Source organism: Dokdonia sp. PRO95 (assembly GCF_000355805.1).
Lineage (GTDB): Bacteria > Bacteroidota > Bacteroidia > Flavobacteriales > Flavobacteriaceae > Dokdonia.
In genome coordinates, this window is record NZ_CM001837.1 from 817,408 (window position 1) to 875,078 (window position 57,671).

The 57,671-nt window shown below is 38.0% G+C and carries 38 protein-coding genes, 2 tRNA genes and 1 pseudogene (1 of these 41 running past the window's edge); 20 read left to right on the top strand and 21 right to left on the bottom strand.

Features of this window, described 5'->3' with window-relative positions:
• Positions 1-5,275 (bottom strand): annotated as a pseudogene (locus tag D017_RS03560) (DUF11 domain-containing protein); the annotation flags it as partial.
• Between the two features lie 510 nt (positions 5,276-5,785).
• Between D017_RS03560 and D017_RS03565 the strand changes: the two are divergent.
• Both D017_RS03565 and D017_RS03570 read left to right on the top strand, forming a co-directional pair.
• Positions 5,786-5,857: transfer RNA gene (locus tag D017_RS03565), tRNA-Gly, on the top strand.
• Between the two features lie 76 nt (positions 5,858-5,933).
• Positions 5,934-6,017 (top strand) — tRNA-Leu (locus D017_RS03570).
• A 59-nt stretch (positions 6,018-6,076) separates the two neighbouring features.
• On the opposite strand, the gene mutS is transcribed toward D017_RS03570, so the two are convergent.
• A complete protein-coding gene (gene mutS, locus D017_RS03575; RefSeq protein ID WP_035334690.1) occupies positions 6,077-8,695 on the bottom strand; it encodes a DNA mismatch repair protein MutS in 2,619 nt (872 codons plus the stop codon).
• A gap of 535 nt (positions 8,696-9,230) precedes the next feature.
• On the opposite strand from mutS, the gene D017_RS03580 reads away from it, so the two are divergent.
• Positions 9,231-12,209 (top strand): SusC/RagA family TonB-linked outer membrane protein, encoded by a 2,979-nt coding sequence (locus tag D017_RS03580; protein ID WP_035334692.1) that lies wholly within the window; start codon positions 9,231-9,233, stop codon positions 12,207-12,209.
• Between the two features lie 9 nt (positions 12,210-12,218).
• Positions 12,219-13,574 (top strand): RagB/SusD family nutrient uptake outer membrane protein, encoded by a 1,356-nt coding sequence (locus tag D017_RS03585; RefSeq protein WP_035334693.1) that lies wholly within the window; start codon positions 12,219-12,221, stop codon positions 13,572-13,574.
• A 140-nt stretch (positions 13,575-13,714) separates the two neighbouring features.
• On the opposite strand, the gene D017_RS03590 is transcribed toward D017_RS03585, so the two are convergent.
• The 4 genes from D017_RS03590 to D017_RS03605 are packed head-to-tail and all read right to left on the bottom strand — an operon-like array spanning position 13,715 to position 20,423.
• The gene (locus D017_RS03590) at positions 13,715-17,260 is read right to left on the bottom strand and encodes an efflux RND transporter permease subunit (RefSeq protein ID WP_035334694.1); all 3,546 of its coding nucleotides are present in this window, start codon (positions 17,258-17,260) and stop codon (positions 13,715-13,717) included.
• Between the two features lie 3 nt (positions 17,261-17,263).
• Entirely contained in the window at positions 17,264-18,430 is a 1,167-nt protein-coding gene (locus D017_RS03595) for an efflux RND transporter periplasmic adaptor subunit (protein ID WP_035337927.1), read from the bottom strand.
• Between the two features lie 47 nt (positions 18,431-18,477).
• Positions 18,478-19,818, bottom strand: coding sequence for a TolC family protein (locus tag D017_RS03600; protein ID WP_035334695.1), 1,341 nt, complete (start codon positions 19,816-19,818; stop codon positions 18,478-18,480).
• Complete coding sequence (locus tag D017_RS03605) at positions 19,818-20,423, bottom strand: TetR/AcrR family transcriptional regulator (protein WP_035334696.1); 606 nt, start codon at positions 20,421-20,423, stop codon at positions 19,818-19,820. The genes D017_RS03600 and D017_RS03605 overlap by 1 nt, the downstream gene beginning before the upstream one ends.
• A 161-nt stretch (positions 20,424-20,584) precedes the next feature.
• On the opposite strand from D017_RS03605, the gene D017_RS03610 reads away from it, so the two are divergent.
• Positions 20,585-21,559 (top strand): polyprenyl synthetase family protein, encoded by a 975-nt coding sequence (locus tag D017_RS03610; RefSeq protein WP_035325748.1) that lies wholly within the window; start codon positions 20,585-20,587, stop codon positions 21,557-21,559.
• Between the two features lie 103 nt (positions 21,560-21,662).
• Positions 21,663-23,081, top strand: a complete 1,419-nt coding sequence (locus D017_RS03615; RefSeq protein ID WP_160164954.1) for a CotH kinase family protein — start codon at positions 21,663-21,665, stop codon at positions 23,079-23,081.
• 15 nt (positions 23,082-23,096) lie between these two features.
• On the opposite strand, the gene folK is transcribed toward D017_RS03615, so the two are convergent.
• Positions 23,097-24,215 (bottom strand): 2-amino-4-hydroxy-6-hydroxymethyldihydropteridine diphosphokinase, encoded by a 1,119-nt coding sequence (gene folK / locus D017_RS03620; protein WP_035334697.1) that lies wholly within the window; start codon positions 24,213-24,215, stop codon positions 23,097-23,099.
• Positions 24,216-24,311: 96 nt separating this feature from the next.
• On the opposite strand from folK, the gene D017_RS03625 reads away from it, so the two are divergent.
• Entirely contained in the window at positions 24,312-25,025 is a 714-nt protein-coding gene (locus D017_RS03625; RefSeq protein WP_035334698.1) for a queuosine precursor transporter, read from the top strand.
• Between the two features lie 54 nt (positions 25,026-25,079).
• Complete coding sequence (locus D017_RS03630) at positions 25,080-27,761, top strand: AsmA-like C-terminal region-containing protein (RefSeq protein ID WP_035334699.1); 2,682 nt, start codon at positions 25,080-25,082, stop codon at positions 27,759-27,761.
• A gap of 62 nt (positions 27,762-27,823) precedes the next feature.
• Here the strand turns inward: D017_RS03630 and D017_RS03635 are convergent, their stop codons facing one another.
• The 3 genes from D017_RS03635 to der form a co-directional block, all read right to left on the bottom strand.
• Positions 27,824-28,741 carry a patatin-like phospholipase family protein gene (locus D017_RS03635; RefSeq protein ID WP_035334700.1) on the bottom strand — a complete coding sequence of 306 codons (918 nt, stop codon included), beginning with the start codon at positions 28,739-28,741 and terminating at the stop codon, positions 27,824-27,826.
• A gap of 82 nt (positions 28,742-28,823) precedes the next feature.
• A complete protein-coding gene (locus tag D017_RS03640; RefSeq protein ID WP_035334701.1) occupies positions 28,824-31,604 on the bottom strand; it encodes an outer membrane beta-barrel protein in 2,781 nt (926 codons plus the stop codon).
• A 431-nt stretch (positions 31,605-32,035) separates the two neighbouring features.
• Complete coding sequence (gene der / locus D017_RS03650; RefSeq protein WP_035334702.1) at positions 32,036-33,343, bottom strand: ribosome biogenesis GTPase Der; 1,308 nt, start codon at positions 33,341-33,343, stop codon at positions 32,036-32,038.
• A 164-nt stretch (positions 33,344-33,507) separates the two neighbouring features.
• On the opposite strand from der, the gene D017_RS03655 reads away from it, so the two are divergent.
• Complete coding sequence (locus D017_RS03655) at positions 33,508-34,140, top strand: LysE family transporter (RefSeq protein ID WP_035334703.1); 633 nt, start codon at positions 33,508-33,510, stop codon at positions 34,138-34,140.
• 49 nt (positions 34,141-34,189) lie between these two features.
• A complete protein-coding gene (locus D017_RS03660) occupies positions 34,190-34,804 on the top strand; it encodes a LysE family transporter (RefSeq protein WP_035334705.1) in 615 nt (204 codons plus the stop codon).
• On the opposite strand, the gene D017_RS03665 is transcribed toward D017_RS03660, so the two are convergent.
• Positions 34,801-35,598, bottom strand: coding sequence for a DUF2797 domain-containing protein (locus D017_RS03665; protein WP_035334707.1), 798 nt, complete (start codon positions 35,596-35,598; stop codon positions 34,801-34,803). The genes D017_RS03660 and D017_RS03665 overlap by 4 nt on opposite strands.
• 101 nt (positions 35,599-35,699) lie before the next feature.
• On the opposite strand from D017_RS03665, the gene D017_RS03670 reads away from it, so the two are divergent.
• Positions 35,700-37,211 (top strand): GH3 auxin-responsive promoter family protein, encoded by a 1,512-nt coding sequence (locus tag D017_RS03670; RefSeq protein ID WP_035334708.1) that lies wholly within the window; start codon positions 35,700-35,702, stop codon positions 37,209-37,211.
• A 197-nt stretch (positions 37,212-37,408) separates the two neighbouring features.
• Here D017_RS03670 and clpX read toward each other — a convergent pair whose 3' ends face one another.
• The 8 genes from clpX to D017_RS03710 form a co-directional block, all read right to left on the bottom strand.
• Positions 37,409-38,641 (bottom strand): ATP-dependent Clp protease ATP-binding subunit ClpX, encoded by a 1,233-nt coding sequence (gene clpX / locus D017_RS03675; RefSeq protein ID WP_035334709.1) that lies wholly within the window; start codon positions 38,639-38,641, stop codon positions 37,409-37,411.
• A gap of 51 nt (positions 38,642-38,692) precedes the next feature.
• A complete protein-coding gene (clpP, locus tag D017_RS03680; RefSeq protein ID WP_013750316.1) occupies positions 38,693-39,367 on the bottom strand; it encodes an ATP-dependent Clp endopeptidase proteolytic subunit ClpP in 675 nt (224 codons plus the stop codon).
• Positions 39,368-39,454: 87 nt separating this feature from the next.
• Positions 39,455-40,777 (bottom strand): trigger factor, encoded by a 1,323-nt coding sequence (gene tig, locus D017_RS03685; protein WP_035334710.1) that lies wholly within the window; start codon positions 40,775-40,777, stop codon positions 39,455-39,457.
• Between the two features lie 71 nt (positions 40,778-40,848).
• Complete coding sequence (locus tag D017_RS03690; RefSeq protein ID WP_035334711.1) at positions 40,849-41,199, bottom strand: phage holin family protein; 351 nt, start codon at positions 41,197-41,199, stop codon at positions 40,849-40,851.
• Between the two features lie 103 nt (positions 41,200-41,302).
• Positions 41,303-42,889 carry an SGNH/GDSL hydrolase family protein gene (locus tag D017_RS03695; protein ID WP_035334712.1) on the bottom strand — a complete coding sequence of 529 codons (1,587 nt, stop codon included), beginning with the start codon at positions 42,887-42,889 and terminating at the stop codon, positions 41,303-41,305.
• Positions 42,890-42,900: 11 nt separating this feature from the next.
• On the bottom strand, positions 42,901-44,172 hold the full coding sequence (locus tag D017_RS03700) for an outer membrane protein transport protein (protein ID WP_035334714.1): 1,272 nt from the start codon (positions 44,170-44,172) through the stop codon (positions 42,901-42,903).
• A 128-nt stretch (positions 44,173-44,300) separates the two neighbouring features.
• Positions 44,301-45,065, bottom strand: a complete 765-nt coding sequence (locus tag D017_RS03705) for an alpha/beta fold hydrolase (RefSeq protein ID WP_035334715.1) — start codon at positions 45,063-45,065, stop codon at positions 44,301-44,303.
• A gap of 3 nt (positions 45,066-45,068) precedes the next feature.
• The gene (locus D017_RS03710) at positions 45,069-45,782 is read right to left on the bottom strand and encodes a pyridoxine 5'-phosphate synthase (protein ID WP_035334716.1); all 714 of its coding nucleotides are present in this window, start codon (positions 45,780-45,782) and stop codon (positions 45,069-45,071) included.
• A gap of 78 nt (positions 45,783-45,860) precedes the next feature.
• On the opposite strand from D017_RS03710, the gene D017_RS03715 reads away from it, so the two are divergent.
• The 8 genes from D017_RS03715 (at position 45,861) to murI (ending at position 54,078) form a co-directional block, all read left to right on the top strand.
• Positions 45,861-46,517: a CBS domain-containing protein gene (locus D017_RS03715; protein WP_035334717.1), complete on the top strand. Its 657-nt coding sequence runs from the start codon at positions 45,861-45,863 to the stop codon at positions 46,515-46,517.
• Between the two features lie 6 nt (positions 46,518-46,523).
• Positions 46,524-47,408 (top strand): NAD kinase, encoded by an 885-nt coding sequence (locus D017_RS03720; RefSeq protein ID WP_035334719.1) that lies wholly within the window; start codon positions 46,524-46,526, stop codon positions 47,406-47,408.
• A 155-nt stretch (positions 47,409-47,563) separates the two neighbouring features.
• Positions 47,564-48,238, top strand: coding sequence for a DUF6089 family protein (locus D017_RS03725; RefSeq protein ID WP_035334720.1), 675 nt, complete (start codon positions 47,564-47,566; stop codon positions 48,236-48,238).
• A 7-nt stretch (positions 48,239-48,245) separates the two neighbouring features.
• Positions 48,246-48,986, top strand: coding sequence for an isoprenyl transferase (locus D017_RS03730; RefSeq protein WP_035334721.1), 741 nt, complete (start codon positions 48,246-48,248; stop codon positions 48,984-48,986).
• The gene (locus D017_RS03735) at positions 48,919-51,591 is read left to right on the top strand and encodes a POTRA domain-containing protein (protein WP_035334723.1); all 2,673 of its coding nucleotides are present in this window, start codon (positions 48,919-48,921) and stop codon (positions 51,589-51,591) included. Before D017_RS03730 ends, D017_RS03735 begins: the two co-directional genes overlap by 68 nt.
• Positions 51,592-51,628: 37 nt before the next feature.
• A complete protein-coding gene (locus tag D017_RS03740) occupies positions 51,629-52,639 on the top strand; it encodes an OmpH family outer membrane protein (RefSeq protein ID WP_035334724.1) in 1,011 nt (336 codons plus the stop codon).
• 39 nt (positions 52,640-52,678) lie between these two features.
• The gene (locus tag D017_RS03745; RefSeq protein ID WP_035334726.1) at positions 52,679-53,191 is read left to right on the top strand and encodes an OmpH family outer membrane protein; all 513 of its coding nucleotides are present in this window, start codon (positions 52,679-52,681) and stop codon (positions 53,189-53,191) included.
• Between the two features lie 80 nt (positions 53,192-53,271).
• Entirely contained in the window at positions 53,272-54,078 is an 807-nt protein-coding gene (murI, locus tag D017_RS03750; protein WP_035334727.1) for a glutamate racemase, read from the top strand.
• A gap of 9 nt (positions 54,079-54,087) precedes the next feature.
• On the opposite strand, the gene D017_RS03755 is transcribed toward murI, so the two are convergent.
• The gene (locus D017_RS03755) at positions 54,088-54,822 is read right to left on the bottom strand and encodes a LytTR family DNA-binding domain-containing protein (RefSeq protein WP_035334728.1); all 735 of its coding nucleotides are present in this window, start codon (positions 54,820-54,822) and stop codon (positions 54,088-54,090) included.
• Positions 54,823-54,825: 3 nt separating this feature from the next.
• Positions 54,826-57,024 carry a histidine kinase gene (locus D017_RS03760; protein ID WP_035337933.1) on the bottom strand — a complete coding sequence of 733 codons (2,199 nt, stop codon included), beginning with the start codon at positions 57,022-57,024 and terminating at the stop codon, positions 54,826-54,828.
• 208 nt (positions 57,025-57,232) lie between these two features.
• On the opposite strand from D017_RS03760, the gene D017_RS03765 reads away from it, so the two are divergent.
• Positions 57,233-57,671, top strand: the 5' portion of a protein-coding gene (locus D017_RS03765; RefSeq protein WP_035334730.1) for a vWA domain-containing protein. Its footprint extends 731 nt past the window's final position; the window shows 439 of its 1,170 coding nt (coding positions 1-439); it begins with the start codon at positions 57,233-57,235; its stop codon lies beyond the right edge, outside the window.

The window sequence follows — 57,671 nt, forward strand, 5'->3', positions numbered from 1 at the left end:
TAGCTACAGGTGTACTCGGAGCACTTACATCATTTTGTGCTACTGGTGGAACAGCATAAGCTGCACTTACTTTTGTAGGAGTTGTCGCATTACCTTCATTATCTGATACTATATAAGAGATGTCCATTGGACTACCTTCAAATACTCCTGTACAACTAGCATCAGGAACTCCGGCTCCAGTACACGGTGCGAACGTAATCGCTCCGCTTGAAGGATTAACAGTCCATACTCCTACTCCAGGCTCTACCAAACTTGTCACAGGAACTCCCGGATTTGCTGGGTCTATTATCATTACTGTAGTAGGATCTACAAGATCCCCATCAACATCATTTGCTAATACATCAATTACAGCATCCATGCCTGGCATAACGTCAGTAATCTCATCTACTGTTGCAACAGGCACATAATCAATTGTTACTGTAGCCTGATTAGAAGTATTACCCGCATTATCATCTATTGTATAAGTGGCAGGAGATGTTGGATCATCATTAAAACCAGCTACTGGTGCAAAACTAATCTCACCGTTTACAGGATTAACTTCCCAAACTCCTTCACCAGGAACTGTGTACCCAATAATATCGCCATCTGCATCCGTTTGTACCATCGTAGCTCCAGCTGGAACTACTAAGCTCACGCTCGTAACATCTAATGTACCGTCTGCATCATCATCTATTCCAAAACCATTATCGGCGGTTGGATCTAAACTTACTGTAGCTCCTGGAGTACTCGGAGCACTTACATCATTTTGTACCACTGGTGGAACACTAGGAACTGCTCCTTGATTATTTGCATCTGTTGATAAATCTTGATTATTGGCAGTATTCGGATCATCTTGATCTGCTTGTACAGTAGCACCATTTGAGAAGGCTCCCTCACTATCAATTGTTGCTTCAACTGTTATTGTCACATTATTGGCAACTCCAGCAGCAATACTTGCTATAGTACAAGGCAATGCAGTACAACCATCCGAAACATTTGTAATTGTCAAATTTTCAGGAATATCTGTAACTACAACATTAGTTGCTTCATCTGGACCTGCATTACTTACTGTTAATGTATAAGTCACTGTACCCCCCACTACGTAAGGACTACTATCAACCAATACTTTATCAATACTCACATCAGCCTGCGCAATACTAAGCGTGGCTGAACGTGTTTCTGTAAAACACACATTATCATCGTGTGTAATGACAACAAAATATTCTGTACCACCTAAACCTGTTACATCATTTACTATTAATGAATCCGTATTTTCCCCACTATAATTAGTATCTCCTGCAGTAATAAGAGTTCCAGATGTATCTGGATCACCTATGTACCACATATAATTTATTCCGGCATTTGCATTTCCAGGAGTTCCATAATCAGGAACACCTGCTGTAAATCCAGTCGAATTATCTGCGGTTGCCGTAACAGTGAAAGTAGCAGACTCACCTGTTGTAGCTGTTTGGTCAGCAGGTTCCATTGCTGTAACATTAACTTGTGTTGCTACAATTTCATTTCCGTTTGCTCCATCATAACCTCCTGTAGTAGGAGCTGTTCCTGTAACTAAACCATTAGCATCAACTATCACAGGTAAAGCACCTAAAATTCCATCTCCATTTGGATCCAACCCGCCAGATTCTAAAACATCATTACATAAATCATTATCGCTATCTATATCTCGGTGATCAAAGATGCCATCTCCATCTGTATCTACAAAAGCTGCACAAAGTGGCACTATACGCCATCCAATATTATCTGCATTTGCTGATGGTAATTGAGAAATAACAATTCTATCTATTGGCTTGTTAATATCGAATCTAAAATTAGCCTCCTGTGCAGTACCTCCTAATATAGCAGCTATTGCATCTCCAGATAATGGGTCATATGAAGCCCCAGCTCCAACCGGATTTGCATTTCCGCTATAAATTACTGCGGGAAACTGAACTTGAACGCCTTCACTATAAAATTTGATATTTTGATTTTCACTATAGGTCCCAGATGCATTTCTACCTAAACTCCTCAAGTTAAATTCAAGAGAAAAAATAGGTTCAGAAAATACGATTTCAGTAGACGTCCCTGTAACATTGTTATTACCGTTACGTGACTGCATATCTACTTGTATGCCCCCGTCAGTATAATTTGGACTATTGGCGGAAAAAGTTCCAGTTCCTATTATTGTCGTTGATACTGCAGTTACATCACTTACAAAATCTTTTAAATAAGCAACTAAATCTCCATCATTAGAATTTGCAGCTACTTGATTAAATGAGGAATCTGTAAAATGAATATTTTGAGTGGTAACTGCACTACAATTGCTATTGTATTCATTCTCATCTAGAATTCCATCATTATCATCATCAAGATCACATGCATTATTTATACCATCACCATCTGCATCATTTGCTGTTATAGTTCCCGCTATAGCCCCATCTGTACAAGGATCTGGCAACACAGTAAGTGTAGCAGAACGAGTTTCTGTAAAACACACATTATCATCATGGCTTACTACAACAAAATACTCAGTACCGTCTAATCCTGTTACATCATTAACCGTAAGAGTATTTGTATTCTCTCCACTATAATTAGTATCTGCTGCAGTAATAAGAGTTCCAGATGTATCTGGATCACCTATGTACCACATATAATTTATTCCGGCATTTGCATTTCCAGGAGTTCCGTAATCTGGAACACCTGCTGTAAATCCAGTCGAATTATCTGCTGTTGCCGTAATTGTAAACGTAGCAGACTCACCAGTTGTAGCCGTTTGATCGGCAGGTTCCATTGCTGTAACATTAACTTGTGTTGCTACAATTTCATTTCCGTTTGCTCCATCATAACCTCCCGTTGCAGGAGAACTTCCTATTACTAGCCCATCACTATCTACCATAGTTGGTATTGCCCCCAATATTCCGTCTCCATTTGGATCAAGACCGCCAGATTCCAAAACGTCATTACACAAGTCATTATCACTATCTAAATCAAACGAATCAACCACTCCATCTCCGTCAACATCTGAACAACCTATTGGAATAAATGCAAAACCTTCAAAATTTGTATTTACATTAGAATCAGTATCGTAATTTAAGACAAAAGGATACGTAGCACCCTCTAAATCAATATCTAAAGTCCATCTAGAAAACTGAATTTGACGAGTTCCTGAATTTAAGCTTAGTACATCTCCAGAAGAAATCACAGCTCCATCTGCATGACTCACTATTTCACCTAGAGGATCATTTAACACTGCAGAGGTACCTCCCGGCCAAGTTAAAGTTATTTCTTTGACTGCATTTTGCCCAGCAAACGTGGTCCCTGGAGCAGCACTTGCTACTCTCAAACTTGTTAATTGTCCATTCTGTAAATTATCTAATGTTAGTGTTAGATCCATTTCACTCAACCCAGCAAGTTGTGGTCGACCATTATCACCTTCATCCCAAGTAACCTGTAGCCCTTCTGTTATCCCACTTATCTGTCTAGTAAGCGTTATTGGCTCCGTGGTTCTCGGATCTACTATAAGTGTTGGTCTACGTTGAAAAACAAACGGATTTGCGGTAGTAGTCGCCAATTGAAAATCTAAAGTGAATAAATCTCCTGCGTATTGTCCGGATATGGTTTGCGTACCAACTCCAGTAACTCCTACTGGCAGTAATACTCCACACTCTTCTGTATCTAAAACACCATCATTATCATCATCTAGATCACAGCTATCACTAACACCATCACCGTCATTATCTGGATTACCAGATGCTAGTGCATCACACGGATCTGGAAGAAATGTTAACACTGCTGATCTATTTTCGGACACACAAACATTCTCATCATGACTAACAACAACAAAATAATCAGTATTGTTTAATCCAGAAGAGTCATTAACTGTTAAAGTATTTGTGTCTGCGCCACTATAATTAGTATCTCCAGGAGCAATAGGCACTCCTGAAAAATCCGGATCACCTAGATACCATTGATATCTTAAACCTCCATCCGCATTACCAGGAACACTATAAGTAGGTGAACCACCGCTATAAAACGTAGCTTCATCTGCACTAGCTGATACTGTAAAGCTCACAGAATCACCCTCAAACACAGTTTGATCCATAGGGTTACCAGCAGCAACATTAACTTGAACCGCATTCAGCTCATTTCCACTAAGCCCATTATACCCTCCAGCTACCGACCCAGAACCTGTGACACGGCCAGCACCATCAACAGTTGTTGGCAGCACACCAAGTATTCCATCGCCATCAGGATCTAATCCACCAGACTCTAAAACATCACTACAGCCATCACCATCACTATCATTATCAAAACAATTTGCAACACCATCACCATCTGTATCAAAAGGAGCATCTGTGGTAAATCTAAAACTATCTATTCCGTGAAAATCTGTACCTCCAGTTAATAAGGGATTTGCAGAATTATCAAAAACAGACGTCCTCCTTATTTCAACTTGACTTACTGCCTCACGCCCTATAAAACCAATAAAATTTTCAGTATTCTCACCCTGCAATACGTCACCCAAAGGAACTCCCTGATCACTAAAAACAGGGTAAAGACCTGTAATTCCTGCATTCATAGACAACTCAGGTCCCAACTGATATACAAGAACACCATCTACATAAACCTCCCAAGTATCAGTAAAGATCTCATCTCCATGATCATTAAAGTCAATCAAATCGAAGCCAAATGCATAAACTGGCGTTGTAAAGTTTATAACAGTCGAAAACACTAAATTTTGATCTGCCTCTAAATTCGCAGTACCTGGATTAACACCCAAAGTTCGCGTATCACTACCTGACGCCCAAGCTCCATTATTAGTAGGAAAAACACTATAAGGATTTGCCACAGGATTAGCAGCATCGTTAAACCCACTAACAGTTCCGTTTGAAAATGTGGTACTCGTTAAATTAAGCTCACTCTGTATGCTCGCCCCAGTGCCGGTAACAGCCACATCCCAGCCGGTTTCAGAAAAACCTAAGCCGTTTGTATTTCCTCCAATAGTAAAAACCTGCTTACCACCTAAAGTAGTATAAACAATTGCATCAGATTGTACTGCCCCACCAGTAGGAACGACAAACGGACACTCTAAATCATCCAAGATTCCATCATTATCATCATCTTCATCCACAGTATTAGACACCAGGTCACCATCACAATCTGTAGCAGTACCCACACATTGACCATACAAGGAAGATGTAAAACAACCAAATACCGCAATTAGGACAAGTATCTTCTTTGAGATAATTGACAATTGCAACTTTTCAATCTGTCCGGAAGGAATAGTAATTTTTCCCATATATATAAATTATAACTTAATTCAACTTTTAATACAACCTGAGGCCTTAACAAACATCAGATATCATTTTCTTTTCTGCGTTATCTCAATGTGAAATTAAAGTCAAAAATAACACACTTACGTTTGCACAAACAAAATTAGAATTTTATACCAATACAGTGTTAAAAATAAACACTTAATCGATTAAATTTAACCATTAGTAGATATTCTACATGTATATTTCGATGAAATGCGCGTTTGTGTCGACGAATGACACAGAAAGCACATAAACACAAACGTCTTTATATCAGTCTTTTACGAAATGTAACGAATTAAAAACATCAAACTTACCGACAATTCCTACAACAGACACTCAATCAGACTATTATTTTTCTAAAAAACAAAGGTTAGATCTCACAGAGAATAGCTCAAAAAAGTTTGAAAAAAATCTAAAAAACCCTTTGCCAAAAGAAGAAAAAGATTAAATTTGCATCCGCTACGAGAAATAGCGTCGTTCTTACAGAATGTAATGCGAAAGTAGCTCAGGGGTAGAGCATCACCTTGCCAAGGTGGGGGTCGCGAGTTCAAATCTCGTCTTTCGCTCTAGTTTGAAATTATAACGCTTTCGCGAAAGCGTATTATAAAAATAAATACCAATTTTTTTCACATTTGTGAAAATGCTCGAGTGGTGGAATTGGTAGACACGTTGGACTTAAAATCCAATGTCCATTAGGACGTACGGGTTCAAGTCCCGTCTCGAGTACAAAAGGCTTCCATTAGGAAGCCTTTTCTATTTTATAGCTATAGCGTTTAATTAATCTCCTAAGAAGTAGCGCCACCTTTCTTTTTAACAAGCATTCTCTTTATCTCATTGAGCTTCATAAGCGCCTCTACTGGTGTAAGTGTGTCAATATCTATATGCAAAATCTCCTCTTTAATATCTTCTAGCAATGGATCATCTAGATTAAAAAAGCTAAGCTGCATTTCTTCATCTCCCGCTTCTTTAATCTTACCTGTAAGCTCTTCACTTCCATGGGATTTTTCTAGCTTCTCCATCATTTTAGTAGCCCTACGCAATACTTGCTGCGGCATTCCCGCCATTTTTGCTACATGAATACCAAAACTGTGGGCGCTACCACCCGGAACTAGTTTCCTTAAAAACAATACATTGTTCTTAAGCTCTTTTACAGAGACATTGTAGTTCTTGATGCGTTCAAATGTCTCACACATTTCATTAAGCTCATGATAATGCGTTGCAAAAAGCGTTTTAGGCCTCCCCGGATGCTCATGTAAAAACTCACTGATAGCCCAGGCAATCGATATCCCATCATAGGTACTGGTACCACGTCCTATCTCATCTAGCAAGACTAAACTGCGATCACTTAAATTATTAAGTATACTCGCCGTCTCATTCATCTCTACCATAAAGGTACTTTCACCCATAGAGATATTATCACTCGCCCCTACTCTTGTAAAGATTTTATCTACAAGACCTATATGAGCCGCCTGAGCTGGCACAAAACTTCCCATTTGTGCTAGTAAGACTATCAATGCCGTTTGTCTCAAGATAGCACTCTTACCAGACATGTTAGGCCCAGTGATCATAATCATTTGCTGGTCATCTCTATCTAAAAAGACATCATTAGTCACGTAAGCCTCACCCAGTGGTAGCTGCTTTTCTATCACAGGGTGTCGCCCCTCTTTTATATCAATTACCTGCGACTCGTCTAGTGTAGGTCTTACATAATTATTTTCCATGGCTAACTGTGTAAATCCCAACAAACAATCTAGCTGTGCAATTTGAGAAGCATTAGCCTGCACTTGAGGAATAAAACTACTCATCCAGCCTACTAGTGCAACAAAAAGTTGTTGCTCTATCGCTTGGATACGCTCTTCGGCTCCTAGAATTTTACCTTCGTACTCCTTAAGTTCCTCTGTTATGTATCGCTCTGCATTAACAAGCGTTTGTTTTCTTATCCACTCCTCTGGCACCTTGTCACGATGGGTATTGCGCACCTCTATATAGTATCCAAAAACGTTATTAGAAGCTATCTTAAGCGATGTGATTCCCGTGCGCTTAGTCTCGCGCTCTAGCATCTGCTCTAGATAATCTTTACCTCCTTGCGACAACGCTCTTAACTCATCTAGTTCGTTATGAAAGCCCGCAGCGATTGCCCCACCCTTTACAATAGATACTGGAGCGTCTTCAGTCAGAGTTTCTTTTATTTTATCACGCAGCACTGCACAATCTTGAAGCTGCTCCCCTATTATTTTGAGAGATTCATTATCCGTACTAAGCGCTAGTCCTTTAATAGGAACAATAGCTTCGAGAGAATTTTTAAGCTGTATAACCTCTCGCGGACTAATCTTACCAGTAGCAACCTTACTTATGAGACGCTCTAAATCTCCTATTTTTTTAATGTTGGCCTGTATTTTATCAAATATTTCTCCATTTTCTGAGAGAAAAGTAACCACCTCATGACGACGTTCAATCTCATCGAGGCGCTTGAGAGGCAATGCCAGCCATCGTTTAAGCAAACGACCTCCCATAGCCGAAGTGGTCTTGTCTATTATATCTATTAACGTAACAGATTTTACTCCAGAAGCTGAGTTATACAACTCTAGATTTCTTATGGTAAAACGATCCATCCACACGTAATCATCTGCGGCAATACGGCTTATTCTCGTGATATGCTGTAGCTTGTGATGCTGTGTTTCTCCTAAATAATGAAGCGCTGCACCAGCCGCAACCACCCCTTCTGAAAGATGCTCTACCCCAAACCCTTTTAAAGAATTTACATCAAAGTGCTTATGAAGAGATTCTGTAGCATAGTCTATATGAAATACCCAATCTTCTTGGTAAAAAGTATGATAATCTGGGCCATATGCTTCTAAAAATAATTTCTTCTGCTTTTTACAGACTAACAGCTCGCTAGGAGCAAAATTTTGCAATAATTTATCTACATAAGCTACATCTCCTTGTGCAGTAAGATACTCACCAGTAGACACGTCTAAAAAAGCGACACCTACCTTTTCTTTATTAAAAAAAACAGCACCAAGGAAATTATTTGTCTTTGCCGAAAGAATATCATCATTCATTGCAACTCCTGGTGTCACAAGCTCTGTCACCCCTCGCTTTACTATTTTCTTAGTCTGCTTTGGATCTTCTAGTTGATCACAAATAGCTACTCTACAACCTGCTTTTACAAGCTTAGGCAAGTAAGTATTTAAAGAATGATGTGGGAAGCCCGCAAGCTCCGTTCGATCACCACCATTATTTCGACTCGTTAATGTTATGTTGAGAATAGCAGCTGCTTTTACAGCATCTTCTCCAAAGGTTTCATAAAAATCTCCTACTCTAAAAAGCAACAAAGCATCTGGGTATTTTGTTTTAATACCATTGTATTGCTGCATTAAGGGGGTCACTTTTTTCTTAGCCAAATCATTTATTTTAAGAAAAATAAAAGTACGGTATTCTATTGGGTTGGCTTTCTCAAAAATGATTAGACTTTCCTAGTTTTTCCACATTTTATACACACGCTTTCGCGAAAGCGCAAAATAAAGCGTTTTAAGAGCATTTCTCATCACACCCAAGACAAGTGTTTGTCAATTTAAATATTCCTTTTCAAACAAGCCTAAACGAATCCAAATTCAATAGATTTTAGCTATGGATATTTAAATACCGATAACAAATACTGAGGGTAGCTGTTTTTATTGTTAAATCATATAATTCATCTCATTATTCTTTTTGAAAATTAAAAGATACACCCTCAACAAACTTATTATCAAATAATTAATCTCATATGATTTGAAAAGTTCTCAAAAGAAAGCTGATTTATTTGAAGAATTAAGATGACTATTGGCAAATTCGCTTATTTCGTGTAATTTTTAGAAAATTATTAGCATATAGTTAACTATTAGTTAAATAAGTTAAATATTATCCATAATTTGAATTATAAACTAAATCAAATATCAAATGAAACAAAAGTACCCATTACTCAAAATGGTCTATTTCTTGTTATTTTTAATTCCTTGTGCCCTAATGGGACAGTCTGTTGTTACGGGAGTTATTAAAGATGCTGGAAATAACCCAATTCCCTTTGTCAATGTTATTGAAAAAGGAACTTCAAACGGAACTACATCAGATTTTGATGGTAATTACTCGATAACACTAAACGGTAATTCTGGAACCTTAGAATTTTCATACTTAGGGTATGCAACACAAGAACAAACAATTTCAAGTTCACAGACACTGAATGTGACTCTTGAAGAATCATCAGAGTCGCTAGATGAAATAGTAATTTCTGGTCTAGCCTCTTCTGTAAAGAGATCGAATGCTGCAAATGCAGTAGCATCCGTATCAGCAGAGCAAATTACTGGTACCACACCACCACCTACGTTAGATGGGGCTTTGTATGGTAAATTTGCTGGAGCACTCGTGAGTCAGAATTCTGGAGCACCAGGTGGAGGACTTTCTATTAAGCTTCGTGGTGCAACCTCTATCCAAGGTAACACTCAACCGTTATACATTATAGATGGTATCTATGTAGATAATTCATCTATTTCTGCTGGTCTTAATGCAGTTTCTGCCGCATCTGCTGGAGGAAGTGCTTCAAATCAAGATAACCCTACAAACAGAATAGCAGATATAAATCCGGATGATATTGAAAATATTGAAATACTGAAAGGAGCATCTGCTGCAGCAATATATGGTTCTAGAGCTGCTGCCGGGGTTGTTATTATCACAACTAAGAAAGGTAAAGCTGGAGAAACTCAGTTTAAATTTGGTCAATCTTTTGGGTGGACACAAGTAACAAGACTTTTAGGTTTACGCAATTACAATGAGCAACGCGTAGAGGATAGCTTTGGTGCAGAAGCAGTACCACTTTTTGTAGCCGCTAGAGATGAGGGAAGATTAGTAGATTATGAAGAAGAGATATACGGCGAGAAAGGTCTTATAAGCAAAACTAATTTTAGCATGAGCGGTGGAGATGAAAAAACACGTTTCTACGCTGGTGTGACTCATAGTGATGAAAATGGTATTGTAAAAAACACAGGCTATGAAAAGACTTCACTTCGTCTTAACTTAGATCATAGAGCTACAGACTTCTTAAAAGTATCTCTTAACACAAACTACATCAACTCAAAATCTGATCGTGGTTTCTTTAATAATGACAACTCAGGTACTACTATTGGTGTGACTTTAACGGGTACAACCCCTTGGTTACAGTTGTTTCCAGATGAAAATGGTGTATATCCAGACAATCCATCTGGTGCTTCAAACCCTCTACAGACAAGAGATAGAGTAACTAATGAGGAAATAGTAGATCGTTTTATTGTTGGTGCTTCTGCAAATCTAGATATCTTCAAAAAAGAAAAATCAAGTCTTGAATTAATTCTACGTGGAGGTCTAGATACTTATGGACAGAAATCTAGAGCTATTTTCCCTAAAGATTTACAATTTCAAAAACCAGCTAATGGTGGTCAAAATGGGGTTGCTGTTCAAGGAGATACTCAAAACAGAAACTACAATCTAGCGGCTTTCTTGGTACATAATTACAGAACAGATAATGATTTATCTTTTAGAACTCAAGCCGGTGTAACAAGAGAGTATTTTGACAGAAATACACAACTTATTACGGCTAGCGGACTTGTCGCTTCAGAAACTAATGTTGACCAAGCAGCTAACACTGGAACTAACCAGTTTAGATTACTTCAAGAAGATGCAGGATTTTTTGTACAAGAAGAAATCAACTTTCAAGATAAGCTTATAGGAGCAATAGGATTAAGAGGAGACAAGTCTTCGAATAATGGAGATGCAAACGAGCTTAACTATTACCCTAAAGCATCACTTGCAGCAAACTTTAATGAGTTTGATTTCTGGAAAGAGGATAGCTTTGTAGACAAATTTAAGCTTCGTGTAGCCTATGGAGAGGCAGGTAACTTTGCTCCTTTTGGAGCATTATTTACATCATACACTTCATTCTCTACAAATGATCTATTAGGAATAAGCCTAGTAGGTGTGCGTGGAGATGGTGATTTAAGCCCTGAGCGCCAAAAAGAATTAGAATTTGGTACAGACCTTAGTATTCTTGATGGTAAAGTAGATTTTTCTGCAACATACTATATTAAGACTGTTGATGATTTAATTCTTAACTCAGCACTACCTCCATCTTCTGGATTTACGAGCGAATTTGTAAATGCAGGTGAATTACAAAACAAAGGACTTGAATTATCATTAAATAGTAATATTATTGAGTCAGAGGATTTTGTGTGGAATGCTAGTGTAAACTGGTTTAAGAACACCTCAAAAATCACTCGTCTTGATGTTGATCCTTTTAACGTAGGTGCATTTGGAGCAACACTTGGTACATTTAGAATTGAAGAAGGTTCTAGTGCTACACAGATAGTAGGAATAGGCCCTAATCCAGGTGCAAATGGATTCCAAAGGTTTGGAGATTCAGAGCCAGATTTTCAAATGGCGCTTAACAATAGCCTTCAATACAAAGATTTTCAATTATCATTCTTATGGCAATGGAAAAAAGGTGGAGATAACATTAACCTAACTACATTATTATCTGATTTAAACGGTACAAGTGCAGATTATGATGATTCTGGACTTGATCCTTCTGGAACTCTTGCAAATGGTCCATATAGAGTGAGCCAGCTTGGTTCATCTGCAGATGTATTTGTAGAAGATGCATCTTACTTAAGATTGCGTGAAGTAGGATTATACTATACTATACCTACAACAACTTTAGAAAACTTCTTAGGAGGAAACATAGACAATATTAAAGTAGGATTTTCAGGAACAAACCTAATCAACATATTTGATTACAACAGTTATGATCCAGAAGTTTCAAACTTTGGTGGTGGCGGTATCTTTACTGGCGTAGAGGTTACACCTTTCCCATCTTCTAAGCGATTCTTATTTAACCTAGCTGTAAATTTTTAAAATAAAAAGATGAAAAAATATATAACCAAAAGCCTACTCGCATTAAGTATTTGTGCTGGGCTTTATTCTTGTGACGTACAAGAATATTCAGACTTAAATAACCCCGAGGTTGATGCCTTTGAAGAGAATCTAACTCGCGGTGACTTACAAGATCTAGTAGGCGGAGTGCTCTATAGTTCCCGTGTAGGCTTAGGAAATTACTTTGATAATTGTGGAGTTATAGGTAGAGAATACTATAGATTCTCAAGCTCAGACCCTAGATATACAAGTGATTTGCTAGGTGGAGAAAATGCTGTCTTAGACAATAATACCTTCTATATTACAACTCCCTGGGCTGCTAGATATAGAACCGTAAAAAACGCTAACCTTATCTTAGGGTTTATTGAAGGTCAAGATCTATCTGCAATATTTACTGCAGAGGAACTTAGCGCAACAACTGGATTTTTAAAAACAATGATTGCTCATGAGTTATTACTTAATCTAAACTTAGTAGACGAGGGAGGCATACGTGTAGACGTTGCAGACGAAGCAAACTTAGGACCATTTGTATCAAAAAGCGAGGCACTAACCTTTATAAGAACTACTTTAGCAGATGCTGCTACAGATCTTAATGGTGGAGGTGATGAATTTCCGTTTCAACTTTCAGATGGATTTGAAAGTTTTAAAGTTCCAACAGATTTTGCTTTAGTAAGTAATGCCCTTGCCGCAAGAATAGCAGCATATCAAGGGGATTTTGCAGGAGTGTTATCATTACTTGATGATTCTTTCCTAAGGTTAGATAATGTAAACCTCGATCTTGGTGTTTATCACAACTTTTCACAAGATCAGACGGATCTTCTTAACCCTATGTTTTTTGCTGTCAACTCATCTACTGCAGGTGCACGTATCGCGCAACCATCTTTTATCACAGATGCAGAAGCAGGAGATGCTAGACTTAATAAAGTAGTACTACGTAGTGCTGTAGATGATGCTGGCAACACTATTGCAAACCCATTAACACTTGACGGTCTTACTGGTGAATATGACGTGTTCCGTTACACTTCTAATGTTGATGATATTCCAATCATTCGTAACGAAGAATTATTATTACTTTATGCAGAGGCAAATATTACAATAGATCCTGCCGAAGCGATAGTTGCACTTGACTTAATCAGACAAAGTGCTGGCCTCGATCCTTATGCTGGAGCTATGGATGCTGCTTCTCTTACAGATGAGATGCTTACGCAACGTAGGTACTCACTCTATTCAGAAGGACACAGATGGATTGATGTACGTCGTTATAATCGTCTTGATGAGCTCCCTATAGACAGAGCAAATGATGATGTATTCTCTCAATTTCCAATACCGCTTACTGAGAATCAATAAAACTCAGATAGTTCATTCAAACCCTCTCAACATTCATTGAGAGGGTTTTTTTATGCTTTCGCGAAAGCGTAATTACCCACAAAAAAAAGCGCATTCAGCTTATTGCCGAATGCGCTTTTCTACACTAACTAACTAATCACTTATGCTGCTTCTGGCAGCTCTTTTTCTTCTTCTACGGTTTCTTTACCTCCTCGTATTTTGAACTTAATACGATATACTATGTAATATAGCAATGGTACGATAATAAGAGTAAGGAACGTAGCTATGATTAATCCGTAGATTACTGTCCACGCTAGTGGTCCCCAGAAAATCACGTTATCACCTCCTACATAAATCCCTGCATCAAACTCTTGGAACAATCCAAAGAAGTCTATGTTAATACCTATTGCAAGCGGTATTAGACCAAGAACGGTTGTGATGGCAGTAAGCAATACTGGGCGTAAACGCGCTCTACCTCCTTCTATAATCAATTCTTGCATTGTCTTTTTATCAAGTAATTGCTTGTCCTCAAGACCTAGCGCCACCTCTTTTCTGTCTACTAGCAACTGCGTGTAGTCCAGAAGTACCACCCCATTATTTACTACAATACCAGCAAGTGATATAATACCCATCATAGTCATTATAATCACGAACGGAGCTCCACTTATAATAATACCTCCAAAAACTCCTATAAAGCTCAAGAAGATTGCAATCATAATAATGACTGGTTTTGATATAGAGCTAAACTGGAAAATAAGTAAGAAGAAAATTAACGCAAGACCTCCAAAGAAGGCACTTACTAAGAAGTTCATTTCTTTAGCTTGTTCTTCAATTTGTCCTGTATAATTCACCTTGATATCCTTAGGCACACCATCAAAGTTTTTCATCTCTTCTTGAATGGCTGCAACTACCACACCCGCATCTGTAAATCCAGCAGCGAGGTTAGAATATACCGTTACCACACGTTTTGAATCTCTGTGCTTAATCGCGCTAAAAGATGATGTGTTTTTTGTAGTAGTAACAGCACTCACCGGCACTTCTTTTACTTGCCCAGTTGCTGGGTCTCTAAACGTAATATTCTGATTAAATAAAGCAGATTTATCATAACGTTGCTCTTCATTAAAGCGCACGTAGATATCATAATCTTCTCCGTCTTTCTTATATACTCCAGCCTTATCACCAAAGATAGAACGACGCAGCTGCATACCCACTTGACCTGTTGCTACACCTAGCTCTCCAGCCTTCTGGCGATCTACAATGACCTCTGTACCTGGTTTACCTCTATTTACATTAATCTTAAGCTCATCTACACCTGGCACGTTACGGCTGTTGATATAGTTACGCATTTGCTCTGCTGCGATAATGAGTTCTTGGTAATCTTTACCTTCTAGCTCGATGTTAATAGGGTATCCTTGTGGTGGTCCTGCAGCATCTTTTTCTACTGTAATCACCACTCCTGGGTACACACCTCTCACGGCATCTTGCACTTTAAAGCGTAGCTCTTCACTATCTGCCTCGTTACGGTACTTGTACTCACGCATCGTTGCCGTAATTTTTGCTTTATGAGGCATCTCGGCAGCACTACCGCCATCTGTTTGAGGGTTACCTGCACCTTCACCTACTTGTGATACAGAAGTTTCTACAAGAGCATTGTAATCTTCGCCCTCTAGATATGCTTCGTCATTAAATACTTTAAAGACGCGCTGCTCTATTTCTTTAGTAATGGCATTTGTTTTCTCGATGGCTGTTCCTTCTGGATACTCGACATACACCGTAATCTGGTTAGGCTTATTATCTGGGAAGAACTCTATAGCGGTACGACCTGCACCTATAGAACCTCCAAATGCCATAAAAGTTAAAATTAACAGTAGAAAAATACCTCCTACAAATGCAATAGGTCTGTAGCCTCTAATAGACCACCCTAAGAAGTTTTTATACACCTTCTCAAGCCACGTAAGGAATCGCTGCTGAAAAACATCGGCGGCACCTTTAAGTAGGTATTTGTAGATCCACATAAAGATAATAGTCGCTAGCACTAGACTTCCTAGACCGCGTATGCTTCCACCTAAAAATAATATCATTAACCCAATAGGCAACATAATGAGTGATGTGCGTATGAGAAATTTTCGCGAAAGCGCCTTCTCCTCTGTATTCATAAACTGTGATACGAGCATCGAGTTTATAAATATTGCCACAAATAATGATGAACCTAGTACCACAGATAATGTGATAGGGAAGTAAATCATAAACTGTCCCATAATACCTGGCCATAATCCTAACGGTACAAAGGCTGCTACGGTTGTAAGTGTAGAAATAATAATAGGGAAAGCAATCTCTCCGATACCTTTTTTGGCCGCTTCTATGCGTCCCATACCTTCTTCATCCATAAGGCGGTATACGTTTTCTACCACCACAATCCCGTTATCTACAAGCATACCTAGACCCATAATGAGGGCAAAAAGTATCATTGTATTCATCGTATAACCCATTAAATTAAGGATCATAAAACTCATAAACATAGACATAGGGATCGCAAAACCTACAAAGAGTGCGTTTTTAAACCCTAAGAAAAACATAAGTACACCTACCACAAGTATAATCCCGAAGATGATATTGTTTACAAGGTCGTTTACTTGGTTTTCTGTTTTGGCACTCTGATCATTTGCTGTACGTACGACTACATCTGGAGGAAAGACCTCTGCCGTGGCGTTTTCGATAATCTCGTTGATTTGCTCAACAGCTTCAATCATATTTTCGCCAGAACGTTTCTTTACATCTAGCATTACTACTGTCTCGCTTATCTCCTCATCATCTACGGTGTCTCCATCATAAAGCGTGAGGTCACGCGCATAAGTTGTTTTATCTTCTTCTGTAAATGATACCGTTGCGATATCCTTTAAGTATATCGCTCCATTTTCTGATTTAATTACAAAGTCTTCAAGCTCTTCTGGGCTTTGAATCTCTCCTATAACGCGTATGTTACGACGCTGCCCACTGCTTATAAGGTTACCTGCAGAGAGGGTCATATTCTCATTGCCTATAGAAGCAAGTATGTCGTTAAAACTTACTTGTGCAGCAATCATTTTATACACATCTACCGCTACTTCTACCTCGCGTTCTTGAGCACCACGTATGGTTGCCTCCTTGATTTCTTTAAGGCTCTCAATCTCGTCTTGCAGGTACTCTGCATACTCCTTGAGTTTTATAGTAGGGTAGTTACCAGATACGTTTACATTAAGAATAGGTGTCTCTTCTGAGATACTTAGGTCAAAAACATTAGGCTCTACCTTTGCGTTGTTAAACGTAGGCCAGTCCTCATTTGCTGTTTCTGAGTCTACCTCATCCTTAACACGTTGCTTTGCAACTTGTACATCTACGCCTTCTTTAAACTCTACTGTGATGATCGCATAATCTTCTTGTGAGGTAGATAATACTTCTACCACGTCAGAAAGATTCTGCAGTTTATCTTCTAGAGGATCTACTATGAGACGTTCTATATCTTCGGCAGTGTTACCTGGGTAAGGTGCAGAGATATAAATTTTAGTCTCATTAATTTCTGGAAAGTTCTCACGAGCCATCCCTAGGTAGGCTCCCATCCCTAAGGCAAGAAACAGCGCCATAAGAACGTAAATAATCGTAGGATTATCTATCGCCCAACTTGAAATCGCAAACTCCTTGTTTACATTTTTCTTTTTCTTATCTGTCATCGCTTAGTATGTTAAGATTTTTACTGGCTGGTTATCTTTTACAGATCTCGCACCTTCTACAATGATTTTATCTCCCACTTCTAGACCAGATAGTACTTCTATGTTAGGTCCTTGTGATTTACCTGTGGTGATGATTTTTTGCTGTGCTACCATTTCGTCCGCTTTCGCGAAAGCGGTATACACAAATTGCTCACCAGCTGCATTTTCATTAATCACATTGAGAGGGATTAAAATTGCACTTTCTGCCGTATAGTCGTTGATAGAAAGTCTCGCTGTAAGATTAGGTTTTACCTTTCCATCTTTATTAGGAACATCTACTTCTATCGCAAAACTTCTGTTTGATGGTTTGATATAATTACCCGTCTGGCGCACGGTAGTCTCTACAGACTCTCCTAGTACTGGAAACTCTACTTTTACCTTTTTACCAGCAGTTACTGTAGGCAGGTAGCTTTCTGGAATCTCTGCTGCTACATACATATTATCAAGATTTACGATTCTGAATAATGCCATACCTGGAGCAACCACTGTACCTTGGTCTGTAATCACCTCATCAATTACTCCTGAAAATGGAGCTGTAACCGTTGTTTTACCCAGCTGACTTCTAATCTGGCTCACCATATTTTGTGATGACTCATATTGTGTTTTTGCCTGTAGGTATTGTATTTCTGACCCTATTTTTTGATCCCAAAGACGTTGCTGGCGCTCAAAAGTAGTTTTTGCAAGTGCTAGTTGAGATTCCATTTGTGCTACTTGACTGCTTAGACCACCGTCATCTATACGAGCCAGTGTTTGCCCTTTACGCACGCGCTGTCCTTCTTTTACAACCACACGAGATAAGGTACCTTGATACTCTGGGTAGATAAGTACATTTTGCTTAGTCTCTACATTACCTTGCACCTCTATAAAGTGATTAAACAAGGTGTCTTTTACCGTCATTGTGGTAATAAGAACCTCTTTTTTCTCTCTAGGATTCTTTTCTTCTAGCACCTTTTCTAATTGTGCTAGTTGATCATTAGTAGCCGTGATCTCTTCCTTAAGTGCTTTTTGTTTTGCCTGTAACTCCTCTACAGATCCAGACTCTAGAAGGGCCTCTACAGATTTTCCGTTACTGTCTCCACCGCAAGAAGCTAGCGCGATACTTAAGATGGCAAGTGTGATATATTTTTTCATCATTGTAATATTACTGATTGGTACTATTTGGATTCTCTTTTTAAAAACTAGTTGTTTGTATAGTTAGGCACATTAAGAATAGTCTCAAGCTCTGCTTTTGTGGTTACAATTTGTAGCATTGCCTGTATTAATTCTTGCTGCACTTGGTAAAGCTGTGTTTGTGCTTGTCTTAAATCAAAACTCGTACTAAGCCCTTCTCTAAACTTTACTTGGTTTTTATTTTCAATGCGCTCTGCAAGTTTGATATTCTTCAGCGCAGTGTTGTAGTTATCTATCGCAAGCTCGTGATCACTTTTTGCAGATGCATAAGCAAGTTTTATCTGTTGCTCTGTCTCCTCTCTTTGTGTTGCTGCTTGATCTAGCGCAATCTCTGCCTGCGCTGTTCTTGCATTACGCATACCAGAACTAAAAATAGGAATGTTAAGCTGGAACCCAGTAATAGACTGTGCAAACCACTTCTCATCACTATCAAAAAAGTTAAACTCGTTACGCCCTGCAAAGGTTCCTACGTTTATAAACGCTCCTAGTGTAGGTAAGGCCTTGCTCTTTTCTAGCTTAAGCTCTAGTGCTCTTTGCTCATTAAGATTATTTACAATCTTATAGTCTACATTTTGCTCAATGTTTACCGTATCATTAAGTAATCCTAGTGCTGGTACAGCAAGTGACTCTAGGCTATCTTTAAGAATCGTCTCCTCATCTACCCCTACACCTATTGCGAGGTTAAACATTTGCTTTGCAATCACCACCATACGCTTTGCATTTGCTCGCTGATTTTGAAGCGACAAATAAGTGATTTGTAACTGCTCTACATCTTCCTCTTCTGCAAAACCATTTTCAAAAATGAGTTTTGTTTCCTTAAGATTATCTTCAAGGTTTGCAATGTTTCGATCTAAAATTGCTACACTTTCTTGAGCAAGTAGCACACCGCCGTAAGCGTTTATGACTCCTTTGCGTACTTCAAGTTGTGTTTTTTCATTTGCATTTTTAGAATAGTCTAGAAAGGTCTTTGCAGCTTGTAGCCCTACAAGGTATGAACCATCAAAAATGAGCTGACTCAATGTAGCGGTGGCAGTAGCATTTTGCTGTGTTCCAAAAACTACAGGTATAAAAGTACCAGGCTCTCCTCCAGTAAACTCGGCTGGTATAAGCTGTGTAGGCTGCTTGATTTGATAATTATAATCTAGACTAGCACTTACTTGTGGCAACCCAGTCGCTGTGGTCTCCCACTTTTGCTTTATTGCCTTTGCGATATCACGACGGCTATTTATTGCTGTGTAGTTGCTATCTAGAGCAAAAGTCACAGCCTCTTCTACAGTAAAGCTTCTAGTCTGTGCGGTCACACCTACACTAGCAAGAAGCATTACAGCTATATATAATCTCTGTATCATTAGTTATGGTTAGATTTAATAAGTTTATTTAAAATTTTTCTACCCTTAGGGGTTACAATACCGCGTATGTGATACTCTAGATACATATCGTGTAAGTCTCCTACAGGAAAAGCAGATCTAGGGAAAATCGTCTCATCTTTAATACCCGTCATACCGGTGAAGTAAATGTTTACCACAAACGGCACACTTATTTCACTAATAAAAAGTCCTTGCTCTATACCTCTAAGCACATTTCTAGTCACACAGCTCTGCATATAGTCGTACTGACTCTTTCTAAGGGTCTGGTGTATCTTAGGGTAATATTTTTGAAGTTGATACATAGAAGAAGTACGCTCTCCGTTTATATGCTCAAGTACATATTTCTTTATGTCGTATAACTCTTCAATAGGATTTAATTCTTCATCAAGTATCCCATCTATACCCCCACAGACAGAATTAAACATATCAAGTGCGCAGGCAGAGACAATAGCCTCCTTATTAGCATAATAACTGTACACCGTCTTTTTAGACATTCCCATCTCACGGGCAATATCATCCATAGTAATGCTCTTAAATCCTTGATTTAAAAATAGTTCGGTGGCGGTTTTTAATAATTGTTCTTTCATAGTCAAGGCGCGAAGATACGCAGGAAACTTTTTAAGTTTTTAAAGTTTCCGTTAACTTTAGTTAAAATTTAACAACTGTAAGTTTTTACTGTGCGCTTTCGCGAAAGCGTAATAGGGCATAATCTCCTTTTATCACTTATTTTTACAAAAAATTGCCATTTATGCACAGCATACCAGAATACACATCTATATTTTTAGAATATCTCAACAAGCACGCGCTAGAGAAGGAACCTAAAAATCTTTATGAGCCTATTAATTACATCTTACAACTAGGTGGTAAAAGATTGCGTCCAGTACTTACACTTATGGCGTGTGAGCTTTTTGAAAAAGACTATAAAGATGCACTAGATGCAGCGCTGGCAGTAGAGATTTTTCATAACTTCTCTCTAGTGCACGATGATATTATGGATGATGCACCCTTGAGACGCGGGGAAGAAACGGTGCACGAGAAGTGGGATATTAATACAGGTATTCTTTCTGGTGATGCAATGCTTATACGTGCATACCAGCTTTTTGAAAATTATGAGGGAGCCACCTTTAAGGAGCTGGCAAAACTGTTTTCAAAAACAGCAATAGAGGTTTGTGAGGGACAACAGTATGATGTAGATTTTGAGACGCGTGACGATGTGACCATCCCAGAATATATGAAGATGATTGAGTATAAAACCGCTGTTCTCGTAGGTGCTGCACTTAAAATGGGAGCTATTGTAGCTGGCGCATCAAAGAGTTGTCAAGAAGGTATTTATAACTACGGCCGTGATCTTGGACTGGCTTTTCAACTACAAGATGATTATTTAGATGCCTTTGGCGATCCAGAGAGTTTTGGAAAGCAAGTAGGTGGTGATATTATAGAAAACAAAAAAACATTTTTATACCTCACTGCACTTGCAAATTCTAACAAGGATGATGCACAACAGCTAGAGCACTTTTTCTCTATCTCACCGGCAGATCCTACAGATAAAATAGAGACGGTAAAGCAACAATTTCTCGACTCAGGAGCCGCAAAAGCAACCGAAGAAGAAATAGCTAAGTATACTCAAAAGGCGTTTACCGCACTTGATAATGTAGACATATCAGAAGATAAAAAGGAAACGCTTAGGCTTTTTGGGCAAGGGCTTATGAAGCGCACATACTAGCGAGCACACACCTTTTACAAGCAGTCCCCACGTAAACTTTTAACTAAGAGTTTATTATGGCACTCCGTTTGCTTAAATTTACGAGAACTAATCAATGTTACTCGTGAAGTACTTTCTATTTATTTTATTAGCCGCAGTAAGCCTCTCTAGCTGTGCTCAAACTACCTGGCATAGTGAGCAACTTGCTATAGATGACTCGTTACAGATTGCCGTCATACAAATACCAGAAAATAGAAAGCTATCACAAACAGAGGTTTTCTCACTGGGTAATAATTCATACACGCTTACCCTACATAGCACAGACTCTATTTACAGCACAACTCATACCCTCAAGCTTAATAACAACACCTATAAAGCTTACATAACATCCCTACCGCTTATTACTATAAACGCCTCGCAAGAAATTGTAAATGAGCCTAAACGTATGAGTCGCATTGGGTATGCAGATGAGGAAATCACATTTACAAGTTATGCCGGTATTGAGCTACGAGGTAGTAGTTCGCTTGTTTTTAAGAAGAAAACCTATGACCTCAACTTTTACAAAGACAGTCTAGGTTTTGAAAACCAAGACTACAAGCTAGCCGGAATGCGCTCTGATGATGACTGGATTCTGGATGGACTTTATAACGAGCCCTTACGTATGCGCTCTTTTATCTCACTTAATCTCTGGAATGATATCTACACACCACATTATCTAGATGAAGAACCTAAGGCAAAGGCTGGTGCAACGGCCGCTTATAGTGAGGTGTTTTTAAATGGTCGCTACAAAGGTCTTTTCTTACTTCAGGAGCAGGTAGATCGCAAGCTAGTTAAAATAAAGAAAAACAAGGGTGATACCGTGCGCGGTGAGATCTTTCAAGGGGCACGCTACCTAGGTGCCAGTTCCTTTGACTCTATACCTCCTGCAAAGAATTTTTTAGCCAGTTGGGGTGGTTATGACATAAAGTACCCATCGCCTACTAACGCGCCTTGGGACAATGTATATCCTTTTACAAACTTTGTGGTTAATAGTGATGATGACGCTTTCGCGAAAGCGATATCAAAACAATTTGTACTTGATAATGCTATAGACTACTTCTTATATATAAATGCCCTACGAGCACCAGATAATCTAGGAAAAAACCTCTACCTAATACGTTATGATGCAGGAGCGCCCTATTTTTATGCTCCTTGGGATCTGGACGGAACACTAGGCACCATCTACAGCGGAAAGCGTATTAATACCACAAACGACTTTTTAAGCAACGGACTATTAAGAAGGCTTATCGCCACAGATGCAGATGATTTTATTGCACGTTTTCAAGCGCGATGGCTCACCTTACGACAAGGAGTTTTAAGCGAAGAGCAGTTGCTCAAAAAACAAATGCATACCTATAAGCTACTAAAAGAGCAGCAAGTATACGAGAGAGAAGCGCTCGTATGGGACACGTTTATTTTTGAAGAAGAAGGCATTACGTATATGCAAGAATGGACAAAAAAGCGACTTGCCTTTTTGGACAAATACATTAGTGATTTAAAATAACAAGCGATTGTAAAACTAAGCAGTAAAAGAGTTAATCACCTTCAAAAAGTCTTCACGGTTTTTAACAAAATCAAGATCTGAGATGTCTATAATCTTTACATTAAGATTATGCTGTCCCTTTATAAAATCTAGATACCCTTGATTGATTTTTTCTAGGTACTCTGGAGCAATACTTTTCTCATAACTACGGCCACGCTTCTTTATATTTTTAAGCAAACGCTCCGTGTTTTGATATAAATACACATACAAGTCTGGTTGTGGCATATCTTTATACATCATCTCGTGGAGACGCTTGTACAGCACATACTCTTCTTCTTGTAATGTAACTTGTGCAAAGATGAGCGATTTATACCTGTCATAATCTGCACACATAAAGTCTTTAAACAAATCAAACTGACCAATATCATCAAGCAATTGCTGATAGCGATCTGCTAGAAAAGACATTTCTAGAGGGAAGGCAAACCTATCTGGGTCTTTGTAAAATTTAGGTAAAAATGCATTGTCTTTAAATCGCTCTAAAATGAGCTTTGCATTAAACTCCTCAGAGATCATTGTAGCGAGACTTGTTTTACCAGCGCCTATATTACCTTCTATCGCTATATAATTGTAACCACCTAGATCTATACTGTCTTGTGGCTTCTTGAGCCACTTTGCTTGCTTTGTTAATGTGCTATCATCTTCACAGTTTTCTAGCAGCTCTGTAAAAGACTTATTAAAAACAGGAGCTACATCTTCTGCACTTATATCTACGAGCGGCTGCAATACAAAACGACGCTTGAGCATATGCTCGTGCGGTATGGTTAACCGCTCTGTTTGCTTAACAACATCGTCATATAGTAATATGTCTATATCGATATATCGTGATTGATATCCTTCTCCTTCTGTTTTATCTCTACCTAATAACTTTTCTATAGCTTGCGTTGCATCTAAGAGCTTACTTGCAGATAGTGATGTTTCCATCTTTACAGCACAGTTATGAAAATCTGCTCCCTCAAAACCCCAAGCTGGGCTTTGATACACTGGTGAGATTTTGCGCACACGACCTACACGCTCAAAAAGCAATTGAATTGCATTATTGAGTGCCTCGTACGTATTACCTTGATTACTGCCTAATGATAAGTATATAGTATGCAATGAGATAGCTGTTCTAAGTTGGGCTTAAGATTTCACAACAAATTAAGGAAATCAAAATCACAATGCCCTAATTTTGAAATTGAAGTTATTAAGAAAATGAATCAAATCTCTAGTCACTTAAATTCAAAGGACTTACAACTAGCCTATCGCATCTATTTTACACTAGGTGCTCTTTTTATATGTGCCCTGGTGGTATCTAACCTTATATTTCAAAAATTCTTTAGCTGGGACTTTTTTGGCATTTATACTTTTGAGATTTCTGTAGGGATACTTCCTTACCCTATCACCTTTCTTATTACCGATATTGTAAGTGAGATTTACGGAAGAAAAAAAGCAAACCAGATGGTCACTGCTGGCATTTTTGCTTCTCTATTTTCGTTACTCATCGTTTATGTGGCAAAAGTAGTTCCTGCTACTAGCTGGTCGCCTGTAAGTGATAGTCTCTTTACCACCGTATTTGGCGCTACGGCGCTGGCGGTTTTTGCAAGTATGATGGCATACTTACTTGCGCAATATGTTGATATACACATTTATCATTTTTGGAAACGAGTAACCAAGGGCAAACACCTCTGGCTCAGAAATAACTTCTCCACCTTTTTATCACAATTTATAGATACGGCAAGTGTGCTTTTGCTCTTGTGCGCTTTTGGACTAATAGAATGGAATTTATTCGGCGGACTATTATTAGGTGGATTCTTATTTAAAATTCTCGTAGCGGCATTCGACACACCGTTCCTTTATCTAGGTGTATGGTTATTTAAGAAACGTTTTAACCTTGAAGAAGGAGAAGAAATTAAGCTCCCTATATAAACAAGTATATTCACACTAAGGCAGATAGTAAAAGACAACATTAGAAAACAACAAATGAAAAAGATATTTAAAATTATAGGCATAGTAGTTCTTGTACTTGTTATCGTGCTGGCTGCTTCTCCATTTTTGTTTAGAGGAAAACTAGAAGACCTCCTCAAGGAAACCATAAACAATAACCTCAACGCTCAAGTAGAATGGTCTTCTCTGGATTTAAGCCTCTTTAGGAGCTTTCCTGATGCTACGGTTATTGTAAATGAATTTACGGTAATAAACAACGCACCATTTGCTGGTGACACACTTGCTAGTGGTAAAGAAATACGCATTGAGATGGGCGTTACCCAACTCTTTAAGAATACTGCAGATGAGCCTATTGCTATAGAGGCACTATCACTTCTAGAAGCAAACGTACACGTGCAAGTAGACTCCTTAGGTAATGCAAATTATGATATTGTAAAAGAGACACCGACTACAGAGACTACTACTGAGGAGAGCTCAGAACCTTTTGTTTTTAACTTACAAGAGTACAGCCTCGTAGACTCAAAAATAATTTATGACGATCGCTCTACACAAACCCACTTAGAACTTACAGAGGTAAACCATACTGGTTCTGGAGATTTTTCGGCTATTGAGAGTGAACTTGATACAAAGACCCACGCTGTAGTATCTTTTGATTATGGCGGCACACATTACTTAGACGGGCACGACCTAGACCTCGAGGCTGTAATCCAAATGGAGCTAGAAAAACAGAAATATACTTTTAAGGAAAACCTAGCCAAAATAAACGAACTCCCACTAGAGTTTAATGGTTTCATAGAGCTTCTAGAAGATGGTAATCTTATGGACTTATCGTTCAAAACGCCTTCATCAGATTTCAAGAACTTTCTAGCTCTAATCCCTAAAGAATATAGAGCAAATCTCGATGGGGTGGAAACGAGTGGCGATTTTCGCGTAAGCGGAATTATAAAAGGGAAAACAACGGAGACTAACATCCCAAATCTTGATATTGAGATTGTGTCTAACAATGCTTCTTTTAAGTATCCTGATCTCCCTAAAAGAATGAACAACATCAATATAGATGTAAAGATTAAAAATGATACTGGCATTACAGAACTTACTTATATCGAGATAAACGACTTACGTTTTAAGATTGACCAGGACACCTTTACGGCAAAGGGAACACTTAAAAACTTGATGGGTAATATGCTTGTTAATCTTGACCTAGATGGTGCGCTAGACTTAGGTAACATTGACAAGGTGTATCCTCTTAACCTAGACCAGCCGCTTCAAGGTAGACTGGTTGCAGATGTGGTGACGAGTTTTGATATGAACGCTGTCGAGAAGCAACAGTATCAAAATATAAAAAGCTCTGGTAATGCTACACTTAGTGACTTCACTTATAGCACTCCAGAACTGCCTAATCCCATTGCTATACAAAATGCAGATGTGAGTTTTAAAACCGGTAATATTGCACTTAACTCATTTGCCGCAACAAGTGGAACTTCAGACATAAATGCAACGGGATCTATAGAAAACCTCATCCCTTTTGTAATGTCTAAGGAAGATTTAAAAGGGCGTTTTGACGTGACCTCAAAGGTGTTTAATCTAGATGATTTTGCAACCAGCACAGCAACTACAACAGGCACTTCACCAGCCAGTACAGGCGAGAGTGATACCGCTGTACAAATTCCAGATTTTCTAGATGCCTCTGTAAACTTTAATGCCGCAAAGGTAATTTATGATGGGCTAGAACTTAGTAATACAAAGGGTAGCGTGACCATTGCAAATGAGCAGGCATCATTAAGCAATCTTAACTCTGGCATCTTTGGCGGTGCGGCAGGACTCTCTGGATCTGTCACCACACGTGATGGTGCTCCTACTTTTAATATGACTGTAGACTTGAGCAGTATAGACATAGACCGCTCATTTAAGGAACTAGAGATGCTGCAAGGACTTGCTCCTATTGCAAAGGCACTACAAGGCGCGCTCAATACCAAAATACAATTGCAGGGACAGCTGGATGACAACTTCAGCCCTATACTTAGCACCATTTCTGGAGATGCCTTTGCAGAGATTTTGACCGCAGATGTAGATGCAGATAAAATGCCGCTTCTTAATCTCCTATCGCAAAAACTTGATTTTATAAATCTTGACGACCTGAAACTAGACAAGCTCAAAACAAGCCTTACATTTAATGATGGTCAGGTGGCTGTAAAGCCTTTTGATTTTAACATAAAAGGAATTAATGTACAAGTAAGCGGTGGACATAGCTTTACAAATGAGATGAACTACACCCTCAACCTTGATCTCCCTGCAAAATATCTAGGCGGAGACGTGAGCGGATTACTCTCAAAACTTACAGATGCCGAAAAAGAGAACATCCATATAGACGTTCCTGTTTCCCTTTCGGGAAATTTTACTGCGCCTAAGGTAGACCTTAACTTAAAAGCAGCTACAACAGCGCTTACTAACCAGATTATAGAGATCCAAAAGCAACGCGCAAAAGACAAAGTGGAAGATAAACTTACTGATGTATTAGGAGGTCTTTTAGGTGGAAACAAAACAACACCAAACACTACTGCGACAGATAGCACAACGACTGACACACAGACTCCTCAAAACACCACCACAACCCCAAAAGCCGAAGATGCCATTAAAGATGTTGCCACGGGAATATTAGGTGGTCTCTTTGGGAAAAAGAAAACAACAAAAGAAACAGTGAAGGATACGGTTAATTAATGAAGTAGTAACTCAAGTTATGATGTGGTGTATATATATTCCGCTTTCGCGAAAGCGGGATACTACCCCTCATCATCTACCTTAATCTCGTTGAGCTCTTCGTTTTTATACTTGGCATAGTCGAAACCACTCTTCCACCAGATTTTCATTTTTTCTTTATTAAAAATGAGCGAATTTGTAGTGAGCACTGTAGGTGTATAATAGAAGTTAATTATCGCCTCTTTTTGATTGGCTGCATATTTACCTATGGTGATATTTTGCTTTTCGATTCGGTCCATCATAAAGCCGTGTAGATTGCTCAACAGGGAGAACACGTTAGTAGAAGGGAGATTGTTATAATAAGTAACTTCTGTTTCTAATATGATTACATCTATCTCTGTTGCGCCACGCTCTACAGCTTCTTTAATAGGCACAAGCGCGCCAAAACCTCCATCTGCATACTCGCATCCATTTTTTGACGCAAGACTCATAAAAGGGATATAATTGCACGACATCCATACCCAGTCACAAAAATCTTCGTAGGTCTCTTCCTTACTGGATTTATATTCCGTTTTATGAAGTGAGAGATTAGAAACTGTGACTAGTACTTCTTTACCACTAGCCTGTAGCTGTTCATAATTTTCACGCGTAAAGGTTTTTTCTATAAGCTTGCGTAGCTTCTTACTTTCCCCAAAGGTTTTAGAGCCTTTTAAAAAATTGCGCAGTACGCTCCAGTGATCAATAGCAATAGTTTGCTCACCCCATTTGTCTTTTTTAATTACAAAAGGACAAACATTAAAAATAGCATTTTGATTTACAGAGGTGTATACCTCTTTTATCTTTTCGATATTTTGAAGAGCAAGATGAGGCACTAATAGACTTCCTGTAGAGGTGCCTACAAGCATATCATAGTCCTTTCCCATTTCTTGCATAAGGTACTGAGCAACACCGCCGCCAAAAGCGCCTTTACTTCCTCCTCCTGAAATGACTAATGCTCGCATTGTGGGTTCTCTTTGAGCTTAGAAAAATAAGGTTTTTAATTAAGAAATGAGGGTTTTGTTGAGGTACGCTTTCGCGAAAGCGTTAAAAGAAAAACATCCCACCGTCATTTGTTTCTCCCTTTTTACCTAGCGTATTGAACTTCCAGCTAAGGCTAAGCATAAAGTATTGCTCCAAAACTGTGCTCTGTACATCTTGTATAAAGTTTGCATTTGCCGTACGCCTTGCATTTGTGTTTTGATCTAGCACATCATATACTTTTAAGGTTGCTGTGGCGCGATCTTTTGCAAATGAATAAGCAAGTGTCGAGTTCCAAAAAACTGCACTTCGCTGGAAATCTGATGCAATATTAGGGTTGTAATTATAATTAATATCGTTGCGCCACTCCCAGTTTTTGGGAACAAACAAAGCCGTTCCCAATGAAATATTATGAGAAACAAAGTCCTGATCTTCAAAAGCATCTAGACCAAACTGAGTATTTGAAATAGAGATATTATAACTAGGTCTTACTTCAAACAGGTTTTTCCAAGTGTATGTAAAATTTACACGCGGTGTTAGAGATCTCGTTTTACTAGCGTATTGCACTTCATTATTAAAGTTTACATTACGCCCAAAGTTTGTGTAAATGCCTCCGCCATATTTTATACTATGTAAGGAGTCTATTTTTACTTTTTTATTATAACCTCCTCCTGCTCCTATGCTATAATTGCCATTTACATTTACATAGGTAGTACGACTTACTAGGTTGTCATCTATGGTAGTTTTACGTACAATAGCATCGTTTGTAAACCTTCCATTTCCATTAATATACCATCCGCCTCCTTTTTGAAAGTCATAATTATTGAATCCTCCATAAAAGTTATAATCATTAGATGGTGCTAGGTTAGGATTACCCTCTACAATATTAAGTGGGTCTGAAACATCTACAAATGGATTAAGTTGTGTTACTTCTGGAGGTCTGTTACTCTTACCTAGACTTGCATACATAGACGCTTTTGGGCTAAACCTATAGTTAATATACGTGTCAAGTTCTAATGCTTCAAAATTTTGCTTGATATCTAATTCTGGGCGCAAGTTGTCATTATTTTCTAGGGTGCGAAATACGTATCCTGCACTTACGTTAATATTGAGTTTCTCTCCATCTAAATTAAGCCCCAGTTTAGGCGTTGTGCGTGAATTTCGACCTTCAAAATCTGTACTTAGTTCTTGATTGAGGATACTATACTGCTGCGTTACTTCATCAAAGTCAAAGGTATTTCTCTTGCGTTTTCTACTATCGCTACGGTGACCAAAATCTACATCAAGAAATAACTTTTTGGCTACTAGAGGAACTCTATACGTAAGATTAAGGTTGTAACCATCAAGTTTAGTTTCTCCATCTGTAAACTGATTACGATTAATTTCTGATGGGTTATCGCCAAATATCTCTGTGTTTGAAACTATAAAATCTTCGCTCTCCTGTCTATTGATTTCGTTTTGAACACGAGCTCTTACATAGGCTCCTTTATCACCCCATTTCTTAGTAACACTGAAGGTGTTTTCAAAATTCTTTCCTTGATCTGTTACGAAGTTATTAGTTGCCGATTCATTAATTCTCTCACCTTCTTCATTAAGTGATTCCTCTGTACGGTTGAAGCTTGTCTCACTGTTTGCAAAGGAAAATTTTGGCTTGATATTAATGAGTAGCGTAGAATCCTTCTTTATATTTATAGTAGTATTAATACTATGATTATCTGAATTTGAATCATTGCGAGAATCGCTGTTTGTAAAAAACCTTCTGTCTGGAAGAATATTCTCTCGCTCTACACGAGTCTCATCAAAAGAGTTTGCTGCCGAGTAAAAATAATCCATATTTGCATCAAAGCCTTTTGCATACTCATCTGTATAATTTGCTCCTACACTGCGGCTATTTACAATTCCTTGTCCGCCACCAAAGCTTCTGCCGTCAATACCGAAACTTCCGTTGCCGTTGAAGTAGACGCTTCTTCCTCCTCCAAACATTTTTCTTATCTCTCCAAAACTAAATCCAGCCGAATTAATATTATTTCCTCCTGCAAGTACACTGATGCGTCGCTCATTATCAAAGGCGTTTACAATACCTGCATATTCAAAACGATTATCTGTCCCACCACCAGCAGCAACTCTCCCGAAGACTCCCTTATTCTTCTCTTCTGAGATGGTAAGATTAATGGTCTTACTTTCTTGATCACCATCTTCACCAGCAAAGGCCTCATCATCTGTCTTAGTATCTACTACTTGTATTTTTTCTACTATTTCTTTAGTAAGGTTGCGCGTGGCAATTGTTGGGTCATCGCCAAAGAATGGCTTACCATTTACTAAGATTTTATTTACTTCTTTACCATTTACTAAGATCTTACCACTCTCGTCTACCTCAACACCTGGAAGTTCCTTGAGTAAGTCTTCTATATTTGCATCTTTCTTAGTCTTAAAAGAAGAAACATTAAATTCTAGCGTATCTTTTTTTACAGTTACTGGAGCTCTACTTTTTACAACGACTTCGCCCAAAGTATTTGTTGAAGGTGCTACCTCTATATCACCAAGCGTAATATCTCCAGCACTTAAATCTACATTCTTCGTGAAGTTCTCATAACCTAGAAAGGAGATATTTACACGTGCATTAGTCTCTTGTGCGCGACCTTCTAGTTGAAATAATCCTTCTTGGTTTGTAATCGTATAGGTTATGAGTGTACTGTCTTTTACGGTCTCTAAGAATACCGTAGCTGCTTCCAGCGTTTGTTTTGAATCCTTGTCTTTAAGAGTTCCTGTAATTGAAAAATTTTGCGCCTGCAGAGCAATAGAGAAGAATAGACCTGTCGCGAGGAGTACTAGTTGATTGATTCGCATTATATACGGTTGATTGATTGATGTTTACCAAATAAACAATGATTACTTCCAAATGATATACTGATAGTTAAATTTTAATAAATATTTAACAGGTCATTTTCTACTCAACCTGAACTCATAACAGATTATTAACTCATACTAGAATACGAGAAGCGTATGTTTGTACAACTAACCCTTAAACCAAATATCATGAATAAAATCATTAAAGGACTTATTGCCGCTTATGGTGCAAAAAAACTAGGTGGTGGCTGCATAAGCACCATTATTATCTTCTTTATTATTTTTTGGCTTCTAGGGTTATTGGGATAATGTTCAAAAAAGCATTTTAATGGCTACAAATAGCCGTTTGCAGATTATAATAAACTAAAAAAGCTATCAGATGTCTGATAGCTTTTTTAGTTTGTTTCGTTTTCACGAAAGTGTACTTCTAATTATTTTTTTCTAAAATAGATAGAAATAGGCACTCCTGAGAAATCATAAGCTGCACGAAGTTTATTTTCTAAAAATCTTCTGTAGCCTTCTTTGAGATACTGTGGTAAATTACAGAACAACGCAAATTGTGGTTGCGGTGTAGGAAGTTGCATACAGTACTTAATCTTCACGTATTTACCTTTAATGGCTGGCGGTGGAAATGCCTCTACTAATGGCAAGAAGAACTCATTAAGTTCGCTTGTTTTAATACGCTTCGTTTTGCTTTCATATACTTTTACAGCAGTTTCAATTGCTTTAAAAATACGTTGCTTTTCAAGTACAGAGATAAATACAATAGGCACATCTGTAAATGGTTCTATTTGCTGTCTTATGTGCTTTTCAAATTCTTTCATTGTATTAGTCTTCTTTTCTACAAGATCCCACTTGTTTACTAAGATTACTATTCCTTTTCTGTTGCGTTCTGCAAGCCAAAATATGTTTTGCACCTGACCATCAAATCCTCTTGTTGCATCAACTACGAGCAAAATAACATCTGCGTGCTCGATAGCTCTTACGGATCTCATAACCGAGTAAAACTCAAGATCTTCTTTTACCTTAGCCTTACGACGTATACCAGCTGTATCTACAAGGTTAAACTCAAACCCAAAGCGATTGTACTTTGTGTCCATCGCATCACGAGTAGTCCCTGCGATATCTGTTACTATATAACGTTCCTCACCTATTAATGCATTTATAAAAGAGGATTTTCCTGCGTTAGGACGACCTACCACAGCAAAGCGTGGCAATTCATCTTTATCTTCCTCTTCTACTTGTTCTGGAAGAGCCTCTACAACAGCATCAAGTAAATCTCCTGTTCCGCTTCCATTTGTTGCAGCTATAGTGTAATAATCACCTAATCCAAGGTTATAAAACTCTACAGCATCTGCCGCACGCTTATTATTATCTACTTTATTTACAGCAAGGAAAATAGGTTTTTTTGATCTACGTAGTAGTGTTGCAACCTCTTCATCCATCCCAGTGATACCGTGCTCTACATCTACCATAAAGATGATAGCATCTGCCTCATCTATGGCAAGCTCTACTTGCTTGTCTATCTCTGCTTCAAAAACGTCATCACTTCCTACTACATATCCTCCTGTGTCGATAACGGTAAATTCGCGACCGTTCCAGTCTGTTTTTCCGTAATGACGATCACGCGTCACTCCACTTACGGCATCTACAATCGCCTCACGACGTTGCACTAGACGGTTAAAAAAGGTAGACTTCCCTACATTAGGGCGTCCTACGATAGCTACTATGGTACTCATTGTAAATTTTTTAGGTGTGCAAAGATAGCGTTAATCTACAGTCTTATGCATTTAAATGATTGTTCTCTTTATACCAACATTTTGGGATGTAAATTTCGTAAATCCTAAGGATATGATAAACTCTTGTCTATCCATATGATTATAACGTAGCTTTACCAACTACTATGATCATTATCGCATATATACTTACCCTTTTTATAGGACTTATAGGAGCCATAATCGCCACGCTACCACCTAGCGCGACGAATCTTGCTGTAGTAAAATACACTAGTGACAAAGGACTTACTAAAGGACTTCACCTAGCTTATGGAGCTGCACTTGGAGAGGTCTTTATTGCAGGACTTGCCCTTGCTTTTGGGGTGCTTGCAAAACGATTATTTGAAAAACATGAGTGGATACAGATCACTTTTATTGTTCTCATGATAGCTGCAGGGATCTATTTTCTCTCAAAAAAGACTAAAAAAACCGATAGTGAATCATCAAGCAGACCTAAGCGTTTCATTAATGGCCTCTTACTAGGAGGACTTAATATTCCAATGTTCATTTACTGGACTGCGATATTCTCTATAAGTTCTAGGTATGTTATTTTAGACAAGAACTCTCCGTGGCTTCTTATTATATTTTTCTTAATTGGAGTTTTTGCAGGTAAATTTGGACTTCTTTACCTCTATGGAAGAGCTAGCGAGTATATGACTTCAAACTTTGCAAAATTTAAAGGAAAGCTCAACAAAATTATAGGCTTTGTACTTATAGTTGCTGGTGTAATCCAAGCCATAAAACTTGTAATTGCTGAATAATTTATCAACGATTTAGTAAGCTTTTATAAAAGCACTCCACTAAGTCATTATGATTTTTACAGCATTACTTATAGGCATTATTACTACCATTCTCGGGGCACTTCCTCCGGGAGCATCAAATCTTGCTGTAATCAAAACCTCCCTAAATGAATCACAACACGAATCTTTAAAGATAAGTTATGGTGCTGGACTGGGAGAGGTACTACTTGCCTTTATAGCATTTTCTTCTGGTATGGTTGTACAAGATTTTTTTGAAATGAATCTCTGGGTACAATACTTAGTCGCTACAATTCTCGCTATGGCAGGGCTCTACTTTATTCTTAAAAAAAAGGATTACCCGAAACGTAAAAGACAAAAATCATCTAAATACCTTTTAGGATTCACACTAAGCATTATTAATCCGCCAGTACTAGTGTATTGGATTTTGGTTTTTTCTTTACTCGGAAAATGGTTGTCCAGTACCGCATCTGACTCTACGTTATGGCTGGCACTATTTCTTAGTGGTGTCTTTATAGGAAAGGTTGCAACACTCTATGGCTACAGTAGATTTGGTTCTCATATTCAAAAAAAGAAATCTTCTTCAGAGAGTAGTATTAATCGCTATATAGGCGTAACACTTATTATTTTGGCCTGCATGCAAGTTATCAAGCTGACTTTCATTTAAGAAAGTACTTCTAGGCGTACTACATACCCTTCCCAGCTACGCACGTTAAATACGGTATCATCTTCAAAAAGAAGATACTGTCCTTTAATCCCTTTTAAAACACCTTCATAAGCCGGAGTTTTGTCTAGATTAAGCGTTTTTAATTTTTCTGGATATTTATCTACTGGAAAATGAATATGAGTCTCCTCATTACTAGGAATGAAATACTGCTGTGCCTCTTCTGGTATATATTTTTTAAGTTCATCACGATATTCCGCGAGGTTTACATCTTCAATGTCATTTTTGAGCATCTTGCGCCAGTTCGTTTTATCTGAAACATGTTCTTTAAGCGCTAGTTCTGTTATACCAGCTAGGTATCTATTAGGCACTTCAACAATCTCTACTGCTTCATGGGCACCTTGATCTATCCACCTTGTAGGCACCTGTGTCTTACGTGTCACTCCTACCTTTACATTACTTGAGTTTGCTAGATATACAATATGAGGTTGTAATTGCACCTTTTTCTCGTATTCTAGATCTCTCTCTTCTTCACCTAAATGCGCTTTAGAAAGCTCAGGTTTCATAATCCAATCGGCAGCTTGTGGTACTTTGTAAAAATCATCATAACAATATCCTTGACGGAAAATCTTTTTATTTTCGCCACAAGCGAGACATTCGTACCTTACAAATTCTAGATGCAACCTTTTTCCTAAGAGTTGATTCATCTGTATGAAGTCACCATCCATTACTAAATAGTAATTTATAGGATCTGTGTGCTCCGTTTGCATTTTTCTAAGGACACCTTGGTATTGCATTTAAGAAAACTTTGATTACAAAATGTGGGGAAATAAGGTTAAATTAGCTTTCGCGAAAGCAATAACCTATTCCGTTATATACGTGTAAATATACCAACTTTATGGCTATCCCTTTAGTGCATTCTATTGCTTCTTGGTTCTTAAAAAAACGCATTCACCAGATGGAACTTTTTATAAAGTACCCCTCTGAAGTTCAAGAAGAATTGCGCATTAAGCTTATAGACAAAGCAAGAGATACCGAGATAGGTAGAGCTTATGACTTTAAATCTATCAAGTCATATCGTGAGTTTGCAGATCGCATTCCAGTCACGTCTTATGAGGAAAATCAGGAATATATAGAGCGTAGCCGTAAAGGAGAGTCAAATATTATGTGGCCTACACCTATAAAATGGTTTGCACAAAGTAGTGGTACTACAAATGCTCGTAGCAAGTACATCCCAGTAAGTCCAGAATCACTGGAAAACTGCCACTATGCCGCAAGTAAGGATTTACTCTGTATGTACCTTAATAATAATGAGGGGTCACAACTCTTTTCAGGAAAAGGTCTTAGACTGGGCGGCAGCAAGCAATTATACCAAGATAATGGAACTGTGTATGGTGATTTATCGGCTATATTAATTGACAATATGCCTTTTTGGGCAGAGCTTAGCAGTACACCTACTAATGGTGTTTCACTCCTAAGCGATTGGGAAACCAAGATGCAAGCCATAGTAGACGAGACTATCCAGCAAGATGTAACCAGCCTCTCTGGAGTACCTTCCTGGATGCTTGTTTTATTAAATAATGTTCTTGAAACTACTGGCGCATCAAATTTACTTGAGGTGTGGCCTAACCTTGAAGTTTACTTCCATGGCGGCGTGAGTTTTGATCCTTATATGGAGCAATATCAAAAGCTGATCCCGTCTAATTCTTTTAAGTATTACGAGATTTACAATGCCTCAGAAGGCTTTTTTGCAATACAAGGTCAGAACGACTCTAAGGAATTACTACTCATGCTTGATTATGGCATTTTTTATGAGTTTATACCGATGACCACCTATGGTACCCCTGGACAAAACGTAATACCGCTTACAGAGGTAGAAGTAGGAGTAAATTATGCGATTGTTATTACTACAAATGCAGGTCTATGGAGGTATAAAATAGGTGATACTGTGAGATTTACGAGCACGAGTCCCTATAAAATTAAAGTCACAGGAAGAACAAAACATCACATTAACGTTTTTGGAGAAGAGCTCATTATTGAGAATGCAGAAGAGGCACTTAAAAAAGCGACAAAAGAGACAGGTTCCGAAATAAAAGACTATACCGCCGCACCTATATTCATGGAAGGGAAAGAAAAAGGTGCACATGAGTGGATTATAGAGTTTAAAAACCCACCTAAGGATATTGCACTTTTTAATCACAAATTGGATCTTGCGCTTCAAGAAGTAAACAGTGATTATCAAGCAAAGCGTTTCAATAACACTACGTTAAACGCGCCCACGATACATAGCGCGAGAGAAAATCTATTTTATGACTGGCTCAGAGAGAATAATAAACTTGGCGGCCAGCACAAAGTCCCTAGATTATCAAACAAAAGAGATTTTGTAGAAGCACTACTTGAGCTTGAATAGTATTGCAATCGGCATTTTTAAGTAGGTTTTTATGTTGGAAAACACGACTGCTAAGCGAAATTAGTAGTTTTTTACGCTTTCGCGAAAGCGTACTCATCACAATACATTCTACTTTTAAAACCTAAAACGCTCACTCAAAACCATAAAAAAAGGCACTCATAAGAGTACCTTTTTAATCTATTTATGTAACCTCATTACTATGAAGCCGCTTTGAGCTTTTTAAGAGTAGATTTATTTAATTTACTCTCTGCATAAGTTTTAGTTACATTAAGCGATTTCTCGTCAGAACTAGGAAGATCAAACATAGCATCCGTAAGAATAGCTTCACATAAACTACGCAGTCCTCTTGCTCCAAGTTTATACTCGATAGCTTTACCTACCATATAATCCAAAGCTTCATCTGTAATGGTAAGCTCTATATCATCCATACTAAAAAGCTTCTTATATTGCTTTATAATAGCATTTTTAGGCTCTGTAAGGATAGCTCTCAACGTTCCTGCATCTAGCGGATTCATGTGCGTTAAAACCGGCAGACGACCTATAATTTCTGGAATAAGACCAAAATCCTTAAGGTCTTTAGGAATAATATATTTAAGCATATTATCCTTTTCTACTACATCTTCACTCTTGCTCGCCACAAATCCCATGGCCTGCATGTTAAGACGCTTAGAAATATGGCGTTCTATACCGTCAAAAGCTCCTCCTGCGATAAATAAGATATTCTCTGTATTTACCTCAATAAACTTTTGATCTGGGTGCTTACGCCCTCCCTTAGGCGGCACATTTACAACCGTACCTTCTAATAGCTTTAATAACGCCTGTTGCACACCTTCTCCACTCACATCACGCGTAATAGATGGATTGTCACTCTTACGAGCAATCTTATCTATCTCATCTATAAAAACGATTCCTCTCTGTGCTTTTTCAAGATTATAGTCGGCTGCTTGTAGAAGACGTGTCAAAATACTTTCAACATCCTCACCTACATAACCTGCTTCTGTAAGTACTGTAGCATCTACAATTGCAAGAGGTACATTAAGCATACGAGCGATTGTCTTTGCGATAAGTGTTTTACCAGTTCCTGTTTGTCCCACCATCACGATGTTACTCTTCTGGATCTCTATATCGTCATCTGTAGCAGGCTGCAATAATCGTTTGTAGTGGTTATACACCGCTACAGACATTACTCTTTTTGTAAACTCTTGACCTATAACATACCCATCAAGAAACTCTTTAATTTCTTGTGGCTTTCTTAACTTAAGCTCTCCTTCAAGATCATTTGTAGCAACGTCCTTAGACTCTTCTATTACAATACCATGTGCTTGCTCAATACATCTATCACAGATATGTGCATCAAGCCCAGCAATTAGTAAGCTAGTCTCTGGCTTTTTTCTACCACAAAATGAACATTCTAAATCTTCCTTTGCCATTTTATTTACTGTTGTGAGATATTATACGCTTTCGCGAAAGCGTATATCTCATTAATCTCTCTTCAAAATTTCGTCAATCATACCGTACTCAAGCGCTTTATCTGCTTTCATCCAGTAATCACGATCACTGTCGTTATATACTTTATCATAGTCTTGACCAGAATGCTTTGCGATAATATCGTAAAGTTCTTTTTTGAGTGTCAAGATTTCTTTTGCCGTAATCTCGATATCTGATGCTTGACCTTGTGCTCCACCCATAGGCTGGTGAATCATCACACGGCTATGTGGCAAACCACTACGCTTTCCTTTTGCTCCTGCACAAAGCAATACAGCTCCCATAGAGGCAGCCATACCAGTACAGATAGTAGCTACGTCTGGCTTGATAAACTGCATCGTATCATAAATACCTAATCCCGCATATACACTTCCTCCAGGAGAGTTAATGTAGATCTGAATATCCTTATTTGCATCTGTACTCTCTAAAAATAGTAGCTGTGCTTGTACAATATTTGCGACTTGGTCATTAATCCCTGTTCCTAAGAAAATGATGCGATCCATCATTAAACGAGAGAATACATCAAAGATAGCTATGTTCATCTGGCGCTCTTCAATGATATTAGGAGTAAGGCCTTGTGGCAACATGCTCGTAATAATTTTATCGTAATAATTAGAGTTTACACCCTGATCTTTGATTGCAAAATCTTTAAATTCTTTTCCGTAATCCATATTTTTATAGCAATATATATTTTAAAAAAAAGCGTTTTACCTATACAAGTAAAACGCTTTAAAGATACTTATTATCTAGGAAGTATTCTAATTGTAAACTTCCTTAACAAATTCGTCAAAGGTTACTTCCTTCTCCTTAAGTTTTACATTTTCTTTAAAGAATGCAAGCATTTTTACATTCATAAGCTGCTCAGATAAACGCTTTACCTCTTCTTGATTACCAAGTATACGTGCTGCGATATCTTCTAGCTCTTTATCTTCTGGGTTCATCTGACCGTATTGCATCATCTGCGATTTGATCATATCTTTTGCGTAGTCTTTTAATTCTTCAAAAGTCACTTGAAGTTTATTATCTGTAACTACTTTCCCTTCTATAAGCTGCCATCTTAAGCCTTTCTCAGAGCGAGTAAACTCTTCTTTTGCCTCCTCATCTGTCATAGGCTTCTCACCACTAGATTGTATCCATCTAGCAAGGAAGTCTGAAGGAAGATCAAACTTAGTTTCATCTATAAGACGCTCAGTAACGTCATTCATAAGTTGTTGATCGCTCTGTTGTACAAACTGGCGCTCTCCATCTTCTTTAATCTTCTCTTTAAGCTCTGTTGTGCTTTTTACAACATCCTTACCAAATAATTTATCAAATAGCTCTTGGTCAAGATCTGCTTGCTCACGCTTGTTTGTTTCGGTTAGTGTAAAGGTAAGTTCTGCGTTCATTTCTTTTGCTTGATCTTCAGAGATCTTTAACGCAGCTTGGTATGTTCCAGGCTCAGAAAACAAACTTTTTGTTTTTAATGTGATTACATCACCAGGCTTTGCACCTACTAATGCATCTACATTTTTCTTTCCTTTTACTTGCTCTATTTCAAAAGTCGCTTGGTTGTCTATACCTGCTTCTTCGTTTACAAAAGTACCAGTGATTTCACTATCCTTTGCTACTTCTGTTTGAGAAACTAGTGTACCGTATTGCTTTCTTATGGTAGTGACCTGGCTATCTACCATCTTGTCATCTACTTTGATTTTATAACTCGTGATAGCTTTCTTTGGTGTAAGATTTACATCAAACTTAGGAGCCATCCCTAATTCAAATTCAAAATTATAATCATCTGTATCCCAATCAAACCCTTCTTGGTTTTTAGGTAGTGGATTACCTAAAACATCTAGCTTTTCTTCTTGTAAAAACTTACCTAAAGCCTCTTGAAGTAATTTATTAACCTCATCAACTCTTACAGCTGTTCCATACTGCTTTTTAATCATTCCCATAGGGACGTGACCTTTTCTAAAACCAGGAATATTTGCCGTTTTACGGTAGTTTTTAAGGATAGACTCTACTTTATCGTTATAATCTTCTTTAACGATTTCTACCTTTACTACTGCGTTCAGGTCGTCTATTTGCTCTTTTGTAATATTCATTATGATGTAATTTTGAGGGCGCAAAAATACAATATTTTTACGAGTACAACAATCTTTTAAGATGTGCTTAACTAGCTCTTGCTGTCGTCTTTAATAAGTGAAAACAATATACTTTGAAAAATACTAAGCAGGATACTAAACAGTAATGCTATCCAAATACCGCTCACCGAAAAGCCACTTATAAAATAATCTGCTATTAATATTATAAAAGCATTGATGATAAATAGGAATAAACCAAAGGTCAAAATCGTTACTGGCAATGTAAGTATGACAAGTACCGGTCTCACGATAAATTTAAGTAGCGCGAGTATGATAGCGACAATAATCGCTGTCACAAAACCGCTTACGACCACGCCCGGAAGGAGCTTTGAAAGCACTACTACCGCAACGGCTGTTAGTAAAATTTTGATGATAGATTTCATAAAGTTGAATTTTAAGGGTTACGCTTTCGCGAAAGCGTAAATTTACACATAAAAAAAGCGCCCTCTTAAAAGGCGCTTTTTACATATTATAAGTAAACGTATTCTAGTTTACATCATTACTTATTGTTACCGTAGCATAGTCTCCTATATCTACAACTGGAATCGTTGATCCATATGTGTTATTAATGGCATTAATGACCGCGTTTGCAGTAAATGCATAACCTCTAGGTGATGGATGTACTCCATCTAGTGAGAATGCTCCTCCCGTCACAAATTGCGAAGAAAGAATACCACCGCTAAAAGCGACACCTCCGTTTGCTACATTTTGTAGGGCAGTTCTAGCATCTACATAAGCAAGTCCATTTGCGTCTGCTAGCGCCTGGATTGTTGCGTTGTATTCTGTTTGTGCTGCCGTTACGAGTGCTTGCTCTTGCGTAGTAAGAACAAACTGATCTTGTAATGGTCTAGACACACCGTTTATTGCTAATAATCCAGCTTGTTCTACAGGAAGACCTTGAGAAACTAAGAATCCTACGTAAGCCTCATCTACAGTTCCTAAAACTCCAGCAGTTGTAAGCGGAATTAAATCTTCATTTGTAGTTTGACGTAGTTGAGATAATAAAGAAGCTGTAATAGGATCTAAGTTAAAAGGCGCTCCTTGAACAATAGCTGAAATATCAGTCAAATCTTCGTCTTGAATAGTGATAAAGTTTGCTCCTGCACTAAAGTTAATTTGGCGAGCAGCAGCTTCTTCTGCTGTAATCACTCCAAAAGAGGCTAGTCCTGGCAACACTTGTGTATTATAAGCTGCAAAACTTGCATTAAGTGTTGCTGCTGTTTCCTCATCTAGTGGTATTGCCTGAGAAGGAACTGTTGTAAAGAAAGGAATAGAAGTTACATCTGGAATGTTTACTAATGCTCCTTTTGCTCCTGTACTTGTAAGTGCCGCTACTTCTTGAGCATAAACACCTGCAAATAATGTAGGATCTGTAATATCATTAGGGCCATAAGTAGTCGCATCTGGGTTTCCAGTTTGATCAACTCCAGCACCACCTGATGTTGCAAAACCTAAAATATCATTATTACCTATCCATAAAGAAAAGAATGTTGGGTTTGCCGCAAGTGCCTCTGCCATTACAGTCGTGTTTGCTGTACTAGCAAAACGAGCAAAATAAGGATTTGCTTGACCTGTAGCTACACCAGCAACGTTACCGTAACCTGGAGCTACAAGATGAAAACTTTTTGCCCCTGGTACACCCACATTATTAAATGGTCCAGCAACGATATTTGAAACTTCTGTAGTAGGAGTTCCTGCAAGACGTGCAGGTCCTGGGTTACCATCTGCGTCTGTAGCGAGTACAAAACGGTTTTCTGTAATTTGCATACCTCCTAAAGTAAGTCCTCCAAGGTTATCACTTACTAGTGGTTGAGAAAAACTACCTCCTCCTGCAAGCGCAAATTGCTGCGCCATAATGTTAGGGTATGAGTTTTCTTGACCCGTGATATACAATGCTCCGTCTGCAAAACCTGCAGTAAGCGAGTTTCCTACAGAAACGTAGCTTGAGAAGTCTGCACTACCACTAGTGTAAAAATCATCATTCTCTGCGATATCATTATCAAATTCTGGTTCACAAGCAACTAGTCCTAGTGCTAGTGCCGGAAGTGCTATATAATTGAAATATTTTTTCATCAATGCTATTTTTATAATTTATAACTAAGACCTAAACCTGGTGCAAATGCACTTGATTTGTAAGTTCCTCCAAAAGGAACGCGCTCTCCACCTTCTACATAAGAATCGTAAGAAGCATCAATTTCCTTAAATGTTAGGTAAAGGAAAGAAGCATCAATCGCTAACTTATCTGTTACGTTATAAGTAAATCCACCTGTAAATCCGTAAGAATCGTTACGTGGAGTTTCTGGAGCAAAGAAACCTTCTTGTACTGGAGACTCATCAAAGTAAGCACCTGCACGTAGTACAAATTTTGAACTTACATCAAACTGAGCACCTAGACGGTAACTTGAAGCATTTTTATAGTTACGAGGATTAATAGACTCTAATGCTAGAGAACCATCTGTATTAAGGAACATAATGTCTAATGCTTCGTAAGCATCCCACTCTGCATAATTCCAGTCAAAGTTAAGCGTCCACTTATCTGATGGCTTATAAGAAACTCCTACCGTCCACTCTGCAGGTAATGGTAGTGTTGCTGTAAAGTCATAAGTTCCATTTGCAATAGGTGCTAATGGAGAGTTAGGCACATTTGAGAATACTGCTTCACCATCTCCTTGCTCTACATCGATATCAATCTTAGACCTATAGTTAACTCCAAAAGACCACTGATCATTAGGAGTAATCATAGCTCCTACAGAAAAACCAAAAGCAGTTAGTCCTTGTGAGTCAAGCTCTACATTTGAACGATTACCATCAATATCAGTAAGGTTACGAGATAGATTACGATTAAAGTTAACCCCTCCAATAGCTAGGATAGGTCCTCCTCCAATACTTAAATCTTCAAGTAATTTTACAGAAACCATAGGTTGTACAAAAATAGCCGACAGATCGATACTATTAACAAGATGTGATCCAGACCAATCTGTTGGATACTCTACAGTACTTCCGTAAGGAGTGTACACTGCTAGACCTACTGCTAGTTTTTCACTTACGTTATAGCTTGCATATAAATACAAAGGCGTTCCTGTAGGACTATCAGTTTGTGAAGTCTGTCCGAACTCAGCATTCTGAAACTTCACATCAGAGAATACTCCAAAACCTCCTACGGCTACATTTAATTTTCCTTCTAGATGCACTAGACCTCCTGGGTTAAAAAATGCAATCTCTGCATTATTAACCATTGCCACACCAGTGTGACCCATCGCTAGACCGCGTTGTCCTTGTAAACTTACTCGGTATCCACCGGCATAGGTAACAGCACAAACGAGTAGTAGCACAACGACACTTAATACTTTTTTCATAATTTAATTTAGGTTAAGGGAAATGTGTTATTCTTAAAAATCTACCCTCAAAAATACAGTATTTACAAGGGATTTATAGATTTATTATCAATTTACTATGCATACATAGTAAATTTGCTGAAACAATGTTATAAAAAATTTATCACTTCTTTATAAAAATCTTTAGGATTTTCTGCGTGAAGCCAATGTCCAGCATTTGAAATAGTGCTTAATTTTGCTTTCGCGAAAGCGTTATAAAGACCTTTTTCATCCTCATCAAGAATATAATTTGACCTGTCTCCTCTTAAAAAAAGTACATCCCCTCCATAGCTAGCTCCTTCCGGAAGTGACTTCCCTATCTGTTCTATGTTTTCTATAAGTGCTTTAAGATTCATTCTAAAACCTAACACACCTTTTTCTTTCCAATAAAGATTTTTAAGCAAGAACATTCTAGTTCCTACATCTGTAATGTATGTGGAAAGAAAATCATCTGCTCCTGAACGACTGGTCATTGCTTGAGTATCGTTTGATAAGGCAGTTAATCCTTCAAGAATGACCTGGTGATGTTGTGGATACTCTTTTACACCTATATCTGCGATGATCAGTTTTTTAATCATATTTGGATAGGTGGTTGCATAAAGCATAGCGACCTTACCTCCCATGGAATGACCAAGTAAGTTGAAATTTTCTAGACTATTTTCTACACAGTAAAATTTGAGATCTTCTACCATTAACTCGTAGCTAAAAGCATCACTATGAAAACTACGCCCATGATTACGCTGATCTATAAGATGCACTTGAAAACCGTCTCCTGCAAATTGCTTTGCCAGCGTCTTCCAGTTATCACCCATTCCTAGAAAACCGTGTAATATGATGAGCGGCTCACCTTCTCCTATGATATTAGAATGTAACATAAATTACTGCAGTTTTTTGAGGTAAGACGCCACCACCGTTTCAAAACCTAGATATAAAGACTCTGACATTAACGCATGACCTATAGATACCTCTAACAAATCTGGAATGCTATTATGAAAATATTCAATATTATCTAGTGATAAATCATGACCAGCATTAATTCCTAATCCTACATCACTCGCATGAAAAGCAGCAGCTATAAATGGTTTTATCGCTTCTTCCTTATTAAGCACATAACCATCTGCATATGACTCTGTATAAAGCTCGATGCGGTCTGCGCCAGTTTCTTTTGCTCCTTCTACCATTTCTAGCACTGGATCTACAAAAATTGAGGTGCGTATTCCCGCATTTTTAAACTCTTGAATTACTTCTTGCAAGAAACTTTTGTGTTTTATAGTATCCCAACCAGCATTACTTGTAATAGCATCTACAGCATCTGGAACAAGTGTAACTTGGGTAGGCTTAGTCTCGAGAACTAAGTCTATGAACTTCTGGATAGGATTTCCTTCTATGTTATACTCTGTAGTAACTACATCTACAAGATCTCTCGCATCTTGATACCTTATATGACGCTCATCTGGACGGGGGTGAATGGTTATTCCTTGAGCACCCATTTTCTCCAGGTCGCCCGCAACTTTTAATAAATCTGGAACATTACCTCCTCTTGCATTACGCAACGTGGCCACCTTATTTATGTTTACACTTAATTTTGTCATAGCAATATGGTATTATTTGATATCACAAAAATACGAAGAGACCACTGCTAGGCGGTTATTTTTTCATTATTTTGCAGTATGACGTTAACAGATTTCATTATAAATGACATTTCTCCAGTTTCTGAAAAGCAGAACATAGGAGAAGTACAGTCTATTTTTAGTCAAACTACTTATTCCCATGTCCCTATAGAACGAGACGGTGTTTACGTAGGTTCCTTACCAGAAAATGATACTCATTGCCTAGACGCAGATACTCCTATAAGTGAATACAGTCATGGATATGAGCAATTTTTTGTGCGTTATGACACTAACTGGCTAGATGTACTCGAGACTTTTGCACGACACGGCTGTAACATGATGCCTGTGCTTGATGAAAAAAACACCTATCTAGGATACTACGAGCTAGAAGATGTAATGAGTTTCTTTAATAATACTCCTTTTATAAGCGAGCCAGGAAGTGTGGTAATTATAGAAAAAGGGATTCAAGATTACTCTTTTAGTGAAGTAAGTCAGATTGTAGAATCAAATGATGGTAAAATCTGGGGTATATTTATTTCTAGAATAGAAAATGACGTTGCCGAAATCTCAATAAAGATAGGCAGATCAAATTTTAATGACATTCTCGCAGCCTTTAGAAGATATAGCTATAACGTAGTATCTAGTCATCACGAAGACACCTTTCTTTCAGATTTAAGAGAGCGCTCTCAGTACTTAGAGAAGTACCTTAATATCTAATAAATTATGAAAATTGGTATTTACGGACAGTTTTATCACAAAGAAGCAGGGCAATACATCCAACAGCTTCTTGATATTCTTGACAAAAAACAGATAGAAGTAATTATAGAAAAGAATTTCCTTAAGCTCATACATGAGAATGACACTATTGAAAAGGACTATAATCACTTCTCGACCTTTAAAGAATTAGATAACAGTTACGACCTTTTTGTAAGTATAGGAGGTGATGGAACCATACTAAAGACAGTTACCTACGTTAGAGATCTCAACATACCCATAGTAGGTATAAATACTGGGCGATTAGGTTTTCTTGCTACCATCAAGAAAAATGACATTGAAGCGTCAATAGACAAAATCTTAACTGGAAAATATAGCATTTCCAAAAGGAGCTTGTTACAAATTACAACCAGCAAACCCTCAGAAGAAATAGGAGAGCTTAACTTTGCTCTTAACGAGATCGCTGTGAGCAGAAAAAACACTACCTCCATGATTTCTGTAAAGACCAAGCTCGATGGTGAAGACTTAACAAATTATTGGGCAGATGGTTTAATTGTAGCTACTCCCACCGGCTCTACCGGATACTCTCTCAGTTGTGGAGGCCCAGTTATCACGCCGCACACCTCAAGTTTAATACTCACCCCCATAGCTCCTCATAATTTAAATGCCCGACCATTAGTAATTCCTGATGAGACCATTATCGAGCTGAGCGTTTCAGGAAGAGAAGAGCAACATTTGATTTCGCTGGATTCCCGCATAGCTACATTGGATAATGAGACCATTATCACTTTACAAAAGGCACCATTTCAAATAAGCCTCATACGTTTAGAGGGCGATAGTTTTTTAAAAACACTACGTCGAAAGTTACTTTGGGGGGAAGACAAAAGAAACTAGACAATATTTATGCGTTTATTGTGTTTTCTGTAAGGGTTATTATTATTAATGACAGTACGCTTTCGCGAAAGCGTAAACTTACCCACAGCATCTTAGCAATCCCTAATTGCTAGTACCAACACAGAATTGTTATATTTGCAAACTTTTAACGTTATATGAAGTACCTGACGATTTTATTGATCGCCATTTTTTGGAATATTGAAACACAAGCTCAGACTTATGAAATAGGAGGGTTTATTGGTGGATCTAATGTTGTAAGCGATATTGGCTCTACCAGCTACTTTTCTCCAAATAAGCCTGTTTTTGGTGCTATTTTGAAATGGAATCGAAGTGCTAGACATTCCTTTAGATTTACAGCCTTGTTTACAGAGCTAGAAGGAAATGACGAAGATAGTCATGAGGCAAGAAGACAAAGCAGAGGATTATCCTTTACTAATAATCTTCAAGAGATTTCATTGGGTCTAGAGTATACGTTTTGGGAATTTGACATGTTTAAAGATCGCAATGCCAATGCACCATATTTATATACTGGTCTCACGGCTTTTAGTCATGAAAACATATCAAATATAGACGGAGTAACGGCAAGTGGAAATGCGTTTGATGTAGCAATACCTATCGTACTTGGCTATAAAGTAGCTGTAAATAGTACAATGGTTATAGCCTTAGAAGGTGGTGCACGTTACACATTTACAGATAATATAGATGGCAGTGATCCTGCAGGAGAAGATGCTTTAAGTATAGGAAATAAAAATAATAATGATTGGTATGTATTTACGGGATTGACCGTGAGTTTTACCTTTGGCCGCAGACCTTGTTACTGCGGATTTTAAGAATATAATGGACGTACTAGCCCAGATTAATAAAGAAAAGTTACCCCAGCACATCGCCATTATTATGGATGGTAATGGACGATGGGCAAAAAGACAAGGCCTTCTTAGAGCTGTTGGTCACAAAAAGGGATCTAAGGCCGTAAGAGAGGCTGTGGAAGCCGCTGCCGAACTTGGTGTGCCTTATCTAACCTTATATGCTTTTTCTACAGAAAATTGGAATCGACCTAAAGCAGAGGTAGACACACTCATGAACCTCCTTGTGTCTTCATTAAAAAAAGAAATTTCAACCTTACAAGACAATGATGTTTCCTTAAACACTATTGGAAATACGAGCTCTTTGCCCAAAAAAGCACAAAAAGAACTCAATGAGGTTATAGAAAAAACAAAGAACAACAAAAGGCTTAAACTCACTCTTGCATTGAGTTACGGAAGTAGAGAAGAACTAATAAAAACTGTAAAAGAAATAAGCGATAAAGTTAAAAATAACCTAATTTCGCCAGCTGAAATAGATGAATCTTGTATAAATGAGCATCTTTACACCCATGACATGCCGGATGTAGATTTGTTAATACGCACAAGTGGAGAGCAACGAATTAGTAATTTTTTGTTGTGGCAGATAGCCTATGCTGAGTTTTATTTTACAGAAATACTGTGGCCAGATTTTAGAAAGGAACATTTACATGACGCTATTTACAATTATCAGAAAAGAGAACGAAGATTTGGAAAGACAAGTGAACAAATTAAATAGTGCATCTACTTTTTCAAAAGTGACAAGCCAATGGATGATTTTTTTAGCCCTTTTGAGCTTCACTTTTGCTCAAGCGCAAAGACAATTACCGCTAGACCCAGAAGTTAAATATGAAATTGCAGATATCACAGTAAGTGGAGTTTCTACTTATAATGAGAATACCGTCATTGCATTTACAGGACTACGAGTAGGAGAAGAGATTTTTCTACCTGGACAGAAAATAACGGACGTCATTAAAAAGTTATGGTCACTCGAGCTTTTCTCAGACATTAACCTATATGTTACTGGTATAAACGGTAATAAAGTTGACTTACAACTTGACATAAAGGAAGTTCCAGAACTTAATGAAGTTAGATTCAAAGGAATCAAACAGAAAAAAGGTACCAGCTTTATCAAAGACAATGGTCTTAACAAAGGTGCAAAGGTTACAGAAAACCTAGAGACAACAGCAAAGAATTACATAGAGAATACCTACAAGAAGAAAGGATTTCTTAACTCTAAGGTATTTATTAATACTGTTCCTACTGCAGATAGTATAGGTGCAAACAAGGTCAACATGACCGTAAATATTGATAAAGGTGAACGAGTAAAAATTGCCGACATCAATTTTACAGGACGTGAAAAACTTAAAAGAGCTACCCTTCTAGGTTCTATGAAAAACACAAAGGAGAAAAAAATCTGGCGTGTGTGGAAGCGATCAAAATTTATTAAAGCAGACTATGAGGAAGATAAAATTGCACTTATAGATAAGTACAAAGAAAAAGGATACCGTGATGCACGTGTAATCTCTGATACTATTATTAAAAATAATGACAAGAGCATTACTTTAGAGATTAATGTAGAAGAGGGAAATAGATACTATATTGGTGATATCGATTTTATAGGAAACTCTGTATACACAGATGAGCAGTTAAGTCGCCAACTAGGGCTTGTTAAAGGTGACGTATATAATGGTGTCTTACTGAAAAAACGTATTCAAGATGATACAGACCCAGACTCAGACAACATTGCAAACCTTTACCAAAATACTGGTTACTTATTCTCAAATATAAATGCCGTAGAGACAAGTGTTCAAAACGACACTATTGATTTTGAGGTACGTATCTCTGAAGGAAAACTTGCTTATTTTAATAAAGTAACTGTAAAGGGTAACGACAAGACTAAGGATAAGGTTATTTATAGAGAACTACGCACTAAACCTGGACAACGATACAGTAAAGATGCAGTGGTTAGAACGATTAGGGAGCTTGGTCAATTAGGATTTTTTGATGCACAGCAACTTACGCCTAACTTTGATAATTTTGATGCTGTAGGAGGTACTGTAGACTTAGAATACAATGTTGTAGAACAAGGTGCCAGCCAGATAGAGCTTCAAGGAGGCTTTGGTGGTGGAGGTTTTGTAGGAACGCTAGGTCTTTCTTTCAATAACTTCTCTATCCAGAACATTTTTAATAAGGATGCATACCAACCTCTTCCTATGGGAGATGGTCAGAAATTCTCCTTAAGAGCGCAAGCTAGTCAGTTTTTCCAAACGTATAGTGCTTCACTTACAGACCCATGGTTTGGAGGAAAACAACCTGTACAATTTTCGACTTCTTTTTCACATACGATACAATATCTATTTACAGGTATAAATAGTGGGAATGCTAGTGATCGTGTAGACAGAGATAGAAAGTTTTTAATTACAGGTGGTTCTATTGGACTATCAAAACGTCTTTCATGGCCTGATGGAAACTTTAGCCTATCACACGCTTTAAGTTTCCAGCACTTTGACTTACAAAACTATAATACGGGTCTATTTACCTTTGGTAATGGATCATCAGAAAACTTAGCCTATACGGTTGGTTTAAGTAGAAGAGAAGTATTTGGCGGACTCATATTCCCTACCGGTGGATCAGACATAAGTGTAACGGCTAAACTTACACTTCCTTACTCTGCTTGGAATGGGACAGATTACAAACAGCTTGCTGCAGATCGCGAAATAGCTGTAGAGAATCAAGATAGTGATGAGATAGGTCGAATTGATCAAGAGCGTTTTAACTGGCTAGAATACTACAAGGTTAAATTTGATGGTAAATGGTATACGCCGCTAGTTGGCAAATTTGTCCTACAAACGGGAATTGAATTTGGATGGCTTGGAGCATACAATCAAGATAGAGGCGTGCCTCCATTTGAGCGTTTCTTCTTAGGAGGAGATGGTCTAGGTGGTTTCTCACTAGATGGTAGAGAGATTGTACGACTTAGAGGTTATCCTAACCAAGCGGTAACTCCTATTGACAGAGGAGCAGCGCTTTCTAGCACAAATCAAGCAAATGATGGTGCAACCATTTACAACAAATTCAGTTTAGAACTACGCTACCCAATTTCGTTTAATCCTCAAGCGACTATTTATGCATTAACTTTTGCAGAAGCTGGATCATCTTATGACAATTTTAGAGACTATAACCCGTTTCAATTGAGTAGATCTGCTGGAGCAGGAATTCGTATATTTATGCCAGCCTTTGGTTTATTAGGATTGGATTTTGGATATGGATTCGACCCAATTCCTGGTACTGTAGGAGCAAATGGATGGGAAACACACTTCATTATTGGTCAGCAGTTCTAATTTTTGGCACGATTATTTCTAATGCAATTCTGAAATTATGAAGACACCAGTTTTTCTCTTACTAATCGCAACAATGTTGTTATCTACTTCTTCACTAGAAGCTCAAAGAGCTAGTGGTGTACGTATAGGATACATTGATATGGATTACATACTTGAAAATGTTCCCGAATATCAAGAAGCATCTGCACAGCTTGATGATAAGGTTAGTAGATGGAAAGGTGAGATTGAAACAAAACTGGAAGAAGTTGCTGCTATGAAAAAGCAACTAGATAATGAAAGAGCATTACTTACAAAAGAGCTTATAGAAGAACGTGATGAAGAAATCACTTTTGAAAGAGATTTAATATTAGAATACCAGCAAAAACGTTTTGGACCAGGTGGAGATTTAGCTATCCAGAGAAGACAACTTGTTGAGCCAGTACAAGACCAAGTATTCAATGCAGTACAAGAGATTTCTGCAGCAAAGAAGTTTGACCTTGTTTTTGATAAATCATCAGACTTAATGATGCTTTATACGGCAGACAGACTTAATATAAGTGACCAAGTATTAAGAAGCATCACTAGAGCTGCCAAACGTAATCAAATCAACAGCAAGAAAGACGAGAGAGATTTTGATATCGATGAGGCAAAGACGGTAGAGCAAGATAAAGCTAGTCAAGAAAGACAACGAGCAATAGACGCCAAGACTGCCGAACGTGAGGCTGCACTTGAAGCTCGCAATAAAGATAGAGAGACTCAAAAGGCAGAACGTCAAGCCGCTTTTCAAGAAAGAAGAAGATTATTACTTGAAGAACGCCAGCGCAAGAAAGATTCTATACAAGCTGTACGTGCAGCAAAAACCACAACATCTAGCGGAAGAGGCACACCGTCATTAGGAACAGACCCTGCAAATGCTAAAGCCGCCAAAGAAGCTGCCATTGCAGAGAGAAAAAGAAAAAAAGATTCTATTATTGCTGTAAGAAAAGCAAGGAGAGATTCAATTTTAGAAGCAAGGAAAAAGAAAACTACGCCTCCAGCTCAAAATGGCAATAACGGAGACGGTAGATAACCCTTATTAATTATTACACTTAACTCAAATTAGATTAAAATGAAACAGTTTACAAAAGTATTAGCAGCAATTGCACTTATCGTAGGAATGAGTAGCGCTATGCAAGCACAAAGCAAAGTTGCACACATTAACTCACAGTCTCTTGTAGAAGCTATGCCAGCATATAAGAATGGGATGTCTGAGCTAGAAAAGCTACAGAAATCATATGATACAGAAATATCTGCAATGGGTACAGAACTTCAAAAAACATACGAGCGTTATACTCGTGAGGCAGAAACTCAAACTGAAGAAGAGAATGGAAGACGTATGCAAGAAGTTCAAGAAACAAGATCAAACATAGCGAAGTACCAACAAACTGCATTACAGACACTTCAGAAAAAAGAGCAAGAACTTCTTAAGCCTGTATACGAAAAAGCAAGAGTAACGATTCAAAAAGTAGCAAGAGAAAAAGGATTTGATTACGTACTTGATTCTACAACTGGAGCTGCAGGAGTTATCATGGCAGATGGTTATGACTTAATGCAAGACGTGAAAACTTCTTTAGGAATATAATTTTAAGATATTCTTTCGCTTAAGCGAAAACAAATATTAAAAACTGCCCTTTTTAAAGGGCAGTTTTTTATTTTAGATACATGCAACATAAAGGTAACATTGGACTTTTTGATAGTGGTATAGGAGGCACTTCCATCTGGAAAGAAGTAGTCACACACCTACCGTATGAAAACACCATATACCTTGCTGACAGTAAGCATGCACCTTACGGCGCAAAGTCAAAAGAGGAAATAATTGCGCTATCCGTAAAAAACACAGAAAAGCTTATACAGCTAGGCGCAAAAATTATTGTTGTTGCTTGTAATACCGCAACCACAAATGCGATTGATTACCTCAGGGAAAATTATGACATCCCATTTATAGGCATTGAACCAGCTATCAAGCCTGCGGCACTCAATTCTAAAAATAAAACCATTGGTATTCTAGCGACCAAAGGAACGCTAAACAGCACCCTGTTTCAAGATACTTCAGAGAAGTGGACTCAAGGAACTAAAGTTATAGAAGTCATAGGAGAAGGTCTCGTACCGCTTATAGAGAAGGGAGATCTTGAGAGTTCCGTTTTAAGAAAGCTCCTTGAGTCATATGTTGCTCCTATGATTGCCCAAGAGATTGATTACCTCGTTTTAGGATGTAGTCACTATCCATACCTCATCCCACTTCTAACTGAGTTATTACCTCAAGAGGTAACTATCATAGATTCCGGACTAGCCGTTGCTCGCCAGACCAAATCTGTTCTTACAGAAATAAACGCCTGCAATACTGCTACTACTGGAAATCATCAATTATTTACAAATGGGGATCCCAGTATTTTAGAAAAAGTATTAGTACGCTTTCGCGAAAGCGTAACCCCTCCACTTGATATCACTATTAAGAAACTTGATTTTTAGCGTACCCAATTATTGAAAATAGGTGAGTAAGTTTGCTTTTTGACTAGCAGAGACCATTACCTCTTTCCCACTACTCAACACGACGCTTCCTCCTTTACCCTTTTTATAAGCGGTGATTTCGTTTACATTCACTAAATATGATTTATGAACACGTGCAAATCCAAAATCTGTAAGCGCATCTTGAAAAAATTTAAGCGTTTTACTTACCAGTTTCTTCTCGTCATTTTTCAGGAAAATCTCTGTGTAGTTATCATCTGCCTTGCAATATAAAATATCTTGTGCAGATAGTACTTCAAAACCATCTTGTACTGGAATAGTGATTTTACCTTGCTTGTCAATTGTGTGTGCAGTGAGCACTTTATTATCTAAAGCATTCTCTTTTGTCTTGATCTCACTCACGTAATCTACCGCTTTAATTAGTTCATCTATAGAAACCGGCTTTAGTAGATAGTAAGATGCGTGTGTGTTGAGCGCATCCATGGCATACTGATTATATGCTGTCACAAAAACCGTCTCAAAACTACGGTCGCCTACTTGCTCCAGTAAATCAAAAGCGTTGCCCTTAGGCATTTCTACATCTAGAAAAACCAAGTCAAGCTCATGGTTTCTTATGAGTACCAACGCTTCATCAACATTTGCTGCCTCACCTACGATGTCAACTTTAGGACAGTACTTAGTGAGATAGTTGCGCAAGATCTCTCTACTAGTCTCTTCGTCTTCTACTATAATGGTTTTGAGCTTCATGTGTTATACTTTTTTAAGAGTGAGCGTCACTTTTGTTCCTTCGCCTGAATCAAATACATCAGAGACGGTAACAGCGATACGATCACCGTACATCTCATTGAGAATGGCAATTCGCTTTTTGATATTCCCCATTCCCTTAGATTTTTGTTTCTTTTGATTCTCCGTCTTCAATGCTTTACTACGTGTACGTCCTACTCCATCATCTGAGACCGTTATAATTGCCGTATCCTCATCCTTTTGATCAAAACTAATGCGCAGCATACCTTTCTCTTCTTTATAACGCATTCCATGCCACACAGCGTTTTCTACATAAGGCTGCAATAACATAGGTGGAATCATAAAGGAGCTTACATCTAGCGCTTCATCTACCTCAATCTCATAATCAAAACGATCTTTAAATCTAAAATGCTCTAGCATCGTATATCTCTTGATAAGGTCTATCTCGCTTGATAGTGGTATAAAATCTTCCTCACTATTCTCTAGCACGGCTCTCATGAGGATAGAAAAATCTGAAAGATATTTATTGGCCGTACGCTCATCATTTGTGGCTATAAAACTATTAACCGAATTCAATGCATTAAAAATAAAATGCGGATTCATTTGTGATCGCAAACTTTTAAGAGCAAGGAGGTTATTTGCATATTGTTGCTTCTTACTACTTCTATACATAGAGAATGCCGTAAGTAACAATAATGCCGTGACCAATATGAGAGATCCAATGATTACTTTTTGCCTAGTATCTCTAGCCTCTACAAGCTCCTGTTCTTGGAAAGCAAGCTGATATCGACTCTCATTAAGTTGTCTGTCTTTTTCAAGACTAATGATTCTATTCTGTTTTTCGGTAATATCCTTTGCAAAGCGGGTGGCTTGGGAGATTTCTTGCTCTTTACGGCTATAACTAAGATCTACAATATTTTTATACGCCTCATAAGCTTCCTTAGCTTTGTCTATATCGCCCTTGTCGCGATATACCTCAGAGAGTCTGCGCCTTGCATTTTTCTCCACTATTAGATCTTCCTTATCACGTGCTTCTTCTATACTCTTCTCTAAAAAAGTAATAGACTCTTCGTATTTATTTTGTGCGGCCAGTGCAAATCCTATCTTATAGTTTTGTTTTTGTACTGTTATCACATCATCATTAGATATAGAATCTGGTGCAACTAGGCTTATATCCTCTATTGCAGATTTACGTAGCTCAATCTCTGCATCATAAGATTTATTTCTACTATAATAATCTGCAACTTTAGTCTTTGCTCTTACGGCAGACTCCGTTTTTTCAATATTAGATAACTCGGCTGCCTTAGAGTAATTTAAAGCAGCGGCTTGCGGTGCTCCTTGTTGATCATAAGCATTACCGATTTTTGTATTTAGTCTTGCTGCGTCTGATGGTTTCTGCAGTTGGGTAACTTTTTTCTCCACCTCTTCATAATTTGTGATAGAGGTTACATAATCACCCGTTGCAACATAAGCATCACCTAGTCCTTCTTTTACTGTTATTTGTTGCGCTGCAGTGAGCTCCATCTCTGTAAGCTTGGTGTATAGTCTTATACTTTCTTGATAGTTTTTATTGTTATAATATGCCTGAGCAAGTGCAATTTCAACAGGAACACTTGGTTTATTTTTGATGCTCAATTTATAATTAGTTACCGCAAGATCATACTGCTTCCAGTGGCTATAAATATCTCCTAGTAGCTCAAAACTCTTAGCTCTTTCGGTTATCGAAATATCAGGAATAGAAAGGGCTTGTGCCACTTTATCAACCCCAGCAGCGGCATTTGATTTATAAACCTGCGTTGCCTCATTAAGTAACGAATTAAAAGTTATAGGCGCTGCTTCAATATCTGAAACTTCATCAAATTGAGTTAACTTTTCTATAGGTCGCACTTCTAATTTAATACGCTGCTGGTCTTTTATTGTGTAAAAAACAGTCTCAAAATCTTCACTACGTATCACCAGCTCATCACCTACTTTGGCAGCTATTCTAAACTCTCCATCACTACCTGAAGTTGTATAAGCTCCACCTGTGACCTCTACATTTGCCTTAGCAACAGGTTTCATGTGTTCCGTATCAAGTATACTTCCCTTTAAAGTAAAAACTCGATTCGTACTTCTACTCACCGCCTCGCGTTCTTCTTGAGAAAAGACTGTGTACGACCCCAGCAAAAGAAGAAGTATAAATAATATGTGATTTCTTGTTTTCATTGTAGTCAAACTTACTCTAAAAAAATAGCATCTTAAAACCATAAAAGATGCAAACACGCCTATTTTCATGGCTTTACCCATAAAAACATTCCTTTCACTAATCACCCAGGGTCGTTTACTCATTCATCTGTCCTATTCACTCATTCTACCTAAAATTTGGCTTATTACACTAGTAATTTTGAATTCTATTCATCATAAAAATCAGCAAATGAAAACTCTTTTTATCTTAGCAACTACACTTGCTCTGCACAGCGGACTCCTAGCCACAAATGGAAATGGGGAAGGGCACGCTTTCGCGAAAGCGGAAAAAAATCACACCTCATCATTAAAAAAAGATCCCGTACAAAACACCATTAAGGTCGCATTACTCTTAGACACTTCCAACAGTATGGATGGCCTTATAAATCAAGCACGAGCACAATTGTGGGAGCTAGTAAATGAATTAGCCGAAGCCAAATGCGGAAATGAAAGCCGTCCGGATCTCAAAATTGCACTTTATGAATATGGAAATGACAGATTGAACGCAAGAGAAGGCTACATACGTATGGTAAATTCCTTTAGCACAGATCTTGATGAAATCTCTAAAAATCTCTTTTCTCTCACAACAAATGGAGGAAACGAATATTGCGGTAATGTGATTCAAAATT

Coding starts and splice junctions, on each gene's coding strand:
- D017_RS03710 (WP_035334716.1), bottom strand. CDS start 45,782: ATGACAAAATTAAGTGTAAACATAAATAAGGTGGCCACGTTGCGTAAT.
- D017_RS03740 (WP_035334724.1), top strand. CDS start 51,629: ATGAAGACACCAGTTTTTCTCTTACTAATCGCAACAATGTTGTTATCT.
- D017_RS03745 (WP_035334726.1), top strand. CDS start 52,679: ATGAAACAGTTTACAAAAGTATTAGCAGCAATTGCACTTATCGTAGGA.
- D017_RS03715 (WP_035334717.1), top strand. CDS start 45,861: ATGACGTTAACAGATTTCATTATAAATGACATTTCTCCAGTTTCTGAA.
- D017_RS03655 (WP_035334703.1), top strand. CDS start 33,508: ATGATCATTATCGCATATATACTTACCCTTTTTATAGGACTTATAGGA.
- D017_RS03735 (WP_035334723.1), top strand. CDS start 48,919: ATGACGCTATTTACAATTATCAGAAAAGAGAACGAAGATTTGGAAAGA.
- tig (WP_035334710.1), bottom strand. CDS start 40,777: ATGAATATTACAAAAGAGCAAATAGACGACCTGAACGCAGTAGTAAAG.
- clpP (WP_013750316.1), bottom strand. CDS start 39,367: ATGGATTACGGAAAAGAATTTAAAGATTTTGCAATCAAAGATCAGGGT.
- D017_RS03605 (WP_035334696.1), bottom strand. CDS start 20,423: ATGAAAGAACAATTATTAAAAACCGCCACCGAACTATTTTTAAATCAA.
- D017_RS03700 (WP_035334714.1), bottom strand. CDS start 44,172: ATGAAAAAAGTATTAAGTGTCGTTGTGCTACTACTCGTTTGTGCTGTT.
- D017_RS03670 (WP_035334708.1), top strand. CDS start 35,700: ATGGCTATCCCTTTAGTGCATTCTATTGCTTCTTGGTTCTTAAAAAAA.
- clpX (WP_035334709.1), bottom strand. CDS start 38,641: ATGGCAAAGGAAGATTTAGAATGTTCATTTTGTGGTAGAAAAAAGCCA.
- D017_RS03625 (WP_035334698.1), top strand. CDS start 24,312: ATGAATCAAATCTCTAGTCACTTAAATTCAAAGGACTTACAACTAGCC.
- D017_RS03760 (WP_035337933.1), bottom strand. CDS start 57,024: ATGAAAACAAGAAATCACATATTATTTATACTTCTTCTTTTGCTGGGG.
- D017_RS03695 (WP_035334712.1), bottom strand. CDS start 42,889: ATGAAAAAATATTTCAATTATATAGCACTTCCGGCACTAGCACTAGGA.
- D017_RS03640 (WP_035334701.1), bottom strand. CDS start 31,604: ATGCGAATCAATCAACTAGTACTCCTCGCGACAGGTCTATTCTTCTCT.
- D017_RS03590 (WP_035334694.1), bottom strand. CDS start 17,260: ATGACAGATAAGAAAAAGAAAAATGTAAACAAGGAGTTTGCGATTTCA.
- D017_RS03600 (WP_035334695.1), bottom strand. CDS start 19,818: ATGATACAGAGATTATATATAGCTGTAATGCTTCTTGCTAGTGTAGGT.
- D017_RS03665 (WP_035334707.1), bottom strand. CDS start 35,598: ATGCAATACCAAGGTGTCCTTAGAAAAATGCAAACGGAGCACACAGAT.
- D017_RS03705 (WP_035334715.1), bottom strand. CDS start 45,065: ATGTTACATTCTAATATCATAGGAGAAGGTGAGCCGCTCATCATATTA.
- D017_RS03580 (WP_035334692.1), top strand. CDS start 9,231: ATGAAACAAAAGTACCCATTACTCAAAATGGTCTATTTCTTGTTATTT.
- D017_RS03595 (WP_035337927.1), bottom strand. CDS start 18,430: ATGAAAAAATATATCACACTTGCCATCTTAAGTATCGCGCTAGCTTCT.
- D017_RS03690 (WP_035334711.1), bottom strand. CDS start 41,199: ATGAAATCTATCATCAAAATTTTACTAACAGCCGTTGCGGTAGTAGTG.
- murI (WP_035334727.1), top strand. CDS start 53,272: ATGCAACATAAAGGTAACATTGGACTTTTTGATAGTGGTATAGGAGGC.
- D017_RS03610 (WP_035325748.1), top strand. CDS start 20,585: ATGCACAGCATACCAGAATACACATCTATATTTTTAGAATATCTCAAC.
- D017_RS03755 (WP_035334728.1), bottom strand. CDS start 54,822: ATGAAGCTCAAAACCATTATAGTAGAAGACGAAGAGACTAGTAGAGAG.
- D017_RS03630 (WP_035334699.1), top strand. CDS start 25,080: ATGAAAAAGATATTTAAAATTATAGGCATAGTAGTTCTTGTACTTGTT.
- D017_RS03635 (WP_035334700.1), bottom strand. CDS start 28,741: ATGCGAGCATTAGTCATTTCAGGAGGAGGAAGTAAAGGCGCTTTTGGC.
- der (WP_035334702.1), bottom strand. CDS start 33,343: ATGAGTACCATAGTAGCTATCGTAGGACGCCCTAATGTAGGGAAGTCT.
- D017_RS03585 (WP_035334693.1), top strand. CDS start 12,219: ATGAAAAAATATATAACCAAAAGCCTACTCGCATTAAGTATTTGTGCT.
- D017_RS03660 (WP_035334705.1), top strand. CDS start 34,190: ATGATTTTTACAGCATTACTTATAGGCATTATTACTACCATTCTCGGG.
- D017_RS03725 (WP_035334720.1), top strand. CDS start 47,564: ATGAAGTACCTGACGATTTTATTGATCGCCATTTTTTGGAATATTGAA.
- D017_RS03720 (WP_035334719.1), top strand. CDS start 46,524: ATGAAAATTGGTATTTACGGACAGTTTTATCACAAAGAAGCAGGGCAA.
- D017_RS03730 (WP_035334721.1), top strand. CDS start 48,246: ATGGACGTACTAGCCCAGATTAATAAAGAAAAGTTACCCCAGCACATC.